Origin of the sequence: Bacteroides sp. Marseille-P3684 (assembly GCF_900291465.1) — a bacterium.
Lineage (GTDB): Bacteria > Bacteroidota > Bacteroidia > Bacteroidales > Bacteroidaceae > Phocaeicola_A.
On record NZ_LT985808.1, the window covers coordinates 1,742,524 to 1,800,194 of the forward strand.

Below are 57,671 nucleotides of genomic sequence, written 5' to 3' on the forward strand. Positions count from 1 at the left end.
CTTCCAACGGAATGAGTCCCGACACGGCACCATATTTGATGGTACAGCCGATCACCATGAGGATGCAGGCACCCAGACCGGTGAAGCGGACTCCCATCTTGTCGAGGATGATACCGCCGAAGATGAGCATCAGCAGGAACACATTGAACCATCCGTATGCACTCGTGAAGATTCCGTAGTCCGTACTGGTCCATAACAATTCTTTTTCAAGCATCGGCTTCAGGGGAGCCATCACGTCGGTCAGGAAATAACCGCACAACATCGTGAATGCAACGACCGCCAATGCTGTCCAGCGGGCAGCCTTCGAGTCGCGCAACGTTTGGTGAATTTTTTCTGTCATCTCTTTCTATTTAATAAATAAGGTTAGATTTATTGCGAGGCAAATGTACGATTATTCTATCTATAACCAATGAAAGAATGTTGCAAAATGCAGGGCAATTTGTCATTTAGTGTAAGTAAAACATGTTATAAAACAGGTTTTAGTCATAATAAGGCTAAAATTGCTAGCAATAATTCCGAGATTTCAGAATAAAGTCCTACTTTTACTGACACATATTTCACCTAACAAAAACCAACTATTATGAAAGGAATCAGAACATCTATCGTTTGCTGTGCCCTTGCCGGGGCAACGCTGACATCATGCATCGGTTCGTATGCCTTATTTAATAAAGTACGCGGATGGAACGAACAGGCTACCGGCAACAAGTTCCTGAACGAGCTGATCCACATCGGATTGTGGATTGTCCCTGTCTATGAGGTTACTTTCCTGGCAGACATTCTTGTGTTGAACTCCGTTGAGTTCTGGAGTGGTACGAACCCGATTGCCGCAGGTACGGTGAAAGAGGTGAATACCGAGAACGGCAAGTTCCTGGTGACTACCACCAAGGACGGTTACTCCATCGAGAAAGAAGGTGAAAGCACTCCCGTGGAACTCCGTTTCAACCAGGAAGAGCAGAGCTGGAACGTGGTATGCGACGGCAAGAGCTATGAAATCATGAAGCTCTGTAACGACGGGACGGTCGACCTGAACATGCAGAACGGACAATACATCAATGTCACTCCCGATGCACAAGGTGTGAGCGCAGCCCGCGACGCCATCATGGGTGCCACTTACTATGCGGCACGCTGACCGTCGGCAGACCATTGATTTTGCATAACACAGAGGCACGAGGTATCTTCGTGCCTTTTTGTTTAATCTTCCGGATTGAATTTTGACAGATAGGCGAAAAAGCGTAATTTTGCACGTCATTTTATTAAAACGAGAATCATGTTGAACATTGTTATTTTTGGCGCTCCGGGGTCAGGAAAAGGCACCCAAAGCGAGCGTATTGTAGCAAAATTCGGTATTAATCACATTTCTACCGGTGATGTGCTCCGCGCTGAAATCAAGAACGGAACGGAGCTGGGAAAGACAGCCAAAGGATATATCGACCAGGGACAGCTCATCCCCGACTCGCTGATGATTGACATCCTGGCAAGTGTCTTCGATTCGTTCAAGGACAGCAAAGGCGTCATCTTCGACGGTTTCCCCCGTACCATTGCACAGGCAGAAGCACTGAAAACTATGCTGAAAGAGAGAGGACAGGAAGTGTCTCTGATGCTCGACCTGGAAGTGCCCGAAGACGAGCTGATGACCCGTCTCATCAAGCGCGGACAGGAATGCGGACGTGCAGACGACAACGAAGAGACCATCAAGAAGCGTCTCGTGGTCTACCATTCACAGACCGCTCCGCTTATCGACTGGTATAAGAAGGAAGGCAAGTATCACCACATCAATGGTGTAGGAACAATGGAAGGCATCTTTGCCGATATTGTTGCCGCTATCGAAAAATTGTAAGCAAACTATAAAATCAGGAGGCGCAGGTTTCGCAAATGACATGAATTTGCGTAATTTGCGCTTCCTTTGTAAAGGCGCACGGGGCGTCGGCTGACATCCCGAAGCCTGCAGATTACCAATACAAACTTTTGAATATGGCAGAATCGAACTTTGTAGACTACGTGAAAATCTATTGCCGCTCCGGTAAGGGCGGACGAGGCTCGGCACACTTGCGCCGGGAGAAATACATCCCCAACGGAGGTCCCGACGGAGGGGACGGTGGACGGGGCGGTCATGTGATTTTGCGCGGTAACCGCAACTACTGGACCCTGCTCCACTTGAAGTATGACCGCCATGTGTTTGCCGGTCATGGAGGCAACGGGTCACGCAACCGCAGCTTCGGCAAGGACGGAGAGGACAAGGTAATCGAGGTTCCCTGCGGAACAGTGGTCTACAATGCCGAGACCGGCGAGTATGTGTGCGACATCACCGAGCATGGTCAGGAGGTCATTCTGCTCAAGGGCGGACGTGGAGGCTTGGGTAACTGGCATTTCAAGACTGCCACCCGTCAGGCTCCCCGTTTTGCACAGCCCGGTGAACCGATGCAGGAGATGACCGTCATCCTGGAGCTGAAGTTGCTTGCCGATGTCGGTCTGGTGGGATTCCCCAATGCCGGTAAGTCGACGTTGCTGTCGGTCGTTTCATCGGCTCGTCCGAAGATAGCCAATTACCCTTTTACCACCCTGGAGCCGAATCTCGGCATTGTATCCTACCATGAAGGGAAGTCGTTCGTCATGGCGGACATCCCCGGCATCATCGAGGGAGCCAGTGAGGGAAAGGGACTGGGATTGCGCTTCCTGCGTCACATCGAGCGCAACTCGTTGTTGTTGTTCATGGTTCCCGGCGATACGGACGACATCCGCAAGGAGTATGAAATTCTGCTCAACGAGCTTGCCACGTTCAATCCCGAGATGCTCGACAAGCAACGGGTGCTTGCCATCACCAAGTGTGACATGCTCGATGAAGAGCTGATGGAGATGCTGGCGGAGAACCTGCCGGAGAATGTACCCCATGTGTTCATTTCCTCTCTGACCGGCATGGGCATCAGTCAGCTGAAGGATATCCTCTGGACCGAGCTGAACAGCGAAAGCAACAAGTTGGAGGCGGTTGCCGGCGAACGCATCGTGCACCGCAACAAGGACGTCCGTCTCCTCCAAAGCGAACTGCAAGCCATGGGTGAGGACGAAGACATCACCTATGTCGATGAAGAAGAGGTGGAGGACCTCGAAGACTATGAATACGAAGAAGACTGGGATGACGAGAAACAATGAGCCGTTTGTCTGCAAATAAGGAACTGCTGGAGTATGAGCTTTTCAGCCGGCAAGCCGGTGTGACAGCCTTCTCGACCACACGCAGGGGTGGTTGCAGCGAGGGAAAGTATGCCTCGTTCAACTGTTCTCCTTATTGTGGAGACGACCCCATGTCCGTCTGTCAGAACCTGCAACATCTGTCGACACTCCTGCCTGTGATTCCCCTGGACTGGGTCATCCCCCATCAGGTGCACGGGACGCAGGTCCTGTCCGTCGGTGATGATTACATCAATGCGCCGTCGGTGAAACGTCGCGAGATGCTCGAAGGGGTGGATGCCCTGGTGACCGACCGGCATGGCTTCTGTCTGTGTGTTTCGACAGCAGACTGCATTCCGCTCATTTTCCATGATTCCTGCCGGAATGTCGTGGCAGTGGCACATGCCGGATGGCGAGGCACTGTCGGACGCATTGCCGGGAAGACACTCGACTGCATGAGTCGTATGTATGGTTCCCGTCCGTCGGATGTGTCGGTTGCCATCGGACCGGGCATTTCCCTCGAAGCTTTCGAAGTGGGGGTGGAAGTCTATGAGGCATTCCGTGAGGCAGGCTTCCCGATGGAGAAGATTGCGCGCTGGTACCGTCCGTCGTCGCGTTGGCACATCGACCTGTGGATGGCGAACTACTGGCAGCTGCTGGAAGTAGGCATCCCGAAGGAGCAGATCGAGTGTTCCGGTGTGTGCACCTATCTGCAGTGTGACGACTTCTTCTCCGCACGTCGGCTGGGCATTCACAGCGGACGCATGCTCTCCGGCATCATGTTGCTGGACTGAGCGTTTACTTGTCAACTGAAACCATTAAATACCCCTATCGCATGAGTATAGAACAAGCAATGACTGAAGGCATCGTGTTCCGTGGTGCCCCGAAGGCGAAGACCGAAAAGACCGGTGTGAAGACCAAGGCCAAGAAGAAGGCGTATGTCACTGGCGCACATGGTTCGGGTTCCGCCAAGATGAAGGCTGAATACCGTCGGCGGCGTGCAAACCGTCACCGGTAATTCCTGTGCGGCTGAGCGCAGAGAGACTGCATACGACAAGAGGCACGAAGACACGGAGTAGCGGGTGAGGTCCCGTCTTCCGATGGCTTCGTGCCTCTTGTCGTATATGCTCCCGTTCCGTGACGTCAGGCAGACGGGGCCTGGTGAAGACCTGTTTCCAGTTTCTCACGCAGGAACTGTCCGGTGTAGGATGCCGCACAGGCAGCCACTTCCTCGGGAGTTCCTGCTACGACCAGATTGCCTCCCCGACTTCCACCTTCCGGTCCGAGGTCAATCACATGGTCGGCACACTTCACCACGTCGAGGTTGTGCTCGATGATGACAACCGTATGTCCGCGGTTGATGAGCGCATCGAATGCCTCAAGCAGCTTCCGTATGTCGTGGAAGTGGAGTCCGGTGGTCGGCTCGTCGAAGATGAAGATGGTGGGAGATGCCTTCTCGATGCTGAGGAAGTAGGCAAGCTTCACGCGTTGGTTCTCACCACCCGATAGGGTCGACGATGACTGTCCCAGCTTGATGTATCCCAGTCCTACCGACTGCAGGGGGAGGAGTTTCTTCACGATGCGTGTCTGTTTGTGGAGCGTGAAGAACTCGATGGCTTCGTTGACCGTCATCTCCAGGATGTCGTAGATGTTGCGGTCGTGGTATTTCACTTCCAGCACTTCTTTCTTGAAACGTTTGCCGTGGCACGATTCGCACTCCAGCACCAGGTCCGCCATGAACTGCATCTCCACGGTGACCGTCCCTTCCCCCTTGCACTCCTCGCAACGTCCGCCGTCGGTGTTGAACGAGAAATAGCCGGCACTGTAGCCCATCTGTTTGGCAAGCGCCTGGTCGGCGAAGAGCTTGCGTATCTCGTCATACGCCTTGATGTACGTCACGGGATTGCTCCGTGAAGATTTGCCGATGGGGTTCTGGTCTACGAACTCGATGTTGCTCACCATTTTCACGTCTCCCTCCAGCGAGATGTGTTCACCCGGACGCTCTGATGACTCGTCGTAGATGCGCTTCAAGGCACGGTAGAAGATGTTGCGCACCAGGGTCGACTTGCCCGAGCCGCTGACACCGGTGACGACTGTCATCACGTTGAGAGGGAACTTGACGTCGATGCCGCGCAGGTTGTTTTCGCGTGCGCCCTTCACCTCGATGTAGTTGTTCCACGGACGGTGGCTGTGGGGGAGGGCAATCTCCTCTTCTCCCAGCAGGTAGCGGACGGTGTAGCTTTGGCTGCCGGGCTTCAGGTTATGCATGTCGCCCTCGTAGACCACTTCGCCTCCCAGTCGTCCGGCACGGGGACCTATGTCGATGATGTAGTCGGCGGCACGGATGATTTCCTCGTCATGTTCCACCACTACGACCGTGTTGCCCAACTGTTGCAGCTGGCGGAGCACCTTGATGAGTCGGTCGGTGTCGCGGCTGTGCAGACCGATGCTCGGTTCGTCGAGGATGTAGAGCGAGCCGACCAGGCTGCTGCCCAATGACGTGGCGAGGTTGATGCGTTGGCTTTCTCCACCCGAGAGCGTGTTGCTGGTACGGTTCAGGGTGAGATAGCCCAGTCCGACATCGAGCAGGAACTGGAGCCGGTTGTTGATTTCCGTGAGGATGCGGCGTGCCACGATGATGTCGTGTTCGTCGAGCTGCAAATGGGCGAAGAAGTCCTTCAGGTCCGTGATGGAGAGGTCCACCAGCTGGGAGATGGAACGTCCGCCCAACTTCACATAGCCCGCTTCGGGCTTGAGACGTGTCCCGTGACAGGCAGGACAGGTCGTCTTGCCGCGGTAACGTGCGAGCATGACACGGTACTGTATCTTGTACTGGTTCTCCTCCAGCATCTTGAAGAACGAGTCGATGCAGATTTTGTCGCGGTCGCCGTGCCAGAGGTAGTCACGCTGTGCCTGCGTCAGGTCGTAGTAGGGAGTGAAGATGGGGAAGTCCACCTTCGCAGCCTGACGGATGAAGGCGTCGCGCCATTCGCCCATCTTCTCTCCACGCCAACATACCACAGCCCCGTCGTAGACACTCAGGGCGCGGTTGGGGACGACGAGGCTTTCGTCGATGCCGATGACCTTGCCGAATCCCTCACACACGGGGCATGCACCCAGCGGCGAGTTGAACGAGAACATCTGGTCGGTCGGTTCCTCGAAGGTCATGCCGTCAGCTTCAAAACGTTTGGAGAATGTATGGATGATTTGCGAAGGGTAGAAACGCAGCATGCACGTGCCGTCGCCCTCATAGAAAGCGGTTTCGGCAGAGTCGATGAGGCGGCTGATGCTGTCCTTGCTGTCGTCGCAGGTCATGCGGTCGATGAGCAGGTTGACGGTGTCGCCCTTACGCGGCTGATAGTCTTCGATGCGGACAATCTCGCCGTTGACCTCGATGCGGGCAAATCCCTGTTTCAAGTCGATGTCGAGCTGTTCCTCCAACGTCCGTCCGTCACGCAGACAGAGCGGGGCAAGCACGGTGTAGCGTGTTCCTTTGGAATACGACTTCATGCATTCCACCACATCCTCGGTCGTGTGCTTCTTCACCAGTTGTCCGCTGATGGGGGAGTAGGTCTTGCCCACACGGGCATAGAGCAGGCGGAGGTATTCGTAGATTTCCGTCGAAGTGCCGACTGTGGAACGGGGGTTGCGGCTGTTCACCTTCTGCTCGATGGCGATGGCAGGCGGAATGCCTTTGATGAAGTCACATTCCGGCTTGCTCATTCGTCCGAGAAACTGCCGGGCGTAGGCGGAAAGGCTCTCCACATAGCGGCGCTGCCCTTCGGCATATAGGGTGTCAAAGGCGAGCGACGACTTGCCCGAACCGGAGAGTCCGGTGATGACCACCAGCTTGTTGCGGGGAATCTTGACGTCGATGTTCTTCAGGTTGTTGACCCGTGCACCTTTGATCTCAATGTAGTTGCTGTCTGCCATAGTAATCTTTGTTGTTTACTGAACCAAGCAACAAAGATAGTTCATTTCAGCCGACCTTTCAGTCTTCCATTTCCTTTTTTCCCTTAAAGAGATTGAAACGGTAGTTGAACGACAGCAGGCAGTAGCTGTTCACTCCTTCGGAACGCGACTGGGTGCTGCCCGTCGAGGTGGTGTAGGTCGTGATGTTCTTCGCACGGTTCAGGATGTCATACACCTCCAGCTTCAGGCTCGCCTGTTTCTTCTTCAGGAAGCTCCATGAGGCATTGGCGTTCCACAACAGTTCGGAGTGGTTCATGTCGTCCGACAGGAAGCCGTGGCGCGTGATGCAGCTGAAGGAGGAACCCAGGCGGATGTTCAGCGGGAGGTAGAAGTTGGTCTCTGCCAGGAACGTAAAGGTCTTGGTGAAGCTGTCCGACGAACGTTCCACCTTGGCTTTCGTCTTGTCCATGTCGAACCGTCCGGAGAGGATAAACTCAGCCCACTCCGGCGTGTAGATGCCCTTGAGGAGCTGGCCGAAGTTGTGGTTGCGCACGGCATCCTTGCTGATGCGGTCGCTCACCTCGACATAGTTGGGACGGTTGTTGTAGCTGTAGCTTGTCTCCGTTTCGAGCGAGAATTCCTCCCAGTCTTTGCTGTAGCCCACGTTGAGCATGGTCCCCCAGTTGCCGTTGATGTTGTCCGGTCGGTTGGTGCGCACACCGCTCACCGGGTCATAGAGGGTCTTGTAGGTGAGGTCGTTGAAGCTCTGTGAGAAGCTGAGGTTTGCCCACAGGCGGTTCAGACGGAAGTTCGTGTTGACGTTGTGGCTGTAGGAGGTCTTCAGGTCAGGGTTTCCCTCCATGATGTACAGCGGGTTGTCGTTGTTGATGACAGGCAGAAGCTGGTTGGCATCGGGTGAACGCGAGTTGCCCGAATAGCTGATGCTCAGCGAGAGCTTGTCCCTGGAGTAGAAAGCCATCAGGGCTGTGCCGATGTTGAGGCGGTGCAGGGTGGTGTCGGTCACACTCTGTTCGCGCAGCATGTAGATGTTTTGCGATTGGGGGATGAAGTGGATGCCGGCATTCATGTTCCATTTGTCTTTCGTGAGGTTAAGGGACAGTCCGAAGGTATGCTGGTTGTCCCGTCGGTTGTTCACGTTGCTCAGGCTGTCGATGCGGCCCGCTTCATATCCTTCAGGCAGTGAACCGATGGGGCGGTTCCCGTCGGGGAAGGAAAACCTGCCGAGGTCGAACACCTGCTCGTCCTCCTTGTTGCGGTTGGTGTTGTAGCCGTAGGACAGTTCGATGCCGACATATTCGCTGAGAGGTTCGTGGTAGGACAGGCTGGCGGACAGCATGTCCGACGAGGTGGGCGACAGGGTGAAGCGGTCCTGGATGAGCAGTGAGTCACCCAACTGGTAGTATCTGGTGGATGACTGTTGGTAACGTCGGCTCTCCCCGTCGTCCTTGCTCCCGTTCAGGTTGAGTGTCAGGTTCCGGCCCTCCTTGGCAAAACGGTAGGTCAGCATCAGTGTGCCTGTCAGGCTTTTCCGGTCACCCGACGCCAGCGATTCCTGGTTGATGCGGTTGATGCGTTGGGAGAGGGGGATGCCGTCTTCATCCTCCAGCGGGTCGGCAACGGAAGGGCGGGTGTTGAACGTTGCCTGACGGAAGCTGCTGCGGTTGTCGTTCCGGTAGTTCCCGAAGCGGAAGTTGCCCATGATGCCCAGCCGTTCACTCAGGTCGCCCATGATGTTGACGTTGGCACTGACGTTCTTGCCGTTCGTGGAGTTGAGCGACGACTGGTCGGAGTAGGTGTTTCCCGTCGGGAGATAGTTCTCCGTGACCGTATAGCTCTTCGTGTCGTTCCCGTCGCTGTTGTAGCTGATGTCTCCGTTGGTGTGGACCTTCCCCATCTTTTTGCCGACGCTTCCTCCCATGCGGCGCGAGAGCTGTCTCATCGGGTTTCCTCCTCCTCCGAAGAATCCGCCGGAGAACATCTGTCCCCCGAACATGTCCATGCCGATGTCGTTGGGGGTGTTGTGCTGGTTGGCATAGACGCTGGCATGGTCTCCTCCCGTCTTGAAATAGTTGAGCATGGCATTCAGTCCGTAGAGGTCCTGGTCGCCGATGCCTGCACTGGCATTTGCCATCAGGGCGTCGTTGACCTCCTGTTTGGTCTTCAGGTCCATCACCGTCTGGTGCTGTCCGTCGTCCACTCCCGTCAGTTCGCTTTTCTCCGACTTCTTGTCATAGATACGTACCTCCTTCAGCACTTCCACCGGCATGTTCTGCAGGGCAATGCTGATGTCGTTGGCGAAGAATTTCTCTCCGTTGAGCAGGATTTCCGAGATGTCTTTCCCCTGATAGGTCATTTTACCCTGGGTGATGCGCAGTCCCGGCATCTTGCGCACCAGTTCCAGCAGTACCGCCCCTTCCGACACACGGAAGGCATCGGTGTTGAAGATGGTCGTGTCGCCCAGGATACGCATCTTCTTCAGCTTGGCGACGATGACCGCCTCTTCCATCGTGATGGGTTTCTCGTGGAGTGTGATGGTGTCCAGCCGGATGATGTTGACCCGTGTCAGGCGGTGTTTGTAGGTGTCGGTCCCCAGGTAGGAGATGTGCACTTCGTAGTCTTTGGAGCGTTGCTGAAAGGCGTGCAGGATGAAGTTTCCGTCCTTGTCCGTCACCGTCATGCCACCGTTGTAGGTCGAGTCGGTCAGACAATAGACACGTATGCCGGCATTGGCAAGGGGCATGATTTGCTTGGATTCACTTTCTTCCATCTGCACATGTCCGGTTACCTCGGTGTCTTTCCAGTCCCCGTTGCCATAGCCATACGTGAAAATCCGTTGCGCCTGCACGTTCAGGCAGACACACATCAACACCAGGCACAATCCCTTCAACAAAGAGCTTGTCCCTGAAACCAAACGTAACTTTGAACGGCCTGATGACCGGCGGGTGTTCATCCATTCCTTACACATCGTCTCTACATTCTTTATGAGTCTGGAGTTTCCGGTTACAAAGAAACGTCTTTTTGCGGACATCAGGGCATATTGGGTGCATAAAGTTTCATTTGGTTTCCGGCAGGGCGTAAGTCTTCTTCCGCTCTACCTGTTCTCATGGCGCAGTGGCAAGACACGGCAACGGTTGAGGTGCGTCGGAAGAATGTCGTCCGACGTTCGTTGACAGATGGATGCTGAAATCGCATTTTCTCTTTCCTTTTTTCTCGATTTCCCCTTTTCCGGCTAACGCTACTTTTTGAAAAATCGGGCAAAGTAGGTTATTTTAAGAATATTCATTCACTTCCGTCCGTATAAACATTCCGTACAAGGGGCAAAGATGCATAATTATACCACGAAACAATATTGTTTCACTCGTCAAACAATATTGTTTCACGTGCCAAACACAAGTGTTTCACTTCCCAAACAATATTGTTTCATCCGTCAAAGTCAACTATTCGGAAGACGAAACACTTGTTTTAGGATTCGAAGACAATAATTTAATGATTTTCACCTCTGGTTTGTATGAGAAGGCACACTTTTGCGAACTATTGTTTTGTACACCTTACGCCGTGTACTCTTATTCTTCTGCCAGGGATTCGGAGGAATGCCCGACATTCGGTTCGTCAGTTTCTCCCATTTGCAGCAATGTGTATTTGGCAAAACGCCTGAGAATGTCTTTCCCGTTCACCAACTCGTATTTTGGTTCAAGGAAGGCCCTTCTCAGGCGATTCGTTTGACACTTTGACAAAATGACACGTGGTCATTTCCGGACGATCACGCTGCCGCTTGCCTGGTGCGTGGCCAGTATCAGCACTTCGGCAATCTGTACGTGTTCGGGCGCATTGGAGGCATAGACCGCCACGTCCGCAATGTCGTCACCCGTCAGCGGCTTGATGCCCTTGTAGACGTTGGAAGCCCGTTCCGCATCCCCATGAAAGCGGGTATTGCTGAAGTTGGTCTCCACGAGTCCCGGTTTCAGGTTGGTCACTCTGACGGACGTATCCGCCACGTCAATGCGCAGTCCGTCTGTCAGAACCTTGACGGCTGCTTTTGTGGCACAATACACGTTGCCTCCGGCGTAGGCGGCATCGCCTGCAACCGAACCGATGTTGATGATGTGTCCCCGGTTGCGCTCCACCATTCCCGGGACAATGAGCCGGGTCATGGTCAGGAGTCCCTTGATGTTGGTGTCAATCATCGTTTCCCAGTCCTGGAAATCCCCCGCATATTCCGGTTCCAGTCCGAGAGCCAGTCCGGCATTGTTGACCAGGACATCAATCTCTTTCCATTCCCGTGGCAGTCCGTTGAGTGCCTGTTCTGCCGCTTCCCGGTTTCTCACATCGAACGTCAGCGTCACCACTTCCGCACCCCGCGCGATGAGTTCCTGTCTGATGGCAGCCAGCTGCTGCTCTTTTCTTCCGGTGAGAATCAGCCTGTCGCCGTTCTCTGCAAACTTCCGTGCACAAGCCAGCCCGATGCCGCTTGTGGCTCCTGTAATCAGTACGATTTTATTCATTTCCTTATAAGGTATTAATCCTGGGGGCAAAGGTAGGGATTTGGAGGGAATAATAGCAGAAAGTTGGTTGCGGATGGGAAACTATTATTGAGGGGAACGTCGGAAGGAGGGATGCGTGAATGCACTTCTGGTTGCAAGAATTACGTATTTTATGTGTCTGATGTGAAGAATTTCAGATTTTTATCCCGAGTACTAAAAGTTAAAACCGTACATTAACATTCTTATTTAACATTTAAGAAATGGGAATTTATGGGTTCTTTCTATCTTTGCACACGAAATCATTTCCTTTTTACTAAACCTATTACTAACAACCTGACCTTATGATGAAAAACAAGGCAAGCAGTGAACGCTTCTCCAGCGTCACAAAGACTTCTTTTATCTGGGGACTTTCCAGTCTGTTGATAGCAGCTCCTCTTTCTGCCAAAGTGGCGTGGGAGGGGGTAAAAATGACTAATCCTCAGGAGGTTTTACAATCCAAGACCGTATCCGGTCAAGTGCTCGATGAGAAAGGCGAACCCATGATTGGCGTTTCCGTTCTGGTGAAGGGAACGAAAGTGGGTGCCATCACAGACTTCGAGGGAAACTTCAAACTCACAGCTCCGTCCGGAGCAACCGTTCTCCAATTGACTTACATGGGTTACAAAGCCCAGGATGTTACCATCACTCCCGGTCGCATGACCATCAGGATGGAACCTGACAACCAACTGCTGGATGAAGTGGTTGTCGTGGGCTATGGTACCGTGAAGAAGCGGGATCTCACAGGGGCGGTGGCTTCCATGAAGAATGAAGATATTGTGGTATCGCCCACTAATAATGTGATGGAAGCTTTGCAGGGAAAAGTGGCGGGTATGGACATCGCCAAAACCAGTGGCCAATTGGGACAGAAACCCACCATTCTGTTACGAGGCTCACGCTCCATTTACGGAAGTAACGAGCCGCTGTTTATCATCGACGGATTGCCCGGCAGCTATGACCAGGTCAATCCTTCCGATATTGAGTCGGTCGATGTGTTGAAGGATGCTTCCTCGACAGCTATTTATGGTTCTGCCGGTGCAAATGGTGTCGTCATTATCACGACCAAAAGAGGACGAGCAGGAAAGGCGACAGTGAATTTCGATGCTTATTACGGTTTCAGCGGTTCTCCGGAGTTTAAACATGGTATGGTCGGTGATGAATGGCTGGCTTACCAGCGTGAGGCTTATAAATATAAGAATGGAGACTATCCTGCCAATATTGCAGCACTGATGGGTGGTGATGAAAACTACATTGATGCTTATAATGCCGGCAAATGGATTGATTGGGTGGATGAAGTCTCAGGAGGAACTGCTACTACGCAGAAATACACCATGTCGGTGACCGGAGGAACGGAAGAAACCCAGGTTTTTGCTTCTGCCACTTACAGCCAGGATACCGGTTTATTGGAGAATGAGAAACAAGACCGTTATTCCGTGCGTCTGAACATTGATCAGCGTATTTTCTCGTGGGCTAAGCTCGGCTTTACTTCGAACCTGAATTATACCATAGCTGATGCCGGTGTAAAGAATACGTTCACCAGGGCACTGACAGCTTTTCCTTTGGGAGACGTCTATGATGAACAGGGAGAACTGCAACCGGAGTATATCAAGGACCAATATTCTCCGATGGGCGATTACATCAAGAATCAATATGCCAACAATACCCGTGCAACCTACATCAATACGAATGCCTATCTGGAGTTGTCGCCGGTAAAAGGCTTGACGCTGAGAAGTCAACTGAACACAACCTTGAGTTATTCCCGTCAGGGACAATATTGGGGAGCATATTGCAATGCCAACCGTCCGACCTATGCCGGAACCCCTCATGCCTCTATAACCAATAATCATTCCAACAGTTACACTTGGGAGAACATAGCCTCCTATAACATTACCCTGGCAGACGATCACGACTTGGGTATTACCGGTATTACTTCCTGGCAAAAGTCTCAGGATGAGAGTTCCTTGGCGGGAGGTAGTGGACAAGACCTGGATGTCTGGAGCTTCTGGAGATTGATGTCTACAACCAGTCAGCATGTGGAATCGGATTTTAAGCAGAAACAGAAGATGTCCTATGCTTTGCGTTTCAATTATGCCTATAAAGGGAAGTACCTTTTCACTTTCTCTAATCGTTGGGATGGAGTATCGTTCTTCTCGGATGGTAATAAGTGGGACTCGTTCCCTGCTGCGGCGTTGGCATGGCGTATTTCCGATGAAGAATTTATGGAGGGAAGCCGTGGATGGCTGGATAATCTGAAACTTCGCATTGGTTATGGTGTAACCGGAAATTCCGGTGGGGTGGATGCATACTCTACACAGACGAGGGCTTATAAGTATTCCGGTAATGGTGTGACTGTGAATGGAAATATTGTTTCTTTCACTCAATACACAGAAACTTACGGTAGCCCTTCGTTAGGCTGGGAAAAGTCATATAACTGGAATTTAGGTTTGGATTTTGCAATCTTGGGAAATCGTATAGATGGAACCATTGACATGTTCCGTACAAAAACGGATGGATTGTTATTCAAGCGTACGATGCCGGTAACCAGTGGTGCCACAGGATGGGGAAGTCCTTTGGACAGCTGGGAGAATATTGCCAAGACGAGCAATAAGGGAGTGGAAGTGACTGTCAACAGTCGTAATATCCGCACGAAGGATTTTACTTGGAACACGACTTTGTCGGCTACCTGGAGCAAGGAGCAGATCGATGAGCTTCCTGACGGAGACCTCATTAAAGAGAACCTTTTTGAAGGACATCCCATCAAGTCTGTTTATAGTTATAAATACTTAGGTATTTGGGGAACGGACAGTTCTCAGGATGAACTTGCTGTTTATGGTGTAAAACCTGGATGGGTCAAGGTGGAGACACTGGACAAGGATGGGGACGAAGGCAAACATAAATACAGCGAAGATGATCGTCAGGTACTCGGACATATCAATCCTGACTGGATTTTCGGTTTGAACAATACGTTTACCTATCGTGATTTTGACCTTTCGTTTTTCACAATGGCGCGTTATGGACAAACAATCAGCAGTGATCTTTTAGGCCGTTATACGGCGGACTACAGTTTGACGACCAATCAACTTGCCGGTGTAGATTATTGGACGGAAGAAAATCAAAAAGCTTATTATCCGGTGCCGGGTAGTGGTACGGAACAAAGTGTGATGGATGCTCTGCGTGTGCATGATGGTTCGTTCATCAAAATCAAGAACATCACTTTGGGATACACCCTTCCAAAGAAGATATCGCGTTATGCATTGATGGAGCGTTGTCGCATTTATGCTACGGCTTATAATCCTTTCATTTTTGTCAAGGACAAGAAGCTTAAGGGGACAGACCCGGAAATGAATGGTTCTGATGCCTTCCCTACATATAAGCAATTTGTCTTTGGTATAAACCTCACTTTCTAATAAACGGACAGATATGAAAAACAACATCAAAAAGATAAGTTTTGCTGCTGCTGTGTCAGTGGCAACCCTCTTCCAGTCGTGTTCCCTTGACGAAGTGAATCCCGGGGGATTTACGATGGACAATATGGCGGCTAACTCTGTGGAGTCTTATAACACGTTGGTCAATCAGTGTTATTTTGCCATGGAGAGATACTTTTATGGTGCAGAAAATTGGATGGCTTTGACTGAAGGAGATACGGATTTGTGGACTTATAGGGCGAATCAGTCAACATCGTGGACGCAATGGTTCTGGTTCTTTGCAGGAGCTGCCCCTAATACGACCTATACGAATAACTGGTGGAATGGTACGTATGATGGTATAGGCAGCTGCAATATGGCGATCTCATTGGCTGCCAAGGCTCCTTTCAAGACACAGGATGAACGCGATGCCAAAGTGGCGGAAGCACGTTTCTTGCGGGCTGTTTATTATTTCAATGCGGTGGAGCAATTTGGCGGTGTGACATTGCTGACCCAACCATCGGAAAAGATGGATTTTGCTCCGGTGCGAACTGATCCGATGACTATTTATCGGGAAGTGATTATTCCTGATTTGGAGTTTGCTGCCGTACATTTGGCAAAAGGAGATGATAAGACGACGACAGTGCCAACGCGGAAGGCTGCAATCGGCTTCCTTGCCAAGGCATGTTTGCAGACTTATGAATACGGTGCAACGGAGTTTCTGCAGAAAGGACTTGATGCAGCCAAAGAACTGATTGATGATTGTGAATCGGGTGGCACAAAGTACAATGCATATATGTATCCTGACTTTGGAGAGGTGTTTGCAGAGAAAAACAATTGGAATAACAAGGAAGCCTTGTGGAAACATCGTTGGTATGCCGGTGCTGACGGGCACGGTTCCAGCAACGGCAACTGGAAACTGAACCGTAATGATGAGTATTTCCTTTGTGACCTCAATCGATTTGGGGCACGGGAGGATACGCAGGCTTCGCGTCTGACATGGGAAGGAAGTCAGGCTGGATTGTTCATGCCTACTCAGCATCTGCTCAGTCTTTTTGTGCAGAAGGACGGTACGCTCGACCCACGTTTCCATCAGATATTCCAAACGGAATGGAAAGCCAATAAAGCCTATGAGTGGGATAAAGATGCGTTAACCAATTATGGAAAAGACGCATCCGTATTGGGGCAGTCGTTGGCTGTTGGAGATGAGGCTGTCAGGATTATCCTGCCTCAAGATACCGATTATGCAGAGTGGAAAGCCCGGAAGCGTACGGATAAGGTGCTGGTTGTTGATTATGCGGATGTATATGACGATGTCAAGCATAATGTAAAGATGCAATATGAAGGGAAGGAGAATCAGTTCCGTTATTTCTATCCGTCCCTTACCAAGCACAATAGCAGTAACTATTATGTGGCCAATCCAGCCAAAAAACGTAATGGTAACTTGAATGCGACCTTTATCATGCGTATGGCGGAGGTGTATTTGATAGCAGCTGAATTGGACATCTATTTGAACGGAGGTTCTCATGCAGCAAATTATATCAATAAAGTAAGAGCTCGTGCAGGAGCTGTCCCATTGACAACCAAGCCGACGGTACGTGACGTGCTGGATGAGCGTGGTCGTGAACTGTGTGGTGAGTATTGTCGCTTTTATGACCTGAAACGTACAGGCATGTTTAAAGATGCGACTTATTTGAGTGAGACGCATCCGGATCTGGCCCAATATTTCAAGCCGGAATATGCTTTGCGTCCTATATCAACGACATTTACGGCTACTATTACCAATAGTGCGGAATATCAGAATCCAGGCTATTGATAGCGATTGTAAACAAACAGGATGCACCGGACCATGCCTGGTGCATCCTGGAATCGCCTGAGAATACTGTTCTCGTAGATTATGGTATGAGTGGTATTCTCAGGCGATTTGTTTGTGTTTATAACTTGTCTGGGGCATCGTGTGGAGAACCTCATTCTCCCTTTTCCCGGTCAAACACAATACCCAGTAACGGATAGACGGCGTTGCTCAAGGTCGGTGCCTTATAAAAAGGCAAGTATGCCAGAGCCTGGTATGCTTTCCGATAATTGCCTGCACGTGCGTAGGCTGCAGCGAGATAAGACAATGTATTTTGGGAAGGAGACAGATGGAAAGCCTTTTTTGCCAGATGGAGTGTTGCGGAAAGCTCTTCAGTGCCGGGGTTGTAGTCGGGCTGGAAGAATTTGCTGATGATGAGTGTGTAGTAAAGCTCTGAGTAGAATGACGGATGCTCCTGCTCGTGTGCCTGGCACAATTCAACAGCTTGTTGAAGCCCTTCGCCATATTGTGCGCTGAAGAGTTTCTGCTCGATTTCCCTTATCTTATTATATAGTTCTTTATCCGGATAGTCCAATCTGTTGAGCAATTGCAAGTCTGCAGCATATAGGTTTTTGTCCGTATTGAAATGCATCATCGGAATGCGTACCAGAACCAAGTAGATTGCCTTGTCAACCTCTTCTTGTGTCAGTTGTTCTCTGTAAGAGGATGACTGTCCGAGCAAGGTACGCAGGATGAGATCGTCCTCCAGATTACGGGTGAAGCGCATCACCATTCTGCCTGTACTTGGGCTGCGGAGCTGTTCCGGTGTCAGTCCGGCAAGATATTGGTTCAGGAAAGGACGGACGCTGTCGGGATGGAACTGTGGCAGTACCTCGAAGAGATATTTTTCGACAAACGCCGTGTCGCGTTCTCCGCCTTTCCAACGTGCTGTAAATTCCTTCAGACGTTTCCCCTTCTGATTCTCTACCGCTTCGTGGACTGCTTGCAGGAATGTTTCTCCCGGCATATAGCCTGAACGACTGTCAAGCAACAGACCGTCGGCATCCAGCCAGTAATAGGTAGGATAGGCATTGGGCTTGAAGAGCCGGAAGAACGGATGTCCTGCCTGCTTCTCGGCATCAAGTTGGATGCAGACGAAGCGGTCATTCATGTATTTTCCTACGGCAGGGTCGGAGAATACTTCGCGAGCCATACGTTTGCATGGTCCGCACCATGATGTGTAGACGTCTATGAAGATGTTCTTCTGCTCCTGTCGGGCAGTCTCCAGTACGGTCTCCCAGTCGTCAGCGGTGCTGAAGTGGATTTGTGCTTGCAGCCGGGTGGAGACGGCTGCAAGCAGGATAAAACAGAGAGATAGGATGCGTGTCATATCAATATTTGCTTTCAAAGTCAACGATACGGTCGGCGAAATGCTCGTGGCGTATGCTCTCTTCCAGACGGAGACCACCATCGGTCTGAATGGTTAGTCCGACGAAGCCTGCCGGTTGGGAGGTAGCTTGTGTGTCGCGGAAGGCTACCCACAGCCGATTGCCTGCACGCTCGATTTCAATGTGGTCGATGGTGCATCCGCTACCGATATCATAAAGTGCCTGTCCCGTGCGGCTCAAAACATTGTAGACATAGATTTGATTGCCTGCGGCATAGAACAAGTAACCTGAGAAGTTGGCGGAGCAGGAGAAGCTGACAGCTTCGTTGATGGCAGGCGACTGGATGACATCGTTGCCCAAGTCCTTAAAGTAAGTGCTTGGTTCATCAATATTCGCGTAGAAGGCGATGCCCATACGCAACAAGTGACGTTCGCCACCTTCGGTCTCAAATACACCGATGTATTCACGCGTTTCATCGGCACTACGAGAAGACAGACCGGCATAGAGACAGTCCATTCCTACATTGTCAGGGTCAAAGAAGCCGCCTGAAATTGCCATGCCCGACGAGGAGACGGTCGTCAGTGATGACGAAGTGATGCTGAGCTGTGCATAGAAGCAATGATTCAGGTTATCGTAAAGCACGGTGCGGGAGACGCTTGATTCGTCGTCGCCGAAGTCTGCATTCTCAGCTATTTCGTAATCACCTCGCGGAGAGCTGAGATAGGGTTTCACAGTAGTGCTCGGCGGATTGGTATTGACTGCCCGGTCATACACCAATCCATTGTCGATGAGGTATTCACGCATGTAGTTCTTAAAGTACGCCTGCGGTTTTACGTCTCCGATGTCGTTGATGAACAGGCTCTTGTATTCGCGGCTCTCTAGCATGGTGATATTGTCGAGAATCTTTCCGCCTTCCTCGTCCTGACAGAGAACAAGGACTTCGCTACTGGCATCGGTCGTGTATTTGTTGAAGTACACCCGGTGCGGATTCGTTCCGAGACTTTTTCCGTCGTTGAGCAGTCCGAAGACATCGGTAATCAGTTCATCGCGTCCAGGTACCCAGAAGTTGAGTTCAGCCTGCCCGTTATTCTCGGCGAGGATGAGCAGTCCTTGGGTAAAGTCGTTCACCACGTTGATGATGAACTCTTTCTCATAGTATATGCCTGTGGTGCGGTCGAACACCTTGAACTTTCCGGTATGTTCTCCTGGAGTGAGCCCGATGATGGCGTCGAGATCTTTAGTACGTGCCAGGGTGTCTGCTCCGAGACGACTGTTGCGGTCGTAGGCAATCCAAAGATAGTCGAGCTGCGACTCGTCATTGAAGGTTGTGGTGAGCGTGGGATGGATGCTGAGCGTACGATTGATGTATACGTTTTCATATTCATCTTCGATGCCTTCAATGGTGACTTCGTTGAGTTCCTTGAAGACCGTCTGTGTATTGTCCTCGACACAGGATGCGAAGAGGTATATAATGCCTGAAAGGAGTATGTAGGTTATCTTTTTCATGTCGGTAATGTGTTTATGCGGTTAGAGAGGTGACCAGTCGGCGGTAATCCATTGTTGAGTCTCTTCGTCCCAAAGTGGTTCTTTAAGCAATGCCTGATAGACCAGACGTCCATAGGACATAAAATCATTGATGAGGTTCATGTCCATTTCAGCCGGGAAGTCAAAGCCTTGAATCTGGATGCACAGCTGGTGCTTGGCTTTCGAATAGCTTCCGTAGTAGAGTGACAGAGGAATGTCCCAATAAGTGGGTTTGACGAGTTGGTCAGTGATGTTGAGTTTGAAGCTGAGATGTTCAGGAAAGCCAGGGTCAAAGTTTTCATTGCCACGTAAATGCAGTATGAGCGATACCTGATTGTTGTCCAAGTGCTCGGCAAGTACAGTGACAGGCAGGTAGGCATTGACTGAATCCGGTTGAAGAGTGATGACTTCGGGCAGGTCGCGGTAATGTACGCCGGCTTGTGCTGTCGATGCCGGGTCAATGTCGAAAGCGATGGAGCGGGTTCCCTTGCTAGAGGCTCCAATGATACGGATGGGGATGTTGACTACGTCTTCAGTCTTTTCGCCCGATGCAAAGGAATAGGACAGGCTGTCACCTTCGACGGGGGAGTTGAAGTAGACGGCGCTCTTGGCTTCATAGAGCATGCGTTCGTTTTCCTGGCATCCTGCCAACCCTATGAGGGTGAGCAGTCCGGATATGAGGAGGATGGATGTTTTCATAATCGTTTTATTGGTTGGTAAAATTGGTGTTTTCTGTTGGTATCGGAAGTACGTATACGGCTTCGGCATCAGGCAGGACTCGTTTGGTAACGGGGGTTACGTTCATGCCCATACGTTTGTAGGCAAAGAAAGTCTGTCCTTCAGCAATGAATTCCTTGGCATACTCAGCTAACAGCTTGTCTTGTATGTTTCCGGCAGTCAGCTCGTCGTTAGGCAGTCCGCGGTGGTATTGCAATTGATTGAAGTATTCGGTGGCTTCGGTCAGGTTAGGAGCTGTTTCAGTTGCAATCAGATACATTTCGGATACCTTGACCAAGGGAACACGTTCGCTATAGTTGTACTTGGTGATAAGATTATCCGAACCCGATGTCTCGATCCACCACAGGCGGCGATAGTCCATACTCAGAGAGGCGGGGAAGATGTTATCGAGTGTGTTGCCTGTCAGGGCAAGGTAGTTGGAACTGGTGTTACCCACGTTGAAGTAGATGTCGACAATGTTGTCTTCCAGACCGACATCTTCCAGTGCGAAAAGGTTTTCCTGGACGAAGCCGTTCTGGTCAGTACCCGAGAGGTCGGCACTGGATATGAGCGGGAACAGTCCGCTGTCGATAACTTCAGTCGCATAGGTGAATGCCTGGTTCTTGCTGCCGGTGCTGCCTTCATAGAGCAGGACGCGGGCAAGAACACCTGTCACAGCATAATAGTTCATGCGATATTCTCGTCCCTTGCGGATACCCGTCAGGTTGTCAAGGTCATAGTCACTGTGGTGCGGACCATAAGGGTCGACTTCGGCGAGCAGGGAGCGTGCTTCAGTCAGGTCGGCTTCGATGCGTTGCAGTACTTCGGCGGTGGTGAGTCGGGCGAAGAGCTGGTTGGTGAGCCGATCAACATAGGGGATGGCAGGGCGGTTCAGTCCGTTGCTCATGGCAGGGGAAGGGGCGAAAAGGCGGAGCAAGTCAAAATGGAGGTAGGCACGCAATCCGAGCGCTTCTCCGCGGATCAGTTCATATTCTCCTTCGGGCAGTGCGGAGCGGTTGGCTTCCATTTTCTCCAGTAAGCTGTTGGCATTGGCGATACCATTGTAGAGTGCTTTCCAGAGTCCGTCCTTACGCGCTTCTTCTGTACTGTTGGTGTAGTCGTAGTTGTAAGCATAATAGAAGCTGTGGAGGGTATTTCCAATAGAAGAGTAGTATTGTCCGAGGACATCCATGTAGGTCATGGTCATCAGTCCGCCATATAGCTTCTCGTCTGCCATGGTGGCGTAGATACCGATAAGGGCGTCTCGCATGCCTTGTTCGGTCTCAAAGAAGTCGTCAGCCTTAAGTTCCGACTTGGGAGTGATATCGAACCAGTCTTCGCAGGAGGTCAGCGTGAACAAGGGCAATAGTATGAAGAGTAGGGTCTTTTTCATAAATTGTTGTCATATTAGAGTGAGATAAATAATTGTTTGCCGTCAGAAGGTGACTTGTGCTGCGATGGAAAAGTGACGGGCATACGGGTAGTCCGTTCCTCTTTCTTGGCGCATGGTCGAAGCTTGCAGAAAGTCGTTGGCATAGAACGTCAGTTTCAGATATTGGGCTCCGAAGCTCTTCACCCAGTCGCGGTCGAAGGTATAGGCCAGGCTGAGCGAGGTGGCAGAGAGGAAATTGTCCTTTTCCACAAAGCGCGAGGTAGGACGGGTGACCGATTGGTCACTGATGCGCTTGAACACGGCAGGAACACCGGGAGTCTGCCAACGGTCGTACAATGCGCGCGAATCGACGTTGTTGAACGGGTCGACATTCTCCACCTTGTCCACCAACGTCTGGTTATAGGCATAGCCTCCGAAGCGATAGAAGAAGTTGGTGTTCAGTTCCCAGCCTTTCCAGTAGATGTTAAGTCCGAAGTTACCGCTCAGCTTGGGATCGGTCGAGGCGTAGGGCACATAATCCTGTTCACTCCATTCGTTGGTGTAGGTACCGTCGCGCTTGATAAAGACCTCGTTACCTGTAGCGGGGTCGATACCGGCTGATTGGACTACCCAGATGGTGTTGATGGAAGCACCTTCGGCATAGCGGACGTAGGGAGCGGTTGACTCTTCGGCGTCAGCCTGCTGGTTGTAGGAGCTGAGACCCGAGGAAATCTTCTTGAGCTTGTTGGTGTAGTGCTGTCCGTTGGCAAACACGTTTACGTGCCAGTCCTTGTTCTGGAAGATGCTCCAGCGTACGTTGAATTCGTAACCTTTGTTCTGTGTTTCGCCCAGGTTCTCCTTGTAGGAGTCAAAGCCAAGGTAGCTCATCATGTCAACATCGACGAGCAGGTCCTTGGAGTTTTCGATGAAGTAGTTGAAGTAACCCGACAGGCGGTTGTTGAAGAAGGCGAAGTCGACGCCGAAGTTGTGTTTCTGGGTACGTTGCCACTTCAGGTTCGAGTTGCCGAATGCTTTGATAACGGCACCGATGTAGTCCTGGTAAGACAGGTTGGTGTTGTACTGGTACATCATGAGAGCCTGGTAAGGATAGAAGTTCTGTCCACCGGTGAATCCGGTACTGGCGCGCAGACGGAGCTGATTGACAATGGGTGAGTCTTTGAATACTTGTTCATTGTGGATGTTCCATCCCAAACCTGCACTCCAGAAAGTGCCCCAGCGTTGCTCGCTGCCGAATTGTGACGAACCGTCGAGACGGATGGACCCGTCAACGAAGTAGCGGTCGTCATAGCTGTAGTTCACATTGGCAAAGAAACCCATCAGCCGGCTGATGGTAGCGTCGCCTTCCACTCCGGCACCTTCCAGGAAGCCTGCACCGAGTGAAGGATGGTCTAACTGCTGGTTCGGGAAGCCGTAGATGGTATAGCTGCTGTAGTCCTCATCTTCCGATGTGATGTTCCAACCGGCATTGACGCTGAGTGCGTGTTTCTTCCAATAGTTGAAATAGGATAGTACGGCGCTTCCGTCATAAGATTCAGACACGGTGTTGCCCTTTTGGTAGCTACCCTTGTTCTCTTCCTGGTTGACGAAGTCGGTATGGTCGGCCGGTTTGAAGATGTCGCTGTAGCGATTGATGCGTTCGATGGAGAATTGTCCCTTGAATTTCAGGTTGGGCAGGATGTTCCACTCTACGCTGAAGTTGTCGACGAAGTCATCATACGTCGTCTGGTCTTTGGTGTTCAGGGTGGCGTTGTAAAGCGGGTTGCTCACAGCTGTCTGTGAAGAGTTGGCGTTGCTGCTTTCGAAGACAATCTGCTTCACCTGTCCGTTTTCGTCGTAGGGATAGTAGTACGGATTCATCAGGGCATATTGGCTGAAGGAACCGTAGGGTGAGTTGTTGGAGGTCACCTTGTCGTAGGTGATTTCGTTGCGGAAGCGTAGGTTCTTGTAGTTGTACTGCAACTTGATGCTGGTGCCCAGTTTTGTACGGTCTGATCCTTTCATCACACCGTCGGTCATGTTGTAGGTCAGGTCGACCCCATAGCGGAAGTTCTCATTGCCGCCTTCCAGCTGAATGCTGTGTTGGTTGCTGATGCCTGTCGATTTCAGCGGAAGCGCAAGCCAGTCAGTGTCAACGCCCCGTTGTACGAGTTTCAGGCGATCGTTGTAGTCCTGTCTGTACATCTCTTCCACGTAGGTGGCGTTGCTGCCTGAGTAGAGCCCGGCAAGCTGTTCGTAGCGCAGCTTTTCGGAGGCGTTGAGCAGGTGATAGTCCGAGAGATCGGCAACCTCAGCGCTGACGCTGCCATAGTAGTTGAGTTGCAGTTTGCCGAAAGCCGGTGCCTTCGTGTCGATGATAACGACACCATTGGCGGCACGGGAGCCGTAGATGGCAGTAGCGGAAGCATCTTTCAGGATGGAGATGTTCTGGATGCGGTTCGGGTCGAGGTCGTATACCTTTTCTACATCGACTTCGAATCCGTCGAGAATAAAGGTAGGCAGGTTGGCGGAACCTTTGTAAGTCTCGCTCAGGTTACTTCCACTCGCATCGGGCAAGGAGTTCATACCGCGTACTTGCACGTTGGGAACTGCATTGGGGTTGGAACCCAGAGAGAGGTTATCCACCAGCTTGAATGAGGGATCGAGGGACGAGAGGGTGGAGAGCACATTCTTGTTGGAGATAGCGGCAAGCTCTTCACCACTATAGTTCACGGCTGCACCTGTAAAAGTTTGCTTGCGCTGTGTGTAGTAGCCTGTCACCACAACGTCATCGAGGGCACGGACGTTCTCCAGCAGGGTGATTTTGAGTTCGTTCTGTTTGCCGACTGCGACTTCCTGCGTTTCCGTTCCGATGAAGGAGAATACGAGGGTGGGGTCATTGCCCGAGACGGCTATTTGAAATTCACCGTCAAGATTGGTCCCACTTACGGTGTCGGTCCCCTTTAGGCGGACGCTGGCTCCCGGAAAGGGCATTCCGTCTTTGTCGACCACAATACCCTTGATGGTGCGTTTCTTATTGGCGTCGGTCTGTTTGATGATGATTTCCTTTCCGGAAATTTCATACGTGAGGTTCGTTCCCTTTAGACATTTGTCCAGGATTTCCCGTATACTCTTGTCCTTTTCATTGAGGGTGATGTTGTTGACTGCTTGGATGTCGTTGGAGCCGTACATGAAGGTGAATCCGGTTTTCTTCTGTATCTCCCAAATGACTTGCTCCAAAGAGGCCTTTTGCAGGTTGAGGGTGATGCGCTGGTCGCTCTGAGCCCACACGCTGATGCTGAACAAGCAGCAACCAGCAGCGACGAAACAACGTTTTAAGCTCTTAGAAAACAGATTGTTAGTGGGGGGGGGTAAAACTCCCCTGATGCTCTTTTCTCTCAAGTCTTGGTTGTGCATAGTGCTAGTTTATTAGATGGTTTATGATGGAATAATTTCTCTCCACTCAAATCTTCAATGTGTCATGACAACCTTATAACAATTGAGTGGAGGAATATGGGTAGTGAAGTTTCAAATTTTTCCGATACAATCAGCCGCAGATGGCGTAGCTTTCCGAATCTTCTTCAGTAGGTTGGAGAAGGGGGCTACGTCGTCTGCGGCTGGAAAATGGAACGAAGGTGGTTGGTACGCTTCTTTCAGGGAAGATGTGTTCCCCGTAAGTCTAGTCGGTCAACGGATAGATGGGGTCGGAGTAGTGGTCACTACCCCGCACACTCATGGAGGCAAGGAAGCGGACCGCTTTCACTTGGCCGGTACCTGTGATAACCCGGGACGGGTCGGCAATGGGACGTCCACCGTTCATGTCCTTTGAGGCGCTGTAGAAATAGAGCTTGTAGGTATTGCCCGTCTGTGTGCCTACGATAAGGTCGTCGAAGTTGAACGAGGTGTCATAGCCGTACACCTCCGAGAGGTAGAAGTACTGGTTGGTCAGGTAGGTGATGTCCTCTCCGGCAGGAATGCCCGGGAGCGGGAACTCGCGTTCGTCGTTGCTCACCCAGCTGTAAGCGTAGAGCTTGTTGTCCTCTGAAATGGAATAGATGTAGGTGGCAGTCCGGCGGTTGATGGCGACAATCTTGTCACGGGCGATGTGAAGCGACGGGTCGAGCTTGATGATTTGCTTGATTTGTACACCGGTGAAGGTGAAGCCTCCGTCAAGCAGGAGCAGATAGCGGTCGCCTGTCGAAGGCTGCTCGCAGAGGAAATAGGCTACGACAGTCGGAGAATAGGCGTCGCCCGTAATGTTGGCACCTGCCGAGATGCATTCCAGATCGTCGGGATAGGTGCTTCCGTCAGCGGAAGTCACCAGAGAAGACGGCTGGAAGTTGAAGTTGACGTCGCGCAGGGCATGCTCGCTGTTGCTCCAGTATACCATCTCCTGGCCATAGCTGGTGGGGATGATGAACTTGCTCGCTCCGTGCTCGTCGGCAGGGAACCCGAGACGTCCGCTGTTGTAGTTCGTCCCCGAGAAGACGGTGGCGGCGGTGCGGATGCCTGTGTTCGAGAAGTAGACTGTGTGGTTGGGAGCACGGAAGATGATGTACGGCTCCTCGTTATCCATGTTGCCGGCATAGAAGAGGGTTTCGTTGTTGAAGACTTCCGTCAGCGATTCACTCTCGAAACCTTTGTACTCGTTCTCTTCCGTGAAGATGTGGACAAGGTTGCCGCGTGCCGTCCGGTTCAGTTCAGGATTGATAAACTCCCCGGTGTAGACCAGCGACAGGTTGCGTGGAGCACCGTTCATGGGGGCGCCGAGTTTCTTGGCAAGGATGTCTTCGCTCAGGATGCCTTCATTCCAGAGGTCGATGTCCGTATTGCCGTCGGCTGTCTCCTTGAGGATATAGAATCCTTTGGAGAAGGCGGTCGAGACGCTGAGATTCATCGTCGCTGTCTTGGAGAAGTCATTGGTCAGCGAGGTTACCTCGAAAACCAGGTGGTAGAGCCCCGAGGGCAGATTGACTTCGTAGTTCAGGTCTTTGGTTGTGGCAATCCGGTCTTTGCGGAAGCCGTTCTCCTGTTCCGGCGTGTTGTCGGCGTAGATGTACCAGGCATATTCCAGCTGATCCTCGGGATAATCGGTCGTAATGGTCGGCTGCACGTTCACGAAGTTTTGCGAGTAGGACACCACCGACTGGTCGGCGAGTCCGGCAATCTCGATGTCGCTCACATAGTTGGAGCCCAAGGTCGAATCATCGTCGTAGCATGACGAGAGGCAGCAGACGATTCCGACCAGGAGGTATTGGATGATTGTTCGTTTCATAGGTGTTGCATTTTAGAATCTGATTTCACTTCCGTCAGCTTCCCGGTAGATGTCGAGTCCGGCTTCCTGACGTTTGACATTCTCTTCTTCCAGTTTCTGTTGGAAGAATTCCTTGAGGTAGCTGAGGTAGCCACTGTCTCCATTCAGCAGGCTGCGGATGTAGCTTTCGTCCCACACTTCTCCTGTCCAGTCAATCATCAGCTGGTGTTTCACCGGTCCATAGGTGCCGAAGTACTGTTGTGACCAGTTGCCCGGTTCAAGCAGACGGTCGGTGATGTGCAGAGTACGTTCAGTCAGTCCGGTGTAGCCGGGTTTGAAGTATTCGTTTTCGGCGAAGCGGAAGACGAGGGTGACGTCGTGTTCCTCCAGCGAAGCGTCGCGCAGCACGATGACAGGCACCTGTGTGCGGTTCTGGTTGGCTGGAACGAAGCAGAGGCGAGTGAAGTCCGGGTCATCAAATGACACATAGTGTACGCCGGGGATAGCATCGTCCTCACCCGTGCTGACCTGTTCCAGACGGACGGGGCGGTTCTGGTCGGAGAGGAAGCCCATGGTGGACACGTCAAACCACAGGGTGTCGGTCGTGATGCGTTCAGTCGAGCCGGTACCGGCGGTGATGAATGAGTAGGATGCAGTACGTTCGGCTTCCGTGACGCGGTCACTGGTCATGACCTCGCCGGTATAGTCGAGGTAGACGAAGTTCAGCCGACAATCCGTCGAGCTGTAGGGCTCCAAGTCCCGTTCGCAGGCTGTGAAAGCTGCCAGGAGGGAGCAGTAGGCAAGAGTTCGTATGAGTGTTTTCATCATCTTCGTAGTGTTTTAGTTGTTGGGGTTGTATTCGGTTCGCGGCAGGGGAAGGATGTAGCCGTCCTCGGTCATGGGTTCGTTGTCCCACAGCATCTGCGCGGTGTTGAGACGCTTGTAGGTGTAGAACATCTGACCTTCGGCGAAGAATTCCCGGCGGTATTCGTTGAGGAGGAACTCCGCACGGTCGTCGAGGGAGGCAAAGCCCGGCGTGTCGGGATCTTCATGGGCGAGCATATAGGTGCTGAAGAGGGAATTGGCTTCCTCCAGTGAGGTTGTGCCCTCCATGGCGATGAGGTAGATTTCCGACATGCGGAGCATGGGGATGTAGGCATACTTCAGCGAGGCGTTCTCCACCACGTTCACATCCCAGTAGTACTTGGTTGTTGTGACCCGTCTGTCACCATAGGTGTCCCGGAGGTTTGAGTTCCACCAGTAGCGGTAGCGGTTGTGGGCATTGGTATTGACCCCTGTATACAGGGCGTCGAGCCGGTCGGGAGTGATGGTCAGGTGGTTCCGTGAGTCATACTGTATGTTGAGGTTGCCGCCGATAAGGTAGGTTTCCGAGTAGGTCATGACGTTGTACTTGCTCAGTCCGAAGAGACACTCCGAGGGGCAGAGTTTGTAGCCGTTGGTGAAGTCGTCGGCGTTACTCAGGCTGATGACCGGGTTGCCGTTGAGGCGGGCGGAGATGATTTCCATGGCGACATCGTGTGCCTGTGACTTTTCGCCGGTGTAGAGCAACATGCGTGCTTCGAGTGCCCGCACAGCCCAGTAGTTCATTCGGAACTGACGGTAGAGCATGAACTCGTCGACCGGAGCCGTCGAGCCGCTGTTCAGGCTCGCGAAGGAGTATTGGAACACCGGGTCCTTGTCGATGAGCAGTGACTTGGCCATTTCGATGTCAGCCTTCAGCTTGGCAACGTAGCCTTCGAAGTCATAGTAGGGAGGTACGTCGTTGATGGATGTGGTTTCGGAGTAGGGCAGTGATACCTTCCGGCTTCCACCCGGCACCTCGCCAAAGAGTCGCAGAACGTCGAGCTGGCAGTAGGCACGGATGGCATAAGCCTCACCCTCAATGACAGAGCGGATGTCCGGATTGGGGATGACTTCGCCCCGTTCCTCTACGTTCTTGATAATCATGTTTGCTTGTGCCACGGTGTTGAACAGGGCGGCATAAACCGATTGGATGGCCGATTCGGCAGTTGACTGAGTGTAGTCATGGTGCTGGAAGAACCACTCTGCCAAGCGGTTGGTTTCTGTTTGTTCTTTGGGGAGGTCCCACAGGCAGGCGAGTGCCTCGCTGTAGGTGATGCTCAGCTGTTCGCCGTAGATGTTGCGGTCAGCCATGGTCATGTAGCAGCCGATGAGGGCATCATAGAACCCTTGTGCCGTGGAGAACTGTTCTTCGTCCTTTTGTTCGGTGTTGGCACGGATGTCCAGCCAGTCGTTGCATGAAGAGGCTCCGAACGCCGTCAGCAGAAGAATCAGGATGTATATCTTTCTCATAGTGCTTTCTGTTTAGAGTGATTGGTTAGAATAAGAATTTGACGCTTCCCTGGATGTTACGGGCATAGGGGTATCCCGTACCGCGCTCCATCTTGATGGTCGACCAGTGGAAGAGGTCGGACATGTTGACGGCGAAGGTAATGCTCTGTACACCGGTGTTGCGGCGTACCCAGTCACTGTCCCACCGGTATTGGAGGCTGACCGACTGGAGCTCGAGTACATTGTCTGACATGACAAAGCGTGAGGTGGCGTCGGTAGCGTCGTTGCTGAATCCTTTAAAGAAGGTGTTGTCACCCGGTTTCAGCCAGCGGTTGGTGAGCACGCGGCGATCGGCGTTTGAGGAACGCAGGTTGTTGATAGGCACCTCCACGCGGCTGAGCAGGGTCGAGTTGTAGCTCTTGCCGCCCCAGTAGGCGCGGAAGGAGACATTCAGTGTGAACCCTTTCCACATGAACATCGTGCCGAAGATGCTGTTGTATAGCGGTTCAGAGGAGCCCAGGAATACCTTGTCACCGGGATTCCATACGTCGGTGATGTTGCCGTCCTTGTCAAGGTAAATCTCCTGTCCCGTACTGGGGTCGATGCCCAGGGAGCGTACGGCATAGATGGCGTTTTGCGGACGTCCTTCGTAGAAGAGCTTTGCCACGTCGTAGTCCTCGTTCTGGAGCATCTGTTCGTTCTGTCTCTTGATGGCATCCGACAGGCGGGAAATCCAGTTCTTGTCATAGACCAGCTGTCCGGTGAGCAACCAGTTGATTTCGCGTTTCGGGTCGCGGATGAGGTAGGTGCTCAATGACAGTTCCCAGCCGCGGTTCTTCACTTCACCCACATTGGCCATGTAGGAGGGGAAACCCATGGACAAGGGGATGTTCATGTCCGAGAGGAGGTTTGTGGTGTGCTTGGTGTAGAAGTTGAACTCACCTTTCACGCGTCCTTGCCACAAGCCGAACTCTGTGCCGATATTGAACTCCTTGGTCGTCTGCCAGGTCAGGTTCGGGTTACCCCATTCGCTCAGTACGGCTCCCACCCAGTTGAGATACTTGTTGTTGTTCTGGTAGCGGTAGATGGTTGATGCACCCGATCCGGAGCCTTCCTGTGAGCCAGTGGAGCCGTAGGACATCTTCAGGCGCATGATGTTCAAGACCGGATTGCCGGCAAGGAAGTCTTCGTGGTGCATGTTCCAGCCTACACCGGTACTCCAGAAGGGGGCATACTTCTTGTCGGCGCCGAAGGTGGAGCTTCCGTCGATGCGGTAGGACAGGTCGAGGTAGTAGCGCTGGTCATACGTATAGTTGACGTTGGCTGTGAAGCCGATCATGCGTCGGCGAGTCTGTGCCTCGGTCGGGACAGCGTCCAGTGCAAACTGACGTCCGTTGCCGATGGAGGCCATGTTCTCGTTGGAGAAGCCTTCCATGTAGAAGAAATACTTGTCCGACTCCGATTCGTTGATGGAGTAGTCGAGTCCGGCATAGAGGGAATGTTTGTCGGCAAACACGTGGTTGTATGAGAGGTTGAGGCTTCCGTTGTAGTTGTACGACTTTCCGGTGCCGTACTCATAGGAGCCACGACGGAGGAAGCCTTCATCACTGCTGTAGATGGAAGATGTAATCGGGTCGACGGTGAAGTAGGAGTCTTTCGGCGAGAGGAACGTGTCGTTGTGGTTGTTGTTGGTGGTGATGCCCACCTGTCCGCGCAAGGTCAGTCCTTTCAGGATGTTCCACTCGATGGCGAAGTTGTTGGTCAGCTCTTCGTAGCCGCTCTTCTCGAACGATTTCAACATGGCATCATAGAGCGGGTTGAACTCTCCTCCCGTTTTCGAGCCGTAGAAAGCGTCGAAGAATTGTACCACCTCGCCGTTCTCGTCATACGGATTGTTATACGGTTGTTGGGCAACGTAGTCACTGAATGTGCCATAGTTGCTTTCCGTCGAACGGGTCACGCCGTACGAGGTGTAGTTCTTGAAGATAAGGTTCTTCACGGTATACATCAGTGTGATGGAACCGTTGAACGTGCGGCGGGCAGAGTTCTTCATGGCACCTTCGACGTCCTTGTATCCTGCCGTGGCGCTCCAGCGGAACTCTTCGCTTCCACCCTCCAGACGGAGGTTATAGTGTTGTCCCACGCCGGTGCGTATCGGTTTGCTGAGCCAGTCCGTGCTTTGTCCGGTGAGCACCTTGCGTAACCGTTCGTTGTAGACAGCCTGGTAGCGGATATCGGTAGAGGGAACCTCCGAGCTATAGAGTCCCAGGTAGTTCTCCAGGTAGAGTTTCTCTGAGGCATTCAGCATGTCGTAGGATGTCAGGTCGGGAGCTTCGATGTCGATGCCGACTTCGGCATTTACCTTCAGCTTTCCGGCTTCCGGCTGTTTGGTGACGACGACGATGACTCCGTTCGAACCTCTTGAACCATAGATGGCTGTAGCAGATGCATCTTTCAGGATGTTGATGGACTCGATTTCCTCGTCGTTGTAGTCCATGAGTTTCTCCAGGGAGATTTCAAAGCCGTCGAGGATAATCAGCGGACGGTTGATGTCGTTGGATGCTGTCTTGTTGAACTCCTCCACGCTCATGGGCAGGGATGAGTTGCCGCGGATGTTGATTTGCGGCAGGTTGTTGGGGTTACTTCCGGCAATATTGTTGACGGCGAAGTTGATGGAGGCATCGATGTTTTTCAGTGTCTGGAGCAGGTTCTGACCCTTATACATGTCGAGCTGCTCGGAGGTGATGGTCGACACGGCACCCGTATAGCTCTCCTTGGCTTTCTTGAAGATACCGGTCACCACGACGTCGTCCAGGGTCTGTGCATCGTTTTCCAGTGTGATGGTCATGTTGGGGGTGGCTGCTACCGTCAGTGTCTTCATGCCGATGTAGGACACTACCAGCTGTGCTCCGTCCGGGACATTGTTGAGGCTGAAGTTGCCGTCAATGTCTGTGGCAACACCGAGCTCTGTCCCATCCACACGGATGGAGGCTCCGATGACGGGCAGTCCGTCTTCTTTGGACACGACGGTTCCCTTCACACGGCGTCCTGTCTGTTGTTTGGCGTCAGCAGTTGCCTGTTTGATGATGATTTCCTTTCCCGATATTTCATACGTGAGGCTGGTCCCTCGCAGACACTTGTCCAGAATTTCCCGGATGCTCTTGTCTTTCTCATTGAGGGTAATGTTCCTGACTGCCTGGATGTCGTTGGAGCCATACATGAAGGTGAATCCCGTCTTCTTCTGAATTTCCCAAATGACTTGTTCCAGGGTCGCTTTCTGCAGGTTGAGCGTGATGCGTTGGTCACTTTGTGCCAACACCGTAAAGCTAAAAAAACAACATCCGGCCGTGATGAAGCAGCGCTTCAGACTTTTGGAAAGCAGTCTGTTGGTGGCATGACTACTCCGTCCGCCCGGCTTTTCTCTCAGATCTTCTCTCATTGTGCTAGTGCTTAAAGGGTTATAACTATACTGTGTGTACTCTCTTTTATGCTTCGTAAGCATTCTTTTATATAGTTATAACAATCCAGTGAGAGAAACGGGGTAGTCTTGTCTCTTGACTTTTATGCCTTTGTTTCCGGACCGGCCGGTTGTCTAGTTGTTCGTGCCTTCCGTGAGAATCAGGACGAAGCCTCCACGCGGCAGGCAGTCGATGTGCAGGACGTTGTCCGGGGAAACCGGTGTGGACGGTTCGATGTGGAAATGGCGGCCGTCGGCTTCATCGGTGATGAGGCAGGCAGTGCCGCTTCCGCCAAGGGACAGACGCTGCAGGGAGAACTTCAGTGTAGCAGCCGTGTCCTTTCCATTGATACCGGCGATGTACCACACCTTCCCCTTCCGCCGGGCTATCACCACATGGTCGCCCGGAGTGCCTGCCAGCAGACGGGTGTCATCCCAGACCGTAGGCAGGGTGGACAGCAGGCGACGTACCGTTTCGGGCAATTCCCGATAGACGGAAGGACGGTCGGGCATGTGCTGCATGCCTGATTCGAAGAGCAGGGGGAGGGCAAGCTCGTGGGCATGGGTCGTGATGTGCGGATGTTGTGAGTCAGAGAAGGTGCCCGGCGTATAGTCCATCGGACCGATGACGTTGCGTGTGAAGGGCAGGGTAGCGTTGTGGCAGGCGGCACGGTCTGTCAGGACAGCGTTGTTGTTGTACCACTCGGCACCGTAGACGGCTTCCTGGGTCAGCAGGTGCGGATAGGTGCGCTGCCAGCCTTTGGGCAGGATACCTCCGTGGAAGTTCACGGTGAGGTGATGGCGGGCTGCATCTTCCAGCAGGTCGATGTAGTAGTTGATGACGGAGAGACTGTCGTCGGGGAAGAAGTCAATTTTCACGCCTTTGAACCCTTCCTTCTCCAGCCAGGCGAACTCCTGTTCGCGTTTGTTCCTGTCGTTGAGCCGGTAGAACGGACCCGGTGCCCCGTGGCTGACCCAGTTTGTGCTGGAGTTGTACCAGAGCAGGGGCTTGACCCCTTTGCCGTGTGCATAGTCGGCAACGGTTTCGATGGTGCCTCCGTTGCCCATGGAGTCCCATTCGGCGTCAATCAGTGTGTAGGGCCATCCCATGTCGGCTGCCAGGTCGACATACTCCTTCAGCAGGGCGCAGTCGCGCGAGCCGTGGTTGTGCGCCCAGTAAATCCAGGAAGCCACTCCCGGTTCGACCCACGAAGTGTCGTCCAGGCGGCAGGGGTCGGCCACATCGGTCACCAGGGTCGATTCCACTACGGTGGCTGCCGTGCCTATGATGGCAATGCGCCAGGGAGAGAGCCAGCCGTTGGTCAGCGGAAGGCTCCGGTCGACGAGGCGGATGCGGTAGTTGTCGCTCCGGAGGCTGTTGTCCAGGTAGGAGCCGCAGTGCGAGCGGTTCAGTCCGGATTCCGTCAGCAGGGCATACACGCCGTCGGTCGGTTCGCAGAGAGAAGGATAGCCCCATGCTCCTGCAGGTTGTCCGTCGGTGTTGAGGGGGAAGAAATCTTCGTTGCCCACCAGGTGACGGGGCATCCAGCGCGGACGTCCTTCCGGGATGTCGTAAGCCGTACGTTCACCGGTCAGGTGTTCGCCCTCCTCACCGTCCAGGGCATAGCGGAAGGCAACACCGTCGTTATATACCCGCAGGATGACAGAGAGTACTTGCCCGTCGGCATTTTCCAGACGGAAGGTGCGCTCATTGGCGCGGTTGGTGCAATGGAGGCGTTTGCCGGAGAGCAGGGTGTAGTCGTCGGTGTGAAGGGTTGCTTCGGAGGCGGAACGGGGCGTGAGTCCCTTTTCCCACGCACGCCGGTCGGTTTGCAGTCCGAGGTTGATGTGACGGAACACCTCTTTATCCTGATAGTTCACGGAGAATCCCGTGGGACCGTCTGCCGGACAGGACAAGGTGACGCGGATGGATTGGTCGGGAGACAGGGTCTCGGTGTCAGTTGCCCGGAGGGGCAGGGAAGTCAGGAAGGCAAGCCCCAGGAGGCAGGCCGTTTGAAACAGATGTGTCATGGTATGTGATAATTGTTTTTAGTTCTTCAACGTTTGCGTGCTCAGTTGTGCTTCTTTTCCGGTTCCGGGAAGACGGGCACCAGCTTCATCAGTCGCATGATTTTCCGCTGACGTCTGTACAGGTAGCTCGACGGATGTCCCGAGTCGAAGCGCAGGGGGTTGGGCAGAGAGGCGGCGATGAGGGCACACTGGCTGCGCGACAGCCGGTCGGGCGTGGTGTTGAAGTGATGTTTTGCCACTGCTTCCGCTCCGTAGATGCCGTCGCCCATCTCGATGGAGTTCAGATAGACCTCCATGATGCGCTCCTTGGACCAGAAAAGCTCGATGAGCACGGTGAAATAGGCTTCGAAGCCTTTGCGTACCCACGACGAGCGTTCCCACAGGAAGACATTCTTTGCCGTTTGCTGGCTGATGGTGCTGGCACCGCGACGCCGTTTCCCCTCCCTCCGTTCGTCGATGGCCTGCTGGATGGCATCGAAGTCGAACCCGTGATGCTCGGCAAAACGGTTGTCTTCCGACGCGATGACTGCCATGGGAAGGTGACGGGATATGTCCTCCAGAGGCACCCACCGGTGGTAGAGCCGGGGACTCTCTCCGTCGAAGAGGTGTCCGATGCAACGGGTCACCATGAGCGGGGTGACATAGACCGGGATGAAACGATAGAGAATCACTGCTCCAATGCTGGAGACGAAGAAGAGCAGCACGAGCCGCATACACCACCTTTTGAGCTTTTTCATTGTCGAAACGGATATTTTGGGCGCAAAGTTCGTAAATAGTTGCAATGTAAGAACGGCGTAAGGCATAAAAAGTCTTACCTTTGCTTCGGATTTTGTCACAAGCTGACATATCCTCCGCAGAACATGAACGGGGACAGCGTCCCTTCCGGACCTTTTCCCCATCGAACACAAACGTTTAAAATCACTTAGAACTATGGCAGCAAAACCTTCCATTCCCAAAGGAACCAGAGATTTCTCGCCGCTCGAAATGGCGAAGCGTAACTATATATTCAATACCATCCGTGAAGTATTCCATCATTTCGGTTTCCAGCAGATTGAGACTCCCGCCATGGAGAACCTCTCGACCCTGATGGGCAAGTATGGCGACGAGGGCGACAAGCTCCTCTTCAAGATACAGAATTCGGGCGACTATTTCTCAGGACTGACTGACGAGGAACTGTTGTCGCGCAACGCTGCCAAGCTTGCCTCCAAATTCTGTGAGAAAGGCTTGCGCTATGACCTGACCGTGCCTTTTGCACGCTATGTGGTGATGCACCGCGAGGAAATCACGTTCCCTTTCAAGCGTTACCAGATTCAGCCGGTGTGGCGTGCCGACCGTCCGCAGAAAGGTCGTTACCGGGAGTTCTATCAGTGTGATGCCGACGTGGTGGGCAGCGACTCTCTGCTCAACGAGGTGGAACTGGTGCAGATGATTGATGCCGTGTTCACCGCTTTCGGGGTACGTGTCTCCATCAAAATCAACAACCGCAAGATTCTGGCAGGTATAGCCGAAATCATCGGTGAGGCAGACAAGATTGTCGACATCACCGTGGCCATCGACAAACTCGACAAGATTGGCCTGGAGAACGTCAACGCCGAGCTCGCTTCGAAGGGCATTCCGCAGGAAGCCATCGACAAGCTGCAACCCATCATCCTGCTCAGCGGAAGCAATGCCGAAAAGCTGGAGACGCTGAAGGAGGTACTTGCCGGCAGCGAGACCGGCATGAAGGGTGTGGAGGAAAGCGAATTCATCCTGAGCACCGTGGCAGGGCTGGACATCCGCAACGAGGTGGAGCTTGACCTGACACTGGCACGTGGCTTGAACTACTACACGGGTGCCATCTTCGAGGTGAAGGCGCTCGATGTCCAGATTGGCAGCATCAGCGGAGGCGGACGTTATGACAACCTGACGGGCGTGTTCGGCATGCCCGGTGTTTCGGGCGTAGGTATCTCCTTTGGTGCCGACCGCATCTTCGATGTGCTCAATCAGCTGGACCTTTACCCCAAGGATGCCGTCAACGGGACCCGTCTTCTCTTTGTCAACTTCGGACAAGCCGAAGCCGCCTACTGTCTGCCTGTCCTGGCAAAGGTGCGTGCAGCGGGCGTCCGTGCGGAAATCTATCCTGACAGTGCGAAGATGAAGAAGCAGATGAGCTATGCCAACGCCAAGAACATCCCCTTTGTGGCAATTGCCGGAGAGACGGAGATGAACGAGGGCAAGTTTACGCTGAAGAACATGTTGACCGGTGAACAGCATGCCGTGACAGCGGATGAACTGCTGGCAATGATGAAGGAGGATGCACGATGAACGAGGCATTCATGCGGAAGGCCATCGAGCTTTCCATCGAGAACGTGAAGAACGGCGGAGGTCCGTTCGGGGCAGTCATTGTGCGTGGCGACGAGATTATTGCCACGGGTGTGAACCGGGTGACCGACAACAATGACCCGACGGCACATGCCGAGGTCAGTGCCATCCGTGCCGCTTGCGAGAAGCTGGGCACCTTCAACCTCGAAGGATGTGAAATCTATACTTCGTGCGAACCGTGTCCCATGTGTCTGGGTGCCATCTATTGGGCACACCTGGACCGGATGTACTATGGCAACAACAAGCATGATGCGGCTGCCATCGGTTTCGATGACTCGTTCATCTATGAAGAGATAGCCCTCACGCCGGACAAACGTCGGCTGGTGTCACAGGAGTTGCTTCGCGATGAGGCACAGCAGGCATTCCGCGACTGGATGGACAAGACCGACAAGGTGGAATATTGAGACTGTCCGTCCGCTGACACCGGACGGTAAGCCGAATTGATACACGAAGGCATGGAGAAACGCTGTCTGCCTCTTGGCAGACTGTCTCTCCGTGCCTTCGTACTGTTTTCGTATCCGTTCCCTGTTACTTCCTTCCGGATGCTTACCGCAATCCGTGCTCCTTCTTGTACTTCTTGATTTCCCGTTTGCTCATTTCCTGCGTGATGATGTCCAACGGATGTTCGCAAGGGAACGACACTCCGCCCTTGATGACCTCCACTTTCCCGAATCCGTAAAGATACGGGTTGATGAGGCGGTAGGCACGATGGTAAACCAGGTCCTTGATGTTATCCTCTTCCGTGGCTGGCAGCCATCCATACAGGCTCACATGCAGTCGCGAACCACTCCTGTAATTGGTTCCCCCTGCAAGTCCGATGGGTTGTCCCGGCAGGACCGTTTCTCCCGGTTGGACAAATATGCCGTCATTCTGAAGCAGGCTGTAAGTCATGAATGTATTGTCTTCGTGGTAGATGCGGACGTAGTTTTCCGTGTCGTTGTAAATCACGCCTTTCCCCTTGGATGCCTTGTGGTTGACTACGTCCGTCACGACTCCCTTCCGCATGGCATAGATGGTATCCCCCTCTTCCGTGTGGAAAGAAAGTCCCGCTTTCTCCTTCTCTTCAACCTTCCGGTCGATGAATCCCTTGAGTGTTACGCCCCGTTGTACCACCACCGTTTTACCCGGACGCACTGGTGGCAGGTAGACGAACGCCGTGTCAGGCTTCTCCGTGAAATCCCCTTTGCGCCATGAATAGTTGTAGCGGAAGCCATAGTTGTTGCTTCCTTGCCGGGGTGTCAGTCTGAAGAGGGTCTTGCTGCCGCTGTTCAGCACGTAAGGTCGTCCGGAAGGGAGGTAACCGGTGAATCCTTGCAGGTCGGTGAAGCGGACGAATACGGACACGGGTATGTTCAGATTGTTCTCTCCAATGAATTCATAGACTCCTTTTTCCTTTTTTTCATAGCGGACGTTCACCTGTGCTCCGAGTGGCAGGGCTAACAGGAGGCAGTATGCGCAGAGGGCAAGTCGGTTGCATTTCATGGTTCTTTTAGATTTTAGGTTCTCAAAGGTATCTGTTTGTTTCATTTTGGACAAATGATTGTCAGTTTTTTTCTTGGATGCTTTTCAGTATCCGTAACGCTTGCAGGATTTTCAAAAAGACAGGAATCTTTCTCTTTTGCTTGACGGAAGTGCGGAAAGAGGTCTTTTCAGCTGACGCGTCCTTTTCAAGAATCCGATAATCTGGAGATGAAACGTGAATGATTGCAAACGAAACGCCTGAAAAAAGCCTCTGATTTTAGAAAACTATACATTTCATTTTCGAAAAACAGACAAAACGTGCCCGGAACAATATTGTTTCGCGAGCCAAACAATATAGTTTGACGCGTCAAACAATATAGTTTCATGTCCCAAACACGATTGTTTCGTGCCCGGAAGTCAAATCTTTGGAAAATGAAACGCAAAAACACCGGGTTTCATTCTCCAGAAGGAGTGCGGTGTCAATAAATCGGAAGCTTTCATAAAGCGCGGTTCAGGAAGTGGAAAGCATCCGTCAGGAAAGGTTCTGTGCTGGGATACTTCCTGCATGACAGCCTCTAGGTCGAATGGATGGCAATGTGTATTTTGCGAATCGCCTGAGAAGGGCCTCGGAATCCACCGAATCGTATTTTGGTGCGAGGAAGGGGCGTGTAGAGCGGTTCATTTGACACTTTGACAGAATCGGGGGTATGACAGGCTCCGTCCGTCTGTCGAAGCCTACTATATAATAAGGTATAAAGGGAAAAGCCTGAACGCTGTCAAGATGTCACTCCTGTCAGTCGCAGCTGTCAATATGGAGCCCTCAATCACCTTTGGCACACTTTTCGTTGAAAGAATAGTACCGACCCGGAAAAGAGGGGCGGCAGAGATAACCGATTAAATAATAAAATTCTAAAAATATAGGAACTATGAACGTAAAACCGTTAGCAGACAGAGTGCTGATCCTTCCGGCACCCGCAGAAGAAAAGACCATTGGTGGAATCATTATCCCCGACACCGCTAAAGAGAAACCTTTGCAGGGTAAAGTCGTAGCCGTTGGTAATGGAACCAAAGACGAAGAGATGGTAGTCAAGGTGGGTGATGAAGTTCTTTATGGAAAGTATTCCGGTACGGAACTCGAATTCGAAGGAACCAAATACCTCATCATGCGTCAGAGTGACGTGCTTGCCATCCTCGGATAAGCAGAGGCACTCCCCCGTTATTACTTCTTAGAAACATCGAACAACAAGAACCATTAAAAAAACATTCAGAACACTATGGCAAAAGATATTTTATTCAATATAGATGCTCGCGACCAACTCAAGAAAGGAGTTGATGAATTGGCTAACGCCGTGAAGGTAACCCTTGGTCCGAAGGGACGTAACGTCATCATCGAAAAGAAATTCGGTGCTCCCCACATCACGAAGGACGGTGTAACCGTAGCTAAGGAAGTGGAGTTGGCTGACCCGTTCCAGAACACCGGTGCCCAGCTCGTGAAGTCGGTTGCTTCGAAGACCGGCGATGATGCAGGTGACGGTACGACAACTGCTACCGTGCTTGCACAGGCTATCGTCGGTGTCGGCTTGAAGAACGTGACTGCCGGTGCCAACCCGATGGACTTGAAACGTGGTATTGACAAGGCTGTTGCCAAAGTTGTTGAGTCTATCAAGAACCAGGCTGAGATGGTGGGTGACAACTACGACAAGATCGAGCAGGTTGCTACCGTTTCTGCAAACAACGATCCGGTCATCGGTAAGCTGATTGCCGATGCCATGCGCAAGGTTTCCAAGGACGGTGTCATCACCATCGAGGAGGCGAAGGGTACCGACACGACCATCGGTGTCGTTGAAGGTATGCAGTTCGACCGCGGTTACCTGTCTTCTTACTTCGTGACCGACACGGAGAAGATGGAGTGCGTGATGGAACGTCCGTACATCTTGATTTACGACAAGAAGATTTCCAACCTGAAAGACTTCCTCCCCATCCTCGAGCCGGCTGTACAAAGCGGACGTCCGTTGCTGGTCATCGCCGAAGATGTGGACAGCGAGGCTTTGACGACATTGGTTGTCAACCGTCTGCGTTCCAACCTGAAGATTTGTGCCGTGAAGGCTCCGGGCTTCGGTGACCGTCGCAAGGAGATGCTGGAAGACATCGCTGTCTTGACCGGTGGTGTTGTCATCAGCGAAGAAAAGGGCTTGAAACTGGAGCAGGCTACCATCGAGATGCTGGGTACCGCCGACAAGGTGACCGTGACCAAGGACAACACAACCATTGTCAACGGTGCCGGTGCCAAGGAGAACATCCAGGAGCGTATCAACCAGATCAAGGCTCAAATCAAGACCACTACGTCCGACTATGACAAGGAGAAACTGCAGGAGCGTCTGGGCAAATTGTCCGGTGGCGTGGCTGTGCTCTACGTCGGTGCCGCTTCGGAAGTGGAAATGAAGGAGAAGAAAGACCGTGTGGACGACGCCTTGTGTGCAACCCGTGCAGCCATCGAGGAAGGTATCGTTCCGGGTGGTGGTGTAGCCTACATCCGTGCCATCAACGCCTTGGAAGGCATGAAGGGTGAGAACGCCGACGAGACTACCGGTATCGAAATCATCAAGCGTGCCATCGAGGAGCCTTTGCGTCAGATTGTAGCCAACGCCGGTAAGGAAGGTGCAGTGGTTGTACAGAAAGTACGTGAAGGTGAAGGCGACTTCGGTTACAACGCACGTACCGATGTATATGAGCACCTGCATGCAGCCGGTGTGGTAGACCCTGCCAAGGTAACCCGTGTGGCACTGGAGAATGCAGCTTCCATCGCAGGCATGTTCCTGACTACGGAATGTGTCATTGTCGAGAAGAAAGAAGACAAGCCTGAAATGCCGATGAACCCGGGTATGGGTGGCATGGGCGGAATGATGTAATCTTCCCCTCAAGATATAGATAACCACATAAAAGAAAAGAGTGTGCGTCTGAGCAATTCGGACGTACACTCTTTTTTTAGTACGCTCGGCATGAGTGTTGTCTAACGGGTGCAAGTCCCGAGTAAGCCCTAATAGCGGGAATTACATAGCCCCAGGCAAGGGTGTTCATCGCGAGGTGAAATCTGAAGGAAGCCGTCGGCAAACATCTGGCCTAACGAACAGAAACTTCATACAAGGCATATGACCGTGGGTAAGATTGCTAAACAAATCGAAGCCCTATAGCTATTCGGAACGGTCGGTGTAGATGAAGTAGGTATAAGATGGAAAGACAACGCCCTTATCCGAGGAGGTCTCACGGACACTTCGAATAGTTTTTTTTTTTTACGAAAGAAGTGGAGTAAAGCTTGTCGTGAGAAGTCAGCAGACGCCATAGTAGTGCAGCTGTCGATAGAGTTGCATGAAGGGCAGAACCTAACAATTAAACGATAGTAATTGAAACATACCATATGAAGGACAGAATGCAGAAAACATTATCACGTTTTAATGGCTGCCCTCAAAGGAATAGGTCGGAAACCGAAAGATATGGGGGAGTGCAGACCTTTATGTGGATGTGTGAAGACAACATCGTGGAAGTACCATTCGACAAGGAACACCTTTTCGAGCAAATTCTCAGTCCGTCAAATCTCAACAGAGCCTACAAAACAGTGGTGAGAAACAAGGGATGTGGTGGTATCGACAAGATGTCGTGCGAGCAATTGCTCCCATGGCTCCTGACCAATAGGGAAATGCTCCTTAGTTCCTTGATGGACGGCTCTTACCGTCCGAACCCGGTAAGAAGGGTAGAAATCCCCAAAGACAATGGCAAGATGCGCCTTTTAGGTATCCCCACCGTGATAGACCGATTGGTGCAACAAGCCATAAACCAAGTGTTGACTCCCATCTATGAGAACCAATTCTCCAAGACAAGCTACGGCTTCCGTCCGAGAAGAGGATGCCATGACGCACTACGTGAAGCGCAGAGGATAATCAATGAAGGCTACGTATATGTTGTAGACCTTGACCTTGAACTCTTCTTCGACACGGTGTGCCACAGCAAGCTCATAGAAATCCTCAGCCGTACCATAAAAGACGGCAGAGTGGTCAGTCTTATACATAAGTATCTCCGTAGCGGTGTAATGAATAAAGGCTTGTTTGAAGCGAGCGAGGAAGGAACTCCCCAAGGAGGTCCGCTAAGTCCCTTGTTGAGCAACATTATGCTCAATGAACTGGACAAAGAGCTGGAACTCAGAGGCCTCCCTTTTGTGCGCTATGCGGATGACTCGATGATATTCTGCAGGTCCCGAAGGGCAGCAATGCGAGTGAAGGAGAGCATAACCCGATTTATAGAGAACAATCTATATCTCAAAGTCAACCAGGAGAAGACCGTAGTGTCGTATGTGCGCGGAGTGAAATATCTCGGCTATTCCTTTAATGTAATGAAAGGTAAATGCCAACTTACGGTACACCCGACATCCAAAGCCAAGATGAAGTCAAGACTAAAAGAACTGACAAGTCGCAGCAATGGATGGGGATATTCCAAGAGAAAGCAAAAGCTCAAAGAATACATAAGAGGATGGGTCGGCTATTATCATCTTGCCAATATGAAACGTCTTCTACTTACCACTGACGAATGGTTAAGGCGTAGAATACGTATGTGTATATGGAAAGCATGGAAGAAAGTCAAGACAAAAGTGGCAAACCTCATTAGATGCGGTATCGATAAGTACAAGGCATATGAATGGGGTAATACTCGCAAGGGCTGCTGGCGCATAGCAGACAGCCACATAATGCACAGGGCAATCACAAATGAGAACTTGCGCAAAGCAGGGTATGCTACTTTAATGGGTGAATATCTCGAATGGTACCCAAAATAGGAACCGCCGTATGCGGAACCGCATGTACGGTGGTGTGAGAGGACGGAAAACGAAAGTAGGAAGAAAACTACGTCGTTTTCCTCCTACTCGATTGTGGCTGGTGAATCGGATACGTGTCGGGGAGGGGAGGTTAGTCATCCTCCACCCAGAGGAGGTCGCTCATGATGCCGTCGGAGACAAAGATGCCCTGTCGTGTCAGGTGCAGGCGGTCGCCGTCGATGGCGAGGGTTCCTTGTTGCAGGTGCGGACGGGCATTGTTCAGGCAGAAGTCATGAAGCTCCTTGCCAAACTCTGCCAGCAGGGTGGAGAGGGAGAGTCCTCTGGCGGTGCGGATGGCTGTGATGATGCGGTCGTTGTAGCGGGTATGCAGGTCGAGTGTCTCCACTTCGCAAGGCAGTTTGCCGGCTTGGATGTCTTTGATGTACCGGTCGAGTGACGCAACGTTCCATTGGCGGCTTTCCCCGTTGTAGGAATGGGCGGCAGCCCCGCAACCCAGGTACCTGGTCCCGTCCCAGTAGGAAGAGTTGTGACGGGAGTGCATGCAGGGAAGGGCAAAGTTGGATATTTCATAATGCTCGAACCCTGCATCCCGGAGCCGGTCGATGAGCATGCTGAAGAAGGTGAGGCTACTGTCCTCGTCGACTTCTTCCACCCGATGCCGGCGGCGCAGTTCCCACAGCTCCGTGCCTTCCTCGTAGATAAGGTGATAGGCGGAGATATGCTGCACCTGCAGACTGATGGCCTGTTGCAAATCGTCCGCCCAACTGTCACGGCTCTCTCCGGGCAGTCCGTACATCAGGTCGATGCTGATGTTCCCGAATCCTGCCTCCTGGCAGCGATGCACTGCCTCCACTGCCTGGCTTGCCGTGTGCCGTCTGTGCAGCAACCGCAACGTTTCGTCGTTGAATGTCTGGATGCCGATGCTGATCCGGTTGAACGGCAGACGGCGGAGCATGGCGACATAGTCGGGTGTAAGGTCGTCGGGGTTTGCCTCCAGTGTGATTTCAGCATCCGGACGGAGCCGGTAGTTGTTGCCGATGGTTTCGAATACCCGTTGGAAATGCCGTTCCTCCAGCTGTGAGGGAGTTCCTCCTCCGAAATAGACGGTTGCCACGGACGGTTCGCCCGTATAGTCCCGTCGCATTTCCAGTTCCCGGCAAAGTGCCTCGATGTATTCATCCTTGCGCTGTTCCATCGTGGTGGAATAGAAGTCGCAGTAGATGCAGCGCCGCTTGCAAAACGGAATGTGTAGATAGATGCCTGCCATAAATGGTTCGATGATTAGCTTCAGGCGGCAAAGTTAGCGAAAATCACTCCCGGAAGAAGCAATGGGAAAGCCGTTTTTGTTGTCCCATTTTCAGCCGGATAAGCTGTAAATATGTTTTAAAACATAGTTTAGTAACACTCCGATATAATTGGCGTTCCCGATAATAATCTCTATTTTGCGTCCATTAAAAAGAAAGAAGAGTACAGAACTCTTTTAGTAGCTAACTTTTAAATCTTAGGTATCATGAAAGTATATCAGACTGATGAAATTAAAAACATTGCTCTTTTGGGCAATGATGGAGCCGGTAAAACCACCCTCACAGAGGCCTTACTCTATGAGAGTGGGGTTATAAAACGTCGCGGAAGAATCACGCAGAAGAATACGGTGAGCGATTATTTCCCGGTAGAGCAAGAGTATGGCTATTCTGTCTTTTCTACAGTGTTCCATGTGGAGTGGAACGGCAAAAAGCTGAACATCATCGACTGTCCGGGAAGTGACGACTTTGTGGGAGCAGCCATCACGGCACTCAACGTCACCGATACCGCCATCCTGTTGTTGAACGGCCAGTACGGTCCCGAGGTGGGAACGCAGAACCATTTCCGGTATACCGAGAAGCTGGGCAAGCCCGTCATCTTCCTGGTGAACCAGCTGGACCATGAGAAATGTGATTACGACCACGTGCTGGAGCAGTTGAAGAACATCTACGGTTCGAAAGTGGTCCCCGTACAGTATCCGTTGGAGACAGGTCCCAACTTCCATGCCCTGATCGACGTGCTGTTGATGAAGAAATATTCCTGGAAGCCCGAAGGAGGCGAACCGATCATTGAAGATATTCCCGAAGAAGAAATGGAGAAAGCCACCGAGTGGCACAAGGCGTTGGTGGAAGCTGCCGCCGAGCATGATGAAGGACTGATGGAGAAATTCTTCGAGCAGGATTCGCTGACGGAAGACGAGATGCGTGAGGGTATCCGCAAGGGTCTGGTCAGCCGTGGCATGTTCCCGGTGTTCTGTGTCTGTGCAGGCAAGGACATGGGTGTACGCCGACTGATGGAATTCTTGGGCAATGTGGTTCCGTTCGTTTCCGAGATGCCGAAGGTGTTCAATACACGGGGTGAAGTGGTTCCGCCCGATGCGAATGGTCCGACTTCCCTGTTCTTCTTCAAGACTGCCGTGGAGCCGCACATTGGCGATGTACAGTATTTCAAGGTGATGAGCGGTACCGTTCATGAGGGCGACGACCTCTCGAATGCCGACCGCGGTTCGAAGGAGCGCATCTCCCAGCTCTTCGTCTGTGCAGGTGCCACCCGTATCAAGGTGAGTGAACTGCGTGCCGGAGATATCGGCTGTACGGTGAAGCTCAAGGATGTGCACACCGGCAACACCCTGAACGGCAAAGACTGTGAAAACCGCTTCAACTTCATCAAATATCCGAACTTCAAATATTCGCGTGCCATCAAGCCGGTCAATGAGGCTGATACCGAGAAGATGATGGGCGCCCTCTTCCGCATGCGTGAGGAAGACCCGACTTGGGAAGTGGAACAATCGAAGGAATTGAAACAAATCATCGTGCACGGTCAGGGTGAGTTCCACTTGCGTACGTTGAAATGGCGTCTGGAGAACAACGAAAAGATATTCGTCAACTTCGAAGAACCGAAGATTCCTTACCGCGAAACCATCACGAAGGCTGCTCGGGCTGATTACCGTCACAAGAAACAGTCGGGTGGAGCCGGACAGTTCGGTGAAGTGCACATGATTGTGGAACCCTACTACGAAGGCATGCCGTTGCCCGAGACCTATAAGTTCAATGGTCAGGAATACAAGGTGACGGTGAAGAGCCAGGAAGTGATCGACTTGGAGTGGGGTGGCAAGCTGGTGTTCATCAACAGCACCGTGGGCGGTTCCATCGACGCACGCTTCATGCCGGCCATCCTGAAAGGTGTCATGAGCCGTATGGAGCAAGGTCCGTTGACCGGTTCGTATGCCCGTGATGTACGTGTGATTGTCTATGACGGCAAGATGCACCCGGTAGACTCCAACGAAGTCTCCTTCATGCTGGCGGGACGCAATGCGTTCAGTACCGCCTTCAAGAACGCCGGTCCGAAGATTCTGGAACCGATTTACGATGTGGAAGTCTTTGTTCCGAGTGAGAAGATGGGTGATGTGATGGGCGATTTGCAGGGACGCCGTGCCATGATTATGGGTATGAGCAGCGAAAACGGCTATGAGAAGCTGGTTGCCAAGGTGCCTCTGAAAGAGATGTCATCCTACTCCACTGCACTCAGTTCGCTCACCGGCGGACGCGCTTCGTTCATCATGAAGTTCGCCAGCTACGAACTGGTTCCGTCGGATGTTCAGGAGAAGCTCATCAAGGAGTTTGAAGCCAAACAGGAAAAAGACGATTAATCAGGTTCACGAAACAGTTTCTAACTAATCCATACAATAGAAAAGCCGCTTCCGTTAAAGGAAACGGCTTTTTTATTTAATTCCCCTTAAAAATTTAAGAACTGAACGTTGGTTACCAATTAAATTTCTATTAATTTTGCACTTGTCTGAAAGCCCGTTAGGCGATAATGGCTGCTTTGTCAGCTAAAAACGTCTTTTCGGTTAATAATAGAGAATCGGCATGTAAAATCTGTTAATCAGACGCCAACGTTATTTATGCGTTGTTAATTTTGCTCCTATGAAAAAGTCAACGATTTGGATTTTAGGCATCATCATGGGTCTCTCGTTCGTCAGCTTGCTCTATTTGCAGGTGAGCTACATCGAGGAGATGATCAAAATGCGCCGGGAGCAGTTTGACGAGTCCGTCAAGCGCAGTCTTTCCAGTGCGGCCAATTCCCTGGAACTGGCTGAGGCTGCTACGTACTTGCAAAAAGAGATGAGCAGCGGATACAAGAAAAGGACTTCGTCGGTGGGCAATCTGAATACGTCCGATACCCCGGGTATGATTCAGGTCCATCAACAGATGGTGAGGACCGGTAACGGATTCGCCCTGCGCATCCGCATCGGAGGTAGCTTGTTTGGTGATTCGGTCCGCAAGTCGTTGAGCGAAACCAACGATGACCTGCGTCAGGAGTTCTACGGACGTTTCAAGCAAAAGCGCGACCTGGTGAACGATGTGGCACTGAAACTGTTGCACCGTGCCAGTGACAAGTCGCTGGAGGAACGGGTGAACTTCAAGACACTCGACGAATGCATTAAGACGGAACTGGCAAACAACGGAATCGACATCCCTTACCACTTCACGGTGCAGACCAATGACGGACGGGAGGTGTACCGTTGTCCCGACTACGAGGAAGCCGGTTCGGAACATGTCATCCCGCAGGTGCTCTTCCAGAATGACCCGCCGGCAAAGCGCGGATGGGTGCAGATTCATTTTCCGACGCTGAACGATTATATTTACAGTTCGGTGAAGTTCATGATACCGTCGTTGATATTCACGTTCGTGCTGCTGGTGACTTTCATCTTTACGCTCTACCAGATTTTCCGTCAGAAGAAGCTGACCGAGATAAAGAACGACTTCATCAACAACATGACCCACGAGTTCAAGACACCTATCTCTACCATTTCGCTTGCAGCCCAGATGCTGAAGGACCCGGCTGTCGGGAAGTCGCCCCAGATGTTCCAGCACATATCGGGAGTCATCAACGATGAGACCAAGCGTCTGCGTTTCCAGGTGGAGAAAGTCTTGCAGATGTCGATGTTCGAACGGCAGAAAGCCACTCTGAAGATGAAAGAGGTCGATGCCAACGAACTGATAGCTGGTGTCATTCACACCTTTGCTTTGAAGGTGGAGAAGTACAACGGACGCATTACCTCCGACCTGTCGGCGCTCGACCCGTTGATCTTTGTGGATGAGATGCACTTTACCAATGTCATATTCAACCTCATGGACAATGCCGTGAAGTATAAGAGACCGGAAGAGGACCTCTTGCTGAACGTGCGGACCTGGAATGAGGGCAACAAGCTCTGCATCTCCATTGAGGACAATGGCATCGGCATCAAGAAAGAGAATTTGAAGAAGATTTTCGATAAGTTCTACCGCGTTCATACCGGCAACCTTCATGACGTGAAGGGCTTCGGCCTGGGCTTGGCATACGTCAAGAAAATCATTCAGGACCATAAGGGAACCATCCGGGCTGAGAGTGAGTTGGGCGTAGGAACGAAGTTTATCATTGTATTACCCTTATTAAAAAATTAAATTATATGGATGAGAAGTTGAACATTTTATTGTGCGAAGACGATGAGAATCTTGGCATGCTTTTGAGAGAATATTTGCAGGCAAAAGGCTATTCTGCAGAGTTGTGTCCGGATGGTGAAGCCGGTTACAAGGCTTTCCTGAAGACTAAGTTCGACCTGTGCGTACTCGATGTGATGATGCCGAAAAAGGACGGTTTCACATTGGCACAGGAGATTCGTGCAGCCAATGCTGAAATCCCCATCATCTTCTTGACAGCCAAGACGCTGAAGGAGGATATCCTGGAAGGTTTCAAGATTGGTGCCGACGACTACATCACCAAGCCCTTCAGCATGGAAGAGCTGGTGTTCCGTATTGAAGCCATCTTGCGTCGTGTACGTGGAAAGAAGAACAAGGAAAGCAGTGTCTACAAAATCGGCCGCTTTACGTTCGACACACAGAAGCAAATCCTGGCTATCGACGGCAAGCAGACCAAGCTGACTACAAAGGAATCGGAACTCTTGAGTCTGCTCTGTGCACATGCCAATGAGATTCTGCAACGTGACTTTGCATTGAAGACCATCTGGATTGATGACAACTACTTCAATGCACGAAGCATGGACGTTTACATCACCAAGCTCCGTAAACACTTGAAAGCCGATGATTCCATCGAAATCATCAACATCCACGGCAAAGGCTATAAGCTGATTACTCCGGACGTTGACTGATTTGCGAGTCTACCTGATAAAAAAGACGCCGTTTGTGCCTCAGTACAAACGGCGTCTTTTTTATGTCAGGGCTGAAGCCTCGAGCTTCTGTCCGTATCATACAATGTACTTGTTGAAGAAGATGTAAGCGGCAAGTCCGCCAAAGATAAATACGAGTGAAGTCACCAGCATGGCGTTGCTGTCCATGCAGTGCGTGAAGAATCCCCCAAGCAGGATGAGGGTTCCGATGATGATAAGGATCAGGCCAATGTGTTTACAGAACTGTTTGAGCATCGTTGTAATGTATTTGGTAGAGTGATAAAAGTCCGGGTTACTCTTTCGTGTTGGTGAAAATCTTCCGCAACACATTCTGGCTGACGCGCAATTCCTCTACGGTCAGTCCGTAAAGCGCTTCTTTCAGCGTACGGTTGGCGATGAAGCGCGTACGTTCCTCCAGCTCCCGCCCGGTTTGGGTCAGGTGTATCAGGTTGATGCGCCGGTCCGACTTGTCGGAGGTACGCACCACCAGGTGCATCCGCTCCATGTTGTCGATAAGGCGTGTCATACTGGGTTTGTCCTTGAAGGTGGCATTGCAAAGCTCCTGCTGCGTCACACCGTCTTTCTCCCACAGGAACAGGAGGACCGTCCATTGTTCAGGAGTAATTTCCAGATTGTTCTGTCTGAAGTTGCGGTAGAGCTTGCGGTTGATGGCAGCCGAGACCTTGCCGTTGAGTATGGCAAATATCAGGCGTGTGTCAAAATTGAATTCTTCAGTCATGAAATTATTGTTTAAGCAACTAAGGCAAAGGTACGAATACTATTCTTGTCGGAGGTGCTATTGTTAGTAAAATTTGTGAATATCCTGAATTTCCTTGCCGTTCCATGACCTGACGACTTTCCGCAAATCGGCACAAAAAGGAAGGTAAGTGGCTTATTTTCGTAAGAAAACACTTTCAAAGATTTGCAGGTTCATGAAAAATATCTACCTTTGCGCTCGATTTTCAAAAACATAATATTAATCTATTAATTTGACACGTATGAATCAATACGAAACCGTTTTCATTTTGACTCCCGTTTTGTCTGATGTTCAGATGAAGGAAACGGTAGACAAGTTCAAAGGTATTCTTACTGCCGAAGGTGCTGAAATTGTCAATGAGGAGAACTGGGGATTGAAGAAGTTGGCTTATCCCATCGAGAAGAAATCCACCGGTTTTTATCAACTGATTGAGTTTAAAGCAGACCCGACTGTAATTGAAAAACTTGAAGTAAACTACCGTCGTGACGAACGCGTAATCCGCTACTTGACTACCAAGTTGGATAAATACGCTATCGAATATGCTGCAAAAAGAAGAAGTGTAAAATCAACTAAAAAGGAGGATTAATCCATGGCACAACAACAATCCGAAATCAGATATTTGACTCCGCCTTCAGTGGATGTAAAGAAGAAGAAATACTGCCGTTTCAAAAAGGCTGGTATCAAGTATATCGACTACAAAGATCCTGAATTCTTGAAGAAATTCTTGAATGAGCAAGGTAAGATTCTGCCTCGCCGCATTACCGGTACTTCATTGAAATATCAGAGAAGAGTTGCTCAAGCAGTGAAAAGAGCCCGTCACTTGGCATTGCTTCCATTCGTAACTGACATGATGAAATAATAAGGAGGAATTTGTATGGAAATCATTTTGAAAGAAGACATTGCAAACTTGGGTTACAAGAATGACATTGTAACAGTGAAATCAGGTTACGGTCGTAACTATCTTATTCCTACCGGTAAAGCCGTTATCGCATCTCCGGCTGCAAAGAAAATGCTGGCTGAAGAGTTGAAACAACGTGCTCACAAACTTGAGAAAATCAAGAAGGATGCTGAAGCTTTGGCTGCTCAGTTGGAAGGCGTATCGTTGAAGATCGCTACCAAGGTCAGCTCTACTGGAACCATCTTCGGTTCTGTGGGAAGCATTCAGATTGCTGAAGAACTGGAGAAGCTGGGTCACAAGATTGACAGAAAGATTATCTTCGTGAAGGATGCCGTGAAAGAAGTTGGTTCTTACAAGGCTACCGTAAGACTTCACAAAGAGGTTTCTGTTGAAATCCCCTTCGAAGTAGTTGCTGAAGAAGCATAAACGTAGAATTATAAGTTTTCTATGAAAGTGCAAGGGCATTCCTCCCGTCGTGGAGTGAATGCCCTTGTTGCATATATGCCAGGATGGCAAAGAAGAAACCGGCAACAGTCAGGCTTGTTGTCCTCGACTGTGCCGGTCGTTCATACCCTTTATTAATCAATCAAATTATTTGAAATGGCGGCAACGACTCGTCGCGAGTGCTTGCCGTATGTCTTAGTCTTTTCTTACGAACTTTCCGTCTTTCCATTCATAGACCACGGACTTGCGTATATACGGGATAATCTGCTGACGGTCATCCGCGTTCATATAGTCCGGGGTGGTATAGGTGAAGGATAGTGTGTTCTCCTTGGGGGAGAGCGAAGCTTTCAGGAAGGTGATGTCTGCCTTGCGCTGCAACTCGTTCAGGCTGTCAGCCTTTTCAGCGGAAGGCTGGAGGAAGAAGTCGTCAGGTCCGGGTCGTTGGGGGAGGAAATCGCTCACCGGCAACTCTTTCCAGTCCGTTGAATAGAAACGGAGGCTGCTGTCCTCCACCGGTCCTTTGACCGTCTTCACCCAGCAGACGACCGACACGGAATCGTTGAGCGGGAGACGGCGCATTTCCCATACACTGCTTTCGGTCACCTGTGCCAGCAGGTAGTCATCGGTGAGTGTCTTGACTTCCGACGTACGGTTGAAGCGGTTGGTGACCCGTGCCTTCATGTTGCTGGCAATGAAGTCCACACAGTCAGCCCGGTTGACGGGAGTCAGGATGGGCGACAACGTGTCGGGCATGTGGACAAATATTTCTTTTAGGGTCTGTGCCTGCATGCCGCCGATGCACAGCAGGCAGCCAAGGACCGACAGGAATCTCTTTTTCATTTACTCTTGTTATTTGGAACCCAAATATAGGAAAATCATACCGATTAGCACCAATGCCAAATCGACAACCTTGCTTTTTAAATTCTTTTCACGGAAGAAGAGCGCACCGCACAGGAAGGAGACCACCACACTGCCGCGCCGCACCATCGACACGATGGAAATCATGGCACCTTCCAGACTCAGGGAGTAGAAGTAGACGAAGTCGGCTGCCGACAGGAAGATGGAGATGAGGATGATGCACCAGTCCCAGTGGAACGGGGTGGTCGTCTTCCGCTTGGGAAGCCACAGCAGGGCAATCACGGCTCCCATCATGAAAAGCTGGTAGATGTTGTACCACGACTGCACCACCATGCGGTCCAGTCCCAGTCCGCCTTCACTGACGGGTGCCATCAGGTATTTGTCATAGAGTCCGCTGATGGCGCCGGTGACGGCTGCCAGTACGACGTAGAAGATGTAGCGGTTATGCTTGAAGTCGATGCCTTCCTTTTTTCCCGAACGGCTCAGCATGAAGAAGGAAATGACTGCCATCAGCACACCTGCCCACTGGTAGAGGTTCAGCCTTTCGCCAAACACGAGCAGGGCACCCACCAGTACCATGACCGGACGGGTCGCATTGATCGGTCCCACGATGGTGAGCGGCAGGTGCTTCATGCCGAAATAGCCGAACGTCCATGAGGAGAGCACGATGACCGACTTGAGCAACACATACTTGTGTACCTCCCAACCGGCAGCCGGCACATGGAAGATGGTGCCGTCGAGACTGTCGCTCCAAGCTGAAATCAGGATGAAGGGAAGGAAAATCAGGCTGGAGAACAAGGTGTTCAGGAACAGGACCGGAAGGACGGCGTTGTCGCGTAACGATTCTTTCTTGAATGCGTCATAGAAGCCCAGCAGTGCAGCCGAGAGGAATGCCAGAAGTAACCACATCATGGATGTAACGATTTATGTATTCTTTCTTTCGGGGTGCAAAGATACGGCTTAATTGCGCTCGGTGGATATTCCCGGATAAAAAGTAGGGTGGGGAAGAGGGTTAAAAAAGAAAAACGCCTACCTTTGCACTCGTCTTTTTAGGAACTGATGTCCATCTACATTTTTTAATACGTAATATGAAACTACTGACTACGCTCTTCGGTTTCGACCCGAAGAAACATTCCGTGAAGACAGAGCTCTTCGCGGGCATTACTACTTTCCTGACCATGGCCTATATCCTGGCGGTCAATCCGGAAATCCTCAGCGCCACCGGAATGGATAAAGAAGCTGTGTTTACATCGACTGCCCTGGCAGCTATCCTGGCTACCGTCATCATGGCACTATGGGCGAAACTTCCGTTTGCGCAGGCATCGGGCATGGGGCTGAACGCCTTCTTTGCCTACACCATCTGCCTCAACATGGGCTATTCCTGGCAGTTTGCCCTGACGGCGGTCTTCCTGGAGGGCATCATTTTCATTCTGCTGACGGTCAGCAACCTCCGTACCCTGATTGTCGACCTCATCCCCGAATCGCTGAAATATGCCACGACCGTGGGTATCGGACTCTTCATCGCGTTCATCGGACTTCAGAATTCCGGCATTGTGGTGGGCAATCCCGCAACCATGCTTTCCCTCGGTCACATCACGTCCGGTGCTCCCTTGCTGGCAATCATCGGTATGGTCATCACACTGATGTTCATGGTACACAAGGTGCGTGGCGGACTCCTGTGGGGCATCCTCCTCACGACCCTTATCGGTATCCCCATGGGTCTGACCACCTTTCACGGACTGTTCAACCTGCCGCCTTCCATTGCTCCCGTTTTCTTCAAGCTCGACTTTACCCATCTGTGGAGTGTCGATATGCTGATTGCCGTCTGCACCCTGCTGTTCATGGACCTCTTTGACACCATCGGCACGTTCATCGGTGTTGCCACCAAGGCAGGCATGATGGAGAATGGCAAGCTTCCCCGTGCCAAGCAGGCATTCATGTCCGATGCCATCGGTACGACGGCAGCCGGTCTGTTGGGAACGAGTACCATCGTCACCTTCCTGGAGAGTGCTGCCGGTGTGAACGAAGGCGGACGTACGGGACTGACTTCCTTCACGACGGCTGTCTGCATGGCGTTGGCACTGTTCCTTTCGCCCCTGTTCCTGTCCATTCCGGCTGCTGCCACTTCCGCCGTCCTCATCATCGTCGGCATGATGATGGTCGCCCCCGTGGCAAAGATTCCTCTTGACGATTACACCGAAGCCCTGCCTGCCTTCCTTTGCATGATTCTCATGCCCCTGGCATACAGCATTGCCGATGGCATCATCATCGGTTTCATCAGTTACGTGGTCATCAACCTGCTCTGTGGACAGCACAAGAAAATCACCATCCCCATGTATGTGATGGCCATCCTGTTCTGCTTCAAGTTCCTGCTCTAGGCGGAAGAAGATACTGACAAACTCAAGCATTCATAACCTAACAAATTCAAACATGAAAAGAATCCTATTGCTTTGTTTCATTGCGTGTGCGGCTTTCCAGTTGAAAGCGCAGAATGTACAGTTGCATTACGACTTCGGTCGTACCCTTTACCAGGAGTTGGAAGATGCCGACCGTCCTCCTGTTACCGCTACGGTGGAGTTCTTCAAACCCGACAGGTGGGGAAACACCTACTTCTTCGTTGACTTCGACTGGACCAAGAAAGGACTGGCTTCCGCCTATACGGAGATTTCCCGCGAACTGAAGTTCTGGGACGCTCCCATTTCAGCCCATGTCGAGTATAACGGCGGACTGAGCAACACCGTGTCGTTTGACAATGCCTACTTGGTGGGACCCTCTTACTCCTGGAACAGTGCCGACTTCACCAAGGGCTTTACGCTGATGGCGATGTACAAGTATATCCAGAAGCATGAAGACCCGAACAACTTCCAGATTACCGGAACCTGGTATGTGCACTGCTGTGACGGCAAGTTCACCTGCAGCGGTTTTGCCGACTTCTGGCGCGAGAAGAACCCTCACGGTTACTTCATCTTCCTGTCAGAACCCCAGTTCTGGGTCAACCTGAACAAGTTCAAGGCTTTTGACGATAAATTCAACCTCAGCATCGGTACTGAAATCGAGCTGAGCCAGAACTTCAGCTTCCGCGACGGTTTCTACACCATTCCGACACTGGCTCTGAAGTGGAGCTTTGATTAACGGTTGAGGCCGCAAGGCTGAATTATCTGCAGAGGCACAAAGAGACAGGGCGATTTTATTCCCCTGTGTCTTTGTGCCTCTGTGTTTTTATGCCCTGTCAGGAGGTATGGCGGATGTCTGTGCGGCTGAAAGTATGTATTTTTTGTCATCTGACGCTCTTTTACAGCCCGTCATGTCTCCATCCTCTGACAAAATCACTACATTTGTTAGCCGTAACGAGAAACGGATAAGCGAAACAGAATTACTTAACCCTGAAAAGACGATATGAAAATCAAATTGATGTGTGCGCTTTGTGCGCTTTTGCTTTTGTCGTCGTTCCGGTCCGATGAACGCGACACCATTACAGTTTTCATGATTGGAGATTCTACCATGGCAAACAAACCCCTGGGAGGTGACAACCCCGAACGTGGCTGGGGGCAGATGCTTGCCGGTTACTTCACCGAGGATGTCCGGGTGGACAACCATGCCCTCAACGGACGCAGTTCGAAAAGCTTCATCGACGAAGGTCACTGGGAGGAAGTGCGTCGGCTGATTCGTCCGGGCGACTACGTGTTCATCCAGTTCGGGCATAACGATGAAAAGCCGAAGCCCGACCGCCATACCGACCCCGGCACGACATTCGACGCCAACCTGCGTCGGTTTGTCGAGGAGACACGTGCCAAGGGAGGCAAGCCGGTGTTGCTCAACTCCATCGTCCGCCGGAACTTCTTTGACAACAAGCAGGCTGTGACGGATGACGACCTGCGCCGTGAGAAGGTGGAAGGAACGAAACTCGAAGGCGACACGCTGATTGATACCCACGGGGCTTACCTCGACTCTCCGCGCAACGTGGCTGCTGCCATGGATGTCCCCTTCATCGACATGAACCGGCTGACACATGACCTCGTGCAGGGATTGGGACGCGAAGCCTCGAAGTCACTCTTCTGCTGGATTCCCGAAGGAACCTGTGTGGCCTGTCCGAAGGGCCGTCAGGACAACACCCACCTCAATGTCTACGGTGCACGCCGGGTGGCAGGTCTGGCAGCAACCGCCATCGAGCAGGTGATTCCCGAGCTGGGCAAGTATGTGCGTCACTATGACTTTGTCGTGGCAAAAGACGGAAGCGGCGACTTCTTCACCGTGCAGGAGGCCATCAATGCCGTGCCCGACTTCCGCAAGAACGTCCGCACGACCATCCTGGTCCGTCCGGGTGAATACAAGGAGCGCGTCATCGTGCCGGAGTGCAAAATCAACATCTCCCTCATCGGTCAGGAAGGAGCCATCATCACCAACGACGGCTATGCCAGCAAGAAGAACCGCTTCGGTGAAGAGATGTCGACGTCCGGCTCTTCGACCTGCTACATCTATGCTCCCGACTTCTATGCCGAGAACATCACCTTTGCCAACACGGCAGGACGCGTCGGTCAGGCAGTTGCCTGCTTCGTGAGTGCGGACCGTGCCTACTTCAAGGGCTGCCGTTTCCTGGGCAATCAGGACACCCTCTATACCTATGGCAAGGGTTGCCGCCAGTATTACGAAGACTGCTACGTGGAAGGAACGGTGGATTTCATCTTCGGATGGTCGACGGCAGTGTTCAGCCGCTGCACCATCCACAGCCTGGGGAAAGGCTACCTCACTGCTCCGTCGACCGACAAGGAGCAGAAGTACGGTTATGTGTTCTATGACTGCAAGATGACTGCCGAGCCGGGTGTGGAGGGAGTCGCCCTGTCCCGTCCGTGGCGTCCGTATGCCAAGGCAGTGTTTGTCCGTTGCGATCTGGGCGGACACATTGCGCCTGCCGGCTGGGACAACTGGGGCAAGAAGAGCAACGAGGAAACCGTGACCTACGCCGAGTATCAGAGCACCGGAGCCGGTGCCCGTCCGTCTGAACGCGCCTCGTTCGGTCAT

41 protein-coding genes and 1 pseudogene (2 of these 42 only partly in view) are annotated in these 57,671 nt (G+C 51.9%); 21 read left to right on the top strand and 21 right to left on the bottom strand.

Annotation, left to right across the window (positions count from 1 at the left end; genetic code table 11):
• A protein-coding gene (locus C8275_RS06685) for an MFS transporter (RefSeq protein ID WP_106484565.1) crosses the window boundary here: on the bottom strand, window positions 1–340 show its 5' portion. 1,019 nt of this gene lie to the left of the window's left edge; only the first 340 of its 1,359 coding nucleotides appear in the window; it begins with the start codon at window positions 338–340; its stop codon lies beyond the left edge, outside the window.
• Window positions 341–580: 240 nt separating this feature from the next.
• Between C8275_RS06685 and C8275_RS06690 the strand changes: the two genes are divergently transcribed.
• From C8275_RS06690 to C8275_RS06710, 5 genes are all read left to right on the top strand, one after another.
• The gene (locus C8275_RS06690) at window positions 581–1,129 is read left to right on the top strand and encodes a DUF3332 domain-containing protein (protein WP_106484566.1); all 549 of its coding nucleotides are present in this window, start codon (window positions 581–583) and stop codon (window positions 1,127–1,129) included.
• 138 nt (window positions 1,130–1,267) lie between these two features.
• Complete coding sequence (locus C8275_RS06695; protein WP_022385400.1) at window positions 1,268–1,837, top strand: adenylate kinase; 570 nt, start codon at window positions 1,268–1,270, stop codon at window positions 1,835–1,837.
• A 134-nt stretch (window positions 1,838–1,971) separates the two neighbouring features.
• Window positions 1,972–3,147 (top strand): GTPase ObgE, encoded by a 1,176-nt coding sequence (obgE, locus tag C8275_RS06700; RefSeq protein WP_106484567.1) that lies wholly within the window; start codon window positions 1,972–1,974, stop codon window positions 3,145–3,147.
• A complete protein-coding gene (pgeF, locus tag C8275_RS06705; RefSeq protein ID WP_106484568.1) occupies window positions 3,144–3,956 on the top strand; it encodes a peptidoglycan editing factor PgeF in 813 nt (270 codons plus the stop codon). The genes obgE and pgeF overlap by 4 nt, the downstream gene beginning before the upstream one ends.
• Before the next feature lie 41 nt (window positions 3,957–3,997).
• The gene (locus C8275_RS06710; RefSeq protein WP_022385397.1) at window positions 3,998–4,180 is read left to right on the top strand and encodes a hypothetical protein; all 183 of its coding nucleotides are present in this window, start codon (window positions 3,998–4,000) and stop codon (window positions 4,178–4,180) included.
• Between the two features lie 125 nt (window positions 4,181–4,305).
• On the opposite strand, the gene uvrA is transcribed toward C8275_RS06710, so the two are convergent.
• From uvrA to C8275_RS06725, 3 genes are all read right to left on the bottom strand, one after another.
• A complete protein-coding gene (gene uvrA, locus C8275_RS06715; RefSeq protein ID WP_199881885.1) occupies window positions 4,306–7,095 on the bottom strand; it encodes an excinuclease ABC subunit UvrA in 2,790 nt (929 codons plus the stop codon).
• Window positions 7,096–7,153: 58 nt separating this feature from the next.
• Complete coding sequence (locus C8275_RS06720; protein WP_157948199.1) at window positions 7,154–9,985, bottom strand: outer membrane beta-barrel protein; 2,832 nt, start codon at window positions 9,983–9,985, stop codon at window positions 7,154–7,156.
• 856 nt (window positions 9,986–10,841) lie between these two features.
• Complete coding sequence (locus C8275_RS06725; RefSeq protein WP_106484571.1) at window positions 10,842–11,597, bottom strand: SDR family NAD(P)-dependent oxidoreductase; 756 nt, start codon at window positions 11,595–11,597, stop codon at window positions 10,842–10,844.
• Between the two features lie 320 nt (window positions 11,598–11,917).
• On the opposite strand from C8275_RS06725, the gene C8275_RS06730 reads away from it, so the two are divergent.
• The gene (locus C8275_RS06730; protein WP_369861073.1) at window positions 11,918–15,019 is read left to right on the top strand and encodes a SusC/RagA family TonB-linked outer membrane protein; all 3,102 of its coding nucleotides are present in this window, start codon (window positions 11,918–11,920) and stop codon (window positions 15,017–15,019) included.
• A 13-nt stretch (window positions 15,020–15,032) separates the two neighbouring features.
• On the top strand, window positions 15,033–16,832 hold the full coding sequence (locus tag C8275_RS06735) for a RagB/SusD family nutrient uptake outer membrane protein (RefSeq protein WP_106484572.1): 1,800 nt from the start codon (window positions 15,033–15,035) through the stop codon (window positions 16,830–16,832).
• A gap of 151 nt (window positions 16,833–16,983) precedes the next feature.
• Here the strand turns inward: C8275_RS06735 and C8275_RS06740 are convergent, their stop codons facing one another.
• From C8275_RS06740 to mtgA, 11 genes are all read right to left on the bottom strand, one after another.
• Entirely contained in the window at window positions 16,984–18,198 is a 1,215-nt protein-coding gene (locus C8275_RS06740) for a thioredoxin family protein (RefSeq protein ID WP_157948200.1), read from the bottom strand.
• A gap of 1 nt (window position 18,199) precedes the next feature.
• Window positions 18,200–19,702 (bottom strand): PKD-like family lipoprotein, encoded by a 1,503-nt coding sequence (locus tag C8275_RS06745; protein WP_106484574.1) that lies wholly within the window; start codon window positions 19,700–19,702, stop codon window positions 18,200–18,202.
• A 21-nt stretch (window positions 19,703–19,723) separates the two neighbouring features.
• The gene (locus C8275_RS06750) at window positions 19,724–20,419 is read right to left on the bottom strand and encodes a DUF4843 domain-containing protein (RefSeq protein ID WP_157948201.1); all 696 of its coding nucleotides are present in this window, start codon (window positions 20,417–20,419) and stop codon (window positions 19,724–19,726) included.
• A gap of 7 nt (window positions 20,420–20,426) precedes the next feature.
• The gene (locus C8275_RS06755) at window positions 20,427–21,830 is read right to left on the bottom strand and encodes a RagB/SusD family nutrient uptake outer membrane protein (protein WP_106484576.1); all 1,404 of its coding nucleotides are present in this window, start codon (window positions 21,828–21,830) and stop codon (window positions 20,427–20,429) included.
• Window positions 21,831–21,872: 42 nt separating this feature from the next.
• A complete protein-coding gene (locus C8275_RS06760; protein WP_199881887.1) occupies window positions 21,873–25,112 on the bottom strand; it encodes a SusC/RagA family TonB-linked outer membrane protein in 3,240 nt (1,079 codons plus the stop codon).
• 373 nt (window positions 25,113–25,485) lie between these two features.
• On the bottom strand, window positions 25,486–27,081 hold the full coding sequence (locus C8275_RS06765; RefSeq protein ID WP_106484578.1) for a PKD-like family lipoprotein: 1,596 nt from the start codon (window positions 27,079–27,081) through the stop codon (window positions 25,486–25,488).
• Between the two features lie 12 nt (window positions 27,082–27,093).
• Window positions 27,094–27,888, bottom strand: coding sequence for a DUF4843 domain-containing protein (locus tag C8275_RS06770; RefSeq protein WP_106484579.1), 795 nt, complete (start codon window positions 27,886–27,888; stop codon window positions 27,094–27,096).
• A 12-nt stretch (window positions 27,889–27,900) separates the two neighbouring features.
• Window positions 27,901–29,394, bottom strand: a complete 1,494-nt coding sequence (locus C8275_RS06775) for a RagB/SusD family nutrient uptake outer membrane protein (RefSeq protein WP_106484580.1) — start codon at window positions 29,392–29,394, stop codon at window positions 27,901–27,903.
• 25 nt (window positions 29,395–29,419) lie between these two features.
• A complete protein-coding gene (locus C8275_RS06780; protein ID WP_199881889.1) occupies window positions 29,420–32,812 on the bottom strand; it encodes a SusC/RagA family TonB-linked outer membrane protein in 3,393 nt (1,130 codons plus the stop codon).
• A 153-nt stretch (window positions 32,813–32,965) separates the two neighbouring features.
• Window positions 32,966–34,861 carry a glycoside hydrolase family 97 protein gene (locus C8275_RS06785; protein WP_106484582.1) on the bottom strand — a complete coding sequence of 632 codons (1,896 nt, stop codon included), beginning with the start codon at window positions 34,859–34,861 and terminating at the stop codon, window positions 32,966–32,968.
• A gap of 41 nt (window positions 34,862–34,902) precedes the next feature.
• Window positions 34,903–35,598, bottom strand: coding sequence for a monofunctional biosynthetic peptidoglycan transglycosylase (gene mtgA, locus C8275_RS06790; protein ID WP_106484583.1), 696 nt, complete (start codon window positions 35,596–35,598; stop codon window positions 34,903–34,905).
• A gap of 193 nt (window positions 35,599–35,791) precedes the next feature.
• Between mtgA and hisS the strand changes: the two genes are divergently transcribed.
• The gene (gene hisS / locus C8275_RS06795; protein WP_106484584.1) at window positions 35,792–37,165 is read left to right on the top strand and encodes a histidine--tRNA ligase; all 1,374 of its coding nucleotides are present in this window, start codon (window positions 35,792–35,794) and stop codon (window positions 37,163–37,165) included.
• Window positions 37,166–37,176: 11 nt separating this feature from the next.
• The gene (locus tag C8275_RS06800; protein ID WP_289551416.1) at window positions 37,177–37,626 is read left to right on the top strand and encodes a nucleoside deaminase; all 450 of its coding nucleotides are present in this window, start codon (window positions 37,177–37,179) and stop codon (window positions 37,624–37,626) included.
• 142 nt (window positions 37,627–37,768) lie between these two features.
• Here the strand turns inward: C8275_RS06800 and C8275_RS06805 are convergent, their stop codons facing one another.
• A complete protein-coding gene (locus tag C8275_RS06805; RefSeq protein WP_157948203.1) occupies window positions 37,769–38,704 on the bottom strand; it encodes a M23 family metallopeptidase in 936 nt (311 codons plus the stop codon).
• A 905-nt stretch (window positions 38,705–39,609) separates the two neighbouring features.
• Here C8275_RS06805 and C8275_RS06810 point away from each other — a divergent pair.
• From C8275_RS06810 to ltrA, 3 genes are all read left to right on the top strand, one after another.
• The gene (locus C8275_RS06810; RefSeq protein ID WP_022385164.1) at window positions 39,610–39,882 is read left to right on the top strand and encodes a co-chaperone GroES; all 273 of its coding nucleotides are present in this window, start codon (window positions 39,610–39,612) and stop codon (window positions 39,880–39,882) included.
• Window positions 39,883–39,957: 75 nt separating this feature from the next.
• The gene (gene groL / locus C8275_RS06815; protein ID WP_022385163.1) at window positions 39,958–41,592 is read left to right on the top strand and encodes a chaperonin GroEL; all 1,635 of its coding nucleotides are present in this window, start codon (window positions 39,958–39,960) and stop codon (window positions 41,590–41,592) included.
• Between the two features lie 506 nt (window positions 41,593–42,098).
• A complete protein-coding gene (gene ltrA, locus C8275_RS06820) occupies window positions 42,099–43,505 on the top strand; it encodes a group II intron reverse transcriptase/maturase (RefSeq protein WP_106484112.1) in 1,407 nt (468 codons plus the stop codon).
• A gap of 130 nt (window positions 43,506–43,635) precedes the next feature.
• Here the strand turns inward: ltrA and hemW are convergent, their stop codons facing one another.
• The gene (gene hemW / locus C8275_RS06825) at window positions 43,636–44,772 is read right to left on the bottom strand and encodes a radical SAM family heme chaperone HemW (protein ID WP_106484586.1); all 1,137 of its coding nucleotides are present in this window, start codon (window positions 44,770–44,772) and stop codon (window positions 43,636–43,638) included.
• Window positions 44,773–45,015: 243 nt separating this feature from the next.
• On the opposite strand from hemW, the gene C8275_RS06830 reads away from it, so the two are divergent.
• From C8275_RS06830 to C8275_RS06840, 3 genes and pseudogenes are all read left to right on the top strand, one after another.
• Window positions 45,016–47,175 (top strand): translation factor GTPase family protein, encoded by a 2,160-nt coding sequence (locus tag C8275_RS06830; protein WP_022385161.1) that lies wholly within the window; start codon window positions 45,016–45,018, stop codon window positions 47,173–47,175.
• A 730-nt stretch (window positions 47,176–47,905) separates the two neighbouring features.
• A pseudogene (locus C8275_RS06835) lies at window positions 47,906–48,973 on the top strand (sensor histidine kinase); the annotation flags it as partial.
• Window positions 48,974–48,978: 5 nt separating this feature from the next.
• On the top strand, window positions 48,979–49,677 hold the full coding sequence (locus tag C8275_RS06840; protein WP_022385159.1) for a response regulator transcription factor: 699 nt from the start codon (window positions 48,979–48,981) through the stop codon (window positions 49,675–49,677).
• Between the two features lie 96 nt (window positions 49,678–49,773).
• Here the strand turns inward: C8275_RS06840 and C8275_RS14635 are convergent, their stop codons facing one another.
• Together C8275_RS14635 and C8275_RS06845 are read right to left on the bottom strand one after the other, a co-directional pair.
• A complete protein-coding gene (locus tag C8275_RS14635; protein ID WP_022385158.1) occupies window positions 49,774–49,950 on the bottom strand; it encodes a hypothetical protein in 177 nt (58 codons plus the stop codon).
• A gap of 37 nt (window positions 49,951–49,987) precedes the next feature.
• On the bottom strand, window positions 49,988–50,434 hold the full coding sequence (locus C8275_RS06845) for a MarR family winged helix-turn-helix transcriptional regulator (protein WP_022385157.1): 447 nt from the start codon (window positions 50,432–50,434) through the stop codon (window positions 49,988–49,990).
• 259 nt (window positions 50,435–50,693) lie between these two features.
• On the opposite strand from C8275_RS06845, the gene rpsF reads away from it, so the two are divergent.
• Genes rpsF through rplI form a run of 3 tightly spaced genes read left to right on the top strand, consistent with a single transcriptional unit; the run spans window position 50,694 to window position 51,776 of the window.
• Window positions 50,694–51,038, top strand: a complete 345-nt coding sequence (rpsF, locus tag C8275_RS06850; protein WP_022385155.1) for a 30S ribosomal protein S6 — start codon at window positions 50,694–50,696, stop codon at window positions 51,036–51,038.
• A gap of 3 nt (window positions 51,039–51,041) precedes the next feature.
• Window positions 51,042–51,311 (top strand): 30S ribosomal protein S18, encoded by a 270-nt coding sequence (rpsR, locus tag C8275_RS06855; RefSeq protein WP_022385154.1) that lies wholly within the window; start codon window positions 51,042–51,044, stop codon window positions 51,309–51,311.
• Window positions 51,312–51,326: 15 nt separating this feature from the next.
• Window positions 51,327–51,776, top strand: coding sequence for a 50S ribosomal protein L9 (gene rplI, locus C8275_RS06860; protein ID WP_022385153.1), 450 nt, complete (start codon window positions 51,327–51,329; stop codon window positions 51,774–51,776).
• A gap of 213 nt (window positions 51,777–51,989) precedes the next feature.
• On the opposite strand, the gene C8275_RS06865 is transcribed toward rplI, so the two are convergent.
• Window positions 51,990–52,634, bottom strand: a complete 645-nt coding sequence (locus tag C8275_RS06865; RefSeq protein WP_106484587.1) for a DUF3256 family protein — start codon at window positions 52,632–52,634, stop codon at window positions 51,990–51,992.
• Between the two features lie 9 nt (window positions 52,635–52,643).
• Entirely contained in the window at window positions 52,644–53,561 is a 918-nt protein-coding gene (locus C8275_RS06870) for a DMT family transporter (RefSeq protein WP_106625758.1), read from the bottom strand.
• A gap of 179 nt (window positions 53,562–53,740) precedes the next feature.
• On the opposite strand from C8275_RS06870, the gene C8275_RS06875 reads away from it, so the two are divergent.
• The 3 genes from C8275_RS06875 to C8275_RS06885 form a co-directional block, all read left to right on the top strand.
• The gene (locus C8275_RS06875; protein WP_022385150.1) at window positions 53,741–55,030 is read left to right on the top strand and encodes an NCS2 family permease; all 1,290 of its coding nucleotides are present in this window, start codon (window positions 53,741–53,743) and stop codon (window positions 55,028–55,030) included.
• Between the two features lie 52 nt (window positions 55,031–55,082).
• Window positions 55,083–55,784, top strand: coding sequence for a DUF5020 family protein (locus tag C8275_RS06880; protein WP_106484588.1), 702 nt, complete (start codon window positions 55,083–55,085; stop codon window positions 55,782–55,784).
• Window positions 55,785–56,048: 264 nt separating this feature from the next.
• Window positions 56,049–57,671: the 5' portion of a pectinesterase family protein gene (locus tag C8275_RS06885; RefSeq protein WP_106484589.1), read on the top strand. It continues 105 nt past the right edge of the window; 1,623 of the gene's 1,728 nt are visible here — the first part of the coding sequence; the start codon lies at window positions 56,049–56,051; its stop codon lies beyond the right edge, outside the window.

Excerpts from the sequence above, each read along its gene's own strand:
- C8275_RS06690 (WP_106484566.1), top strand. The coding sequence starts at position 581 with ATGAAAGGAATCAGAACATCTATCGTTTGCTGTGCCCTTGCCGGGGCA.
- C8275_RS06695 (WP_022385400.1), top strand. The coding sequence starts at position 1,268 with ATGTTGAACATTGTTATTTTTGGCGCTCCGGGGTCAGGAAAAGGCACC.
- obgE (WP_106484567.1), top strand. The coding sequence starts at position 1,972 with ATGGCAGAATCGAACTTTGTAGACTACGTGAAAATCTATTGCCGCTCC.
- pgeF (WP_106484568.1), top strand. The coding sequence starts at position 3,144 with ATGAGCCGTTTGTCTGCAAATAAGGAACTGCTGGAGTATGAGCTTTTC.
- C8275_RS06710 (WP_022385397.1), top strand. The coding sequence starts at position 3,998 with ATGAGTATAGAACAAGCAATGACTGAAGGCATCGTGTTCCGTGGTGCC.
- uvrA (WP_199881885.1), bottom strand. The coding sequence starts at position 7,095 with ATGGCAGACAGCAACTACATTGAGATCAAAGGTGCACGGGTCAACAAC.
- C8275_RS06725 (WP_106484571.1), bottom strand. The coding sequence starts at position 11,597 with ATGAATAAAATCGTACTGATTACAGGAGCCACAAGCGGCATCGGGCTG.
- C8275_RS06730 (WP_369861073.1), top strand. The coding sequence starts at position 11,918 with ATGATGAAAAACAAGGCAAGCAGTGAACGCTTCTCCAGCGTCACAAAG.
- C8275_RS06735 (WP_106484572.1), top strand. The coding sequence starts at position 15,033 with ATGAAAAACAACATCAAAAAGATAAGTTTTGCTGCTGCTGTGTCAGTG.
- C8275_RS06740 (WP_157948200.1), bottom strand. The coding sequence starts at position 18,198 with ATGACACGCATCCTATCTCTCTGTTTTATCCTGCTTGCAGCCGTCTCC.
- C8275_RS06745 (WP_106484574.1), bottom strand. The coding sequence starts at position 19,702 with ATGAAAAAGATAACCTACATACTCCTTTCAGGCATTATATACCTCTTC.
- C8275_RS06750 (WP_157948201.1), bottom strand. The coding sequence starts at position 20,419 with ATGAAAACATCCATCCTCCTCATATCCGGACTGCTCACCCTCATAGGG.
- C8275_RS06755 (WP_106484576.1), bottom strand. The coding sequence starts at position 21,830 with ATGAAAAAGACCCTACTCTTCATACTATTGCCCTTGTTCACGCTGACC.
- C8275_RS06765 (WP_106484578.1), bottom strand. The coding sequence starts at position 27,081 with ATGAAACGAACAATCATCCAATACCTCCTGGTCGGAATCGTCTGCTGC.
- C8275_RS06770 (WP_106484579.1), bottom strand. The coding sequence starts at position 27,888 with ATGATGAAAACACTCATACGAACTCTTGCCTACTGCTCCCTCCTGGCA.
- C8275_RS06775 (WP_106484580.1), bottom strand. The coding sequence starts at position 29,394 with ATGAGAAAGATATACATCCTGATTCTTCTGCTGACGGCGTTCGGAGCC.
- C8275_RS06780 (WP_199881889.1), bottom strand. The coding sequence starts at position 32,812 with ATGAGAGAAGATCTGAGAGAAAAGCCGGGCGGACGGAGTAGTCATGCC.
- C8275_RS06785 (WP_106484582.1), bottom strand. The coding sequence starts at position 34,861 with ATGACACATCTGTTTCAAACGGCCTGCCTCCTGGGGCTTGCCTTCCTG.
- mtgA (WP_106484583.1), bottom strand. The coding sequence starts at position 35,598 with ATGAAAAAGCTCAAAAGGTGGTGTATGCGGCTCGTGCTGCTCTTCTTC.
- hisS (WP_106484584.1), top strand. The coding sequence starts at position 35,792 with ATGGCAGCAAAACCTTCCATTCCCAAAGGAACCAGAGATTTCTCGCCG.
- C8275_RS06800 (WP_289551416.1), top strand. The coding sequence starts at position 37,177 with ATGCGGAAGGCCATCGAGCTTTCCATCGAGAACGTGAAGAACGGCGGA.
- C8275_RS06805 (WP_157948203.1), bottom strand. The coding sequence starts at position 38,704 with ATGAAATGCAACCGACTTGCCCTCTGCGCATACTGCCTCCTGTTAGCC.
- C8275_RS06810 (WP_022385164.1), top strand. The coding sequence starts at position 39,610 with ATGAACGTAAAACCGTTAGCAGACAGAGTGCTGATCCTTCCGGCACCC.
- groL (WP_022385163.1), top strand. The coding sequence starts at position 39,958 with ATGGCAAAAGATATTTTATTCAATATAGATGCTCGCGACCAACTCAAG.
- ltrA (WP_106484112.1), top strand. The coding sequence starts at position 42,099 with ATGAAGGACAGAATGCAGAAAACATTATCACGTTTTAATGGCTGCCCT.
- hemW (WP_106484586.1), bottom strand. The coding sequence starts at position 44,772 with ATGGCAGGCATCTATCTACACATTCCGTTTTGCAAGCGGCGCTGCATC.
- C8275_RS06830 (WP_022385161.1), top strand. The coding sequence starts at position 45,016 with ATGAAAGTATATCAGACTGATGAAATTAAAAACATTGCTCTTTTGGGC.
- C8275_RS06840 (WP_022385159.1), top strand. The coding sequence starts at position 48,979 with ATGGATGAGAAGTTGAACATTTTATTGTGCGAAGACGATGAGAATCTT.
- C8275_RS14635 (WP_022385158.1), bottom strand. The coding sequence starts at position 49,950 with ATGCTCAAACAGTTCTGTAAACACATTGGCCTGATCCTTATCATCATC.
- C8275_RS06845 (WP_022385157.1), bottom strand. The coding sequence starts at position 50,434 with ATGACTGAAGAATTCAATTTTGACACACGCCTGATATTTGCCATACTC.
- rpsF (WP_022385155.1), top strand. The coding sequence starts at position 50,694 with ATGAATCAATACGAAACCGTTTTCATTTTGACTCCCGTTTTGTCTGAT.
- rpsR (WP_022385154.1), top strand. The coding sequence starts at position 51,042 with ATGGCACAACAACAATCCGAAATCAGATATTTGACTCCGCCTTCAGTG.
- rplI (WP_022385153.1), top strand. The coding sequence starts at position 51,327 with ATGGAAATCATTTTGAAAGAAGACATTGCAAACTTGGGTTACAAGAAT.
- C8275_RS06865 (WP_106484587.1), bottom strand. The coding sequence starts at position 52,634 with ATGAAAAAGAGATTCCTGTCGGTCCTTGGCTGCCTGCTGTGCATCGGC.
- C8275_RS06870 (WP_106625758.1), bottom strand. The coding sequence starts at position 53,561 with ATGTGGTTACTTCTGGCATTCCTCTCGGCTGCACTGCTGGGCTTCTAT.
- C8275_RS06875 (WP_022385150.1), top strand. The coding sequence starts at position 53,741 with ATGAAACTACTGACTACGCTCTTCGGTTTCGACCCGAAGAAACATTCC.
- C8275_RS06880 (WP_106484588.1), top strand. The coding sequence starts at position 55,083 with ATGAAAAGAATCCTATTGCTTTGTTTCATTGCGTGTGCGGCTTTCCAG.